This is a genomic window from Acidovorax sp. FG60, assembly GCF_057808995.1.
The window spans coordinates 224,874-282,544 of sequence record NZ_JBMDJC010000001.1 but is presented as its reverse complement, the minus strand read 5'-3'; the positions used below and the strand labels follow the sequence as shown (position 1 = coordinate 282,544).

Sequence of the window (57,671 nt, the reverse complement as noted above, 5' to 3'; positions counted from 1 at the left end):
CCGCCATGTGTTTGCCAACCACGGCATCGAGGTGCAGGGCTACGCGCACGACACCATGCTGCAAAGCTACGTGCTGGAAGTGCACAAGCCCCACAACCTGACCAGCCTGGCCGAGCGCCACACCGGCCGCAAAGGCATCACCTACGAAGACCTGTGCGGCAAAGGCGCGCACCAGATCCCGTTTGCGCAAGTGCCGGTGGACAAAGCAGCCGCCTACTCGTGTGAAGACTCCGACCAGACCCTGGACGTGCATAACGCCTTGTGGCCCCTGCTGCAGGCCGATGACAAACTGCGCTTCATCTACGAGCTGGAGATGCAAAGTAGCGAGGCCCTGTACCGCATCGAACGCAACGGCGTGCTGATCGACGCGCCCACGCTGGCCGCACAAAGCCACGAGCTGGGCCAGCGCATCCTGCAGCTCGAAACCGAGGCGTACGAAATTGCGGGCCAGCCCTTCAACCTGAGCAGCCCCAAGCAACTGGGCGAAATCTTCTTCGACAAGCTGGGCATGCCCGTGGTGAAGAAGACCGCCACCGGCGCCCGCAGCACCGACGAAGAAGTGCTGGAAAAGCTGGCCGAGGACTACCCCCTGCCCGCCAAGCTGCTGGAGCACCGGTCGTTGAGCAAGCTCAAAGGCACCTACACCGACAAGCTGGCGCAACTGGCCCTGCCACGTACAGGCCGCGTGCACACGCACTACGCGCAGGCTGTGGCGGTGACCGGGCGCTTGTCCAGCAACGACCCCAACCTGCAGAACATCCCCATCCGCACGCCCGAAGGCCGCCGCGTGCGTGAGGCCTTCGTGGCCCCCGCAGGCCGCGTGATTGCGAGTGCCGACTACTCGCAGATCGAACTGCGTATCATGGCCCACCTTAGCGGCGATCACTCGCTGCTGCACGCCTTCCACGCCGGGCTGGACGTGCACCGCGCCACCGCCGCCGAGGTGTTCGGGGTGGAAGTGGGCCAGGTCACCAGCGAGCAACGCCGCTACGCCAAGGTCATCAACTTCGGCCTCATTTACGGCATGAGCAGCTTTGGCCTGGCCAAGAACTTGGGCATCGAGACCAAGGCCGCCGCCGCCTACATCGACAAATACTTCCAGCGCTACCCCGGCGTGAAGCAGTACATGGACGACACCAAGGCCGCCGCCAAATCGATGGGCTATGTGGAGACTGTGTTTGGCCGCCGCCTGTACCTGCCCGAAATCAACTCCCCCAACGGCCCCCGCCGCGCAGGCGCCGAGCGTGCCGCCATCAACGCCCCCATGCAAGGTACGGCGGCTGACCTCATCAAGCTGGCCATGGTGGCCGTGCAAAAAGAGCTGGACGCGCACAAGCCGGAGATCCAAATGATCATGCAGGTGCACGACGAACTGGTGTTCGAGCTGCCCGAGAGCGAGGTGGACTGGCTCAAGACCCACATCCCGCGCCTGATGGCGGAGGTGGCGGCGCTGAAGGTGCCGCTACTGGCGGAGGTGGGGGTGGGGGCTAATTGGGATAAGGCGCATTGACCAAGCGACGCAACCGTGACAGGCCAGATTTTCGAGTATTTTTAGCCTCTAGCGCTTATATGGTAAGCGCTGGTAGCTATCAAATTTGAAGTTGTTTTCCGTGCGACTCCGCTCGCGGCTCGCGCGGCACAAGCGGTGGTCATCGAGTTGCGCCATCTGCATTGCCATGGCGCTCGACGCGAACTTGTGATTTGCGGGTACCGCTGGTAAGCGTCTGCAGATTGCCGTTTATTCCTTATCGTTTTCGGTCAGTTCCATCTGAGCAACTTGAACGGGCTCCATGAAAGACTTCAAAGACTCTTTCTGTTCGAGGAGGAAAGGGGCATCTTTAACCTTTTTGTGAAGGTTCAATAGCCGCTTCTCTGCACGAACCAATATGGTGTCATAGAGCATGGGATGGATGGTCACTGAGTCACCTTGCGCCATAGGCTCGGCTTCGCCGCTTTCGATCTTGTCTCCCAGCAGGAATCCGTCGACCTTGGTAATGGGCTTTAGATAGCCTCGGGCGCGAAGCTCCTTGACGTACTTCCAAACCTGCCCCTTTTCTTTGCTTCCAAGTGCCAGGCCGGTGGTCTTGAGGTCGATGATTACAAGATGTGCCACTCCGTCCTCGTCATGAGACTCGTCATAAGAAGGACGGGCATAGAAGCCTACGCTGGAATCGGGAAGGGCAACGAAGTCAGGCCGATTGCGGGTGCCTTTTCCTGCCTTGTCCTTAAAAATTGACTTGATGACTTGGGTCATCCCCACGTTGGACGTGAAATCAATGGATTCGAACTGGGCACCAAACATCCACAAGCCACGTTCAAAGAGGGGCTGAAGCTCATGGACTTCATCAATCCCAACCTTCTGAAGTTTGATCCTAAGTTCGCTGATGAGCCTCAATCGGTTCTGAATCTCGTCCAGCACCAGCTTTGCCATTCCAATGGTCCACTCGGTCAAAATTTCATGTAACTTGTCGTAGTCGTCAGGTTCGCACTTGTGAAGGATATCCAAGAGGCCATAGCGGGACTTTGATTGCTCAAGCTTTGCGAGGAGGGTTGTCAGTTGGACGATCTCCGTTTCACCGAAGTTGGGGCAGGTATCAACAACCTCATCAACGAAGTCGGTCACTCGCTCTTTGCTGATGGGTGAGAGCTTGTTGATGGAGTTGCCCACCTTCTCCTTAACTGCCGCTTTCGTGGTGGCTCGCTCTTCCTTGCTGGTGCTGTCAATGATCTGGCAAATGCGTTCTTGGACTGCGGCCCTAGTCTTGAACCAAACTGCACTGTCTTCCTTGAACCCGCTCCAGTCTTCTCTGACTGCATCGTGTTCAATCAAGAAGTCGGCCTTTACGATGAAGGTGAACCGCTTGGCCTCGGTAGTCCGTCCATCAAGAATTCGGCTGTAGTCGCTCGCGCTCCAGTCGCACTGGCCTACTGCTCTGTCTTGGACCCACCAAGCGATGCCATGCTGCTTGGTTGTCTTGTCGGCCTTCTTGGTGTCGATGTGTAGGATGGTGACGACTCCCAAGCCCTGAACTTCGACCTCTGCCTTGCTGAGATAGTCGGGGATGTCGTTGAAGGTGATTGCTCGGCCTCCGACATACACCTTGAAAGCTGGGTTGGCTAGGAAGCGGCTTCCAAGTAACTCTCTCGCCTTCTCCTCGGTAAACTGGAGATAGGGGATATCCCCGGTCCCATGGATGGTCGTCCCGTGGCCCTTCACACCTTCAGCGGTGAAGGACACTTCCTCAAGTACAAGGGGCCGCGTGGATGTTCTGCTGACCTTGCAAACGAATTCCTGGCCGTTCTTCCTGGAAGTAATTAGGTATTCACTGGCAAAGCAGAAGCTGGCAAAGCGACCCTTGCCGTTCTTTCCGAAAACTGCTCTTGGAAGCCCTTTGGTATCGGGTGGCGGGTCGCTCTTCGGCCCTTGGGCACTGATGCGGTTGTAGTCCCAAGTGCGCCAAATGAAGGCGAACTCTTCGCGAGTCATCCCTTTGCCGTTGTCAACGATCTTGAAGTGCTTTCCCTGCTTCCTATCGGGAAGAGTGATTTGAACGTCTGTGGCGTAGGCATCCCAGCAGTTCGCAACCAGTTCAACTATCGCCGTTGATGGGTCGGTGATGATGCTTCCAGCATATTTGTTCAAGAATCTCTCGTCGTAGAGATAGGACAAATCTTCTAGTAGTGACGCCTGTTCCACAATACCCCCCGGTTTTGAAAATATGCCTGCTAGATTGACGTCAGCCACCTATTCGTCCGGGCCGCCATAGTCCAGTTCTGCCTCGAAGCGCTCAATGGAATAGTTGCCGTCAGCAATCTCAATTTCAGTTTGCCAATCGCTTGGTAGCGTCTCCAAGCGTACATCTGAACAGGTTAGATAGACATCAACATCGATTTCATCCTGAGTGGTGAAAATTTGTGAGCCGAGGCTCAACTCTTCTCTATCGATTGAATCCCACGCAAAGAATTCGACGGATATATGCACGTTTACCGTGAGCGACACCGTTAGCTCGACAACCCACGTAGTGGGCTCGCCTTTCACAGACCAAACGTTGATTTCGCCATCAATGCGCTGCTCGGCAATGTCCGCGTCGTAGAACTCTGGCTCGACGCGATGTGCTGATCCGGTATAAATCTCCGAGCTGTCCCATTGCGAGTTGGCAACGTGCCGATTGAGTTCTTGCACGAGATCTGAGCCCAGCGGTGAGTCGAGGTCTTTCACTGCAGCGGCGATCTTTCCCTTGACTGCTTGCGCGTGTTCATTGGTCGCAGCGAATAGAGTGGCCAACTCGTCTATTGAGCCGACGCAGTACAGCTTCTCCGAATTTTCAGCATACTGCTTCCACCCTTTGTCATCCGAGGCAATGATGCCGATGGTGTCGTTGTCCTCGGCGTACTGCTCAAGCAGCCATAGGCACATTGCGTCAGGAAACTCTGCTTTCTTCCTCTGGCTCAGCCCGAATGGTGGTCTTTGAGCAAAGTAGTTAGCGAACAAACTTGCCACAGCGTCCGCACCTGCAGTAGGCAATACGCCACCACGGCACCGCGCCGCGTAGTCGTGAACTTCCTTAGTAAATTGCTTATCCGCCAACTCGATCGCGTTCAACTGATCTATTGAACTGTGGACCACTGAAGTATCAATCGTCGTCAGCCGCTGAAGGTCGTCAGTCGCGTGCTTGAGTACCGAGTGAGCCTTGAGCACAGAATCCATTCGATGCTTCACGATCTCGCTAACCACGATCTCCGGCAGCTGAATCCCTATCGACTCGGGCAATTGCCTAGGGAGCTGGTGCAGTGCGCCTTGCTTGAAGTTGTACCCCGCTGCCTGAATGAGATTCGTGTCAATCGAAAAAAATGTCGCGTTTTCCCAGGCCTGGGCAGGAGAAAGTAGTTCTTTTGGCATACCGGATTCTCACATCCATGATGATCTTTTGAATGTGCTCATTTGCACATTGAAGTCAGCGGTACACGTGGGTGCTATCTGCTTCCGGCCGTCAGTTTAGGTCGAAAGCGCGAAGGCGAGCGACCGCACTCGCTGGGTTTCACCAGTCCAAAACACTTAACCGGGTAACCTCAACTGCTCGCCCCTGCAGCCCCTGTAATAAGACATTCGTACCTGCCCAGCAGCCCGGAGCCGCACCGCTAAACTCATTCGAAAACTGGCCACACAGCCAACCTCCGTCTCAAATCTTCCTGGAGTCCAAGCATGCCCAATTCTGCCCCCTACGCACCCCCCGCCATCTGGCAATGGAACAAAGAAAACGGCGGCCAGTTCGCCAGCATCAACCGGCCCAATGCCGGTGCCACGCACGACAAGGAACTGCCGGTAGGCCGCCACCCGCTGCAGTTGTATTCGCTGGGCACGCCCAATGGCGTGAAAGTCACGGTCATGCTGGAAGAGCTGCTGGCCCAAGGCCACAGCGGGGCGGAGTACGACGCGTGGCTGATTCGCATTAACGAGGGCGAGCAGTTTGGTAGCGGGTTCGTGTCTGTGAACCCCAACTCCAAGATCCCGGCCCTGCTGGACCGTACCGACCCGGCCAACCCGGTGCGGGTGTTCGAGTCCGGCGCCATCCTGATGTACCTGGCCGAGAAGTTCGGCAGCGCCTTCTTGCCCAAAGACGGCGCTGCGCGCGCCGAGTGCCTGTCATGGCTGTTCTGGCAGATGGGCAGTGCACCTTTCGTGGGCGGCGGGTTTGGGCATTTTTATGCCTATGCGCCGGTCAAGATCGAGTACGCGATCGACCGCTATGCGATGGAGGCCAAGCGCCAGCTGGATGTGCTGAACCAGCGCCTAGCCGTGACCGAGTACGTGGCGGGCGATGAATACACGGTGGCCGACATCGCGATCTGGCCCTGGTATGGCCTGCTGGTGAAAGGGCAGGCCTACAACGCAGGCGAGTTTTTGCAGGTGCACGAATACACGCATGTGGTGCGCTGGGCCGAGCAGATCGCCAAGCGCCCGGCGGTGCAGCGTGGGCGCAAGGTGAACCGCGTGCAGGGCGACCTGGCCAGCCAGTTGCGCGAGCGGCATGAGGCCAGCGACTTTGACACCAAGACGCAGGACAAGATCGAGGCGGCGGCAGCAGCTTCTTCACCCGCACGCTGAGTGTTTTTGCAAGGCGTCACCATGATCACTTTGTATGACTGCGCCACGGCGCCCAGCCCGCGCCGCGCGCGCATCCTGCTGGCAGAAAAGGGTGTGGCCCACGACACCGTGCAGGTGGACCTGCGCAATGGCGAGCAACTGGGCGATGCCTACCGCCAGATCAACCCGCAGTGCACGGTGCCTGCGCTGCGCACCGAAGAGGGTCTGCTGCTGACCGACAACGCGGCGATCACGGCGTATCTCGAAGCCCGCTACCCGCAGCCTGCACTGCTGGGCGAGACGCCTGCAGAAAAGGCCGAGATTGCGAGCTGGAACTGGCGCATGGAGTTCGAGGGCCTGTTGGCCATTGCCGAGGCGCTACGCAACAGCGCGCCCGCCATGGCCAACCGGGCATTGCCCGGCGTGGTGGACTACCCGCAAATCCCGGCCCTGGCTGAGCGTGGGCTGGTGCGTGTGGGACAGTTCTTTCAGCTGCTCAACGAGCGCCTGGCGGACCGCGAATTCATTGCCACTGACCGCTTCAGCGTGGCCGACATCACGGCGGTGGTGGCGGTGGACTTTGCGCGCGTGGTCAAGCACAAGCCGGGCGAGCAGCACCCGCACTTGCTGCGTTGGCGTGCGGCCATGGCGCAGCGGCTGTCGATGTCGCTCTAACTATCGCGCTGCTCTAGTGTGCTGTCCCGCAAATAACTGCACATGAAATCGCGTCCTCACCCCCAGGGCTGCGTTGCAAATCCTCGCGATAGCTACGGCTATCACTGCAGTTTGCGCCTTGCCCTGGGCGCGATGCCACCGATTTCATTTCGTGCAGCTATTTACGGGACAGCACACTAGTCCCCGTTTGAGTCGCAATGGGTGGATGCAAGGATTGCGCATCGGGCCTGTTCCTTGCATTGTTAGCCCATGCGCCTTCGCCACATAGAAGTTTTCAACGCCGTCATGCTCACCGGCAGCGTGAGCGCGGCGGCCCGCCTCATCAACGTCACGCAGCCTGCGGTCAGCCGCATCCTGGCGCATGCCGAGCTGCAGCTGGGCTTTCCGCTGTTCCATCGCCTCAAGGGCAAGCTGGTGCCCACCACCGAGGCGCAGACGCTGTACCCGCACATCGAGCGTTTGTTCACCCAGCTCGATGATGTGCAGCGCCTGGCCAACAGCTTGAAGGGCGACCAGCGCGAGGGCGAGTTGCACATCCTGAGCGTGCTGGCACTGAGCTACGAGGTGCTACCGCGCGCGCTGCGGTTCTTTCGGCAGAAGCATCCGGATGTGAAGGTCACCATCGATGCGCTCCATTCTCCGCAGATCGTGTCGGCCCTGGTGCTGCAGGAGGCGGATGTGGGCTTTGTGTTCAGCGCCATCGCCCACCCCGCGCTCACGCAGGAGCACCTGGCCGATGGCCGCATGGTGTGTGTGGCGCCCAAGGGCATGCTGGGTGCGGCGCTGGTGGATGCGGGCGTGGCGCACCTGGCCGATCTGGCCGATACGCCCGTGGTGCGGCTGGATGTGCGCGACCCTATCGGCACGGTGGTCAGCCATGCCTGCCGTGAGGCCGGGGTGGGGTTGCAGACTGCGATCACGGTGCAGACCTACCACGCCGCGCTGGCCCTGGCGCACCACGGCCATGCGGTGGCGGTGGTGGACACCTGCACGGCTGCTTCGGCCGACCGCAGCAAGGTGGATGTGCTGGCGCTGGCGCCGCACATTGCCGTGCCCATCAAGTCATTGCGCACCGTGAATCGGCCCAGCTCGCTGCTGGCCAGCGCCATGACGCAGTGCATGCGCCAAGCGGTGGCCGAGACGCTGGAGTCCGTGGGTCTGCGGGAGGCCGAATAGCGCCGTGTGGGGAGGGCTGCTCAGGCTGTCGGCACCACCAGCTCGGCCACCTGCGCGGCCGTGCCAAACGCCAGCGTAAAGCCCAACGCGCCGTGGCCCGTGTTCAGCAGCAGGTTGTCTGGGGCGTGGGTGTGCCTTCCCACCAGCGGCACGCCCGTGGGGGTGGCCGGACGCATGCCGGTCCAGGGGCTCAGTTCGCTGAAGTCGCTGCAGCCGGGGAACAATGCGCGGGTGGCCTCGCACAGGCTCTGGATGCGCGCGGGGGGGATGTGGTCGTCGTGCCCCACCAGCTCGGCCATGCCGGCCACGCGCAGGCGCTGGCCGATGCGTGCAAAGACCACCTTGCGCGCAGCATCGGTCACGTTCACGCGGGGCGCTGCTCCGGCAGCGTCCGTCGTATCCAGCGTGACGCTGTAGCCCTTGAGCGGGTAGATGGGCAGGCGAAAGCCCAGGGTCTTTGCCGCCTGGTGGCTGGCGCTCCCCAGAGCCAGCACAAATCGCTGCGCCTCGATGGCGCCCGCGCTGGTCTGGACGGCTGCAATGCGCCGCGCATGGTGCACAAAGCCCTCCACGCGCGTGCCCAGCACAAAGCGCACCCCGCGTGCTGCCAGCAGCCGCTGCAGTCCCTGGCACACCGCCAGGCAATCGGCCGCGCATTCGCTGGGGGTGTAGATGGCGCCTGCAATGCTGCGTTGGTAGTGCTGCAGCGCGGGCTCGATCTCCACACAGCGCTGGGGCGAGACGGCTTCCTGCTCGCTGCCCCAGGCGCGCTGCAGTTCCATCTGCTGCTGCGCTGCGGCGAGGCCCGCAGGGGTGCTGTACAGCACGAGCTTGCCAGTGTTGGAGAAATTGCACTCCAGCTGCTCGGCCTGCAGCATGGCTTCAAAACCGTGGCGGCTGAGTGCGGCCAGGGCCAGCAGGTGTTGGGTGCTGCGCTCGGACGTGCGCCGGTTGCAGGCCCGCAAAAACTCCAGGCCCCAGCGCCACTGGTGCACGTCCCACTGCGGGCGCATCTTGAGCGGCGAGCGGGGCGACAGCAGCAGTTCGGGCAACTGGTGCCACAGGCCGGCATTGGCCAGGGGCTGCACATAGCTGTAGCTCAATTGCGCGCCATTGCCGCCGCTGGCGCCAGCACCGGGCTGGGCCTGGTCGATCACGGTCACCTGCATGCCGCGCTGGTGGAGCTCATAGGCGGTGGCCAGGCCCACGATGCCCGCGCCGAGGACACATACCTGCATCTTGTGTGTTCTATGTTGTTGGTTGACTGAAAGTCAATGTAGGGTGAGGGCGGGCCTTTGAACAATGCCAATGCCATGCGCAGCCATGCCGGGAAGTTATGCGTGTGCACCGATGGAAGGCACACAGTACGGAACAGCCGCGCGGAAGGGGAAAAATGGCACTTGGATGGTGCGGCGGTGTGCACCAGATCGGCGGCATAACTTTTGGTCATGACGTACCCGTGCAAATGAATTGTTCAAGTGCGGCGCGAATTTTTACAGTGCCCCTGCGTCTCGCTTTTTCAACCGTCCACCTGATTTTTCGCAAAGGGATTCCCATGAAGCTCTCCGCCGTCACCTCCGCCGCCATCGTGCTCACCGGCCTGCTGGCCAGCACCATGGTCAGTGCCGACACCCTCAAGAAGGTTGCCGAGTCGGGCAAGATCACGCTGGCCTACCGCGAGTCGTCGGTGCCCTTCAGCTACCTGTCGGGCCCCGGTGCCCCGGTGGGCTTTGCGGTGGACATCTCGAACGCGGTGGTCGATGCCGTGAAGAAGCGTGTGAACAACCCCGCCCTCAAGGTGGAACTGCAGGCGGTGACATCGCAGAACCGCATTCCGCTGCTGACCAACGGCACCATCGACCTGGAGTGCGGATCGACCACCAACAACACGGCGCGGGGCAAGGATGTGCAATTTGCCATCAACTACTTCTATACCGGCACGCGCCTGCTGACCAAGAAGACATCGGGCGTCAAGAACTACGCTGACCTGGCCAAGAAGAAGGTGGCCAGCACCTCGGGCACCACCAATGCACAGGTCATCCGCAAGTACAACCGCGACAACAACCTCGACATGGACATCGTGCTGGGCAAGGACCATGACGACTCCGTGTTGCTGGTGGAAACGGGACGGGCGGAAGCGTTTGCTATGGATGACATCCTGCTGTTCGGCCTGATGGGCAACCAGCGCAACCCGGCCGATTGGACGGTGGTGGGTGATTCGCTGCAGGTGGAGCCCTATGCCTGCATGCTGCGCAAGGATGACCCGCAGTTCCAGGCGCTGGTCAACGGCGTGATCGGCGGGATGATGAAGTCGGGCGAATTCGAAAAGCTCTACACCAAGTGGTTTATGTCGCCAGTGCCGCCGCGCAACCAGAACCTGAACCTGGCCATGAGCAAGGAGCTGCGCGAGAACCTGGTGGCCCAAAGCGACAAGCCCGCACAGTAAGCCGGAGCGCGCATGTCTTTAGTGTCTGCAAGCCACCCCCACGCCCCGCAGGTGGTGGGGATTCTGGGCGGGATGGGCCCGGCCGCCGGGGCTGACTTTGTGCGCCTGTTCGTGCAGGCCTGCACCGACCGCATGGAGGTGCTGGGCATTCCGGTGCACGACCAGGCCTACCCCGAGCACTGGCTGGCGCAGGTGCCCATACCGGACCGCACGGCCGCGCTGAACGACACGCGCCCCGGCGCGCACCAGCCCGCAGACCCCATGCTGCAGGCCACCGGGCGGCTGGCTGCGCTGGGCGCGCGAGTGGTGGCGATTGCCTGCAACACGGCCCATGCCTGGCACGGCATCCTGCAGCAGCGGTTTCCACAGATGGTGGTCTTGCACGGCGTGCAGGAGGTGGTGGCCGAGCTGTCGGCGCGCAAGGTGCAGGGCGTGGGGCTACTGGCCACACGCGGCGCCTACGACGCGGGCCTGTACCAGCGTGAGCTGGAGCGTGCGCGCATCGCCTGCTTTGTACCCGACGACCATGAGCGCGAGCAGTTAATGCAGGGAATCTACGACGGCGTGAAGGCGGGCAACTATCCGCTGGCGCGACAGCGCTTTGAGGCCGTGTCGATTGCGCTGCAGGAGCGCTACGGCGTGTCCACGCTGATCATGGGCTGCACCGAGATTCCCCTGGCGCTGGCGGAGCACCCCCGGCTCGAAGGGCTCTCGCTGGTGAATCCCTCGGTGGTGCTGGCCTCGGCCCTGGCCCGACATGCCTACTGGCACATCCATCCTGCGGGCTGAGCCCAGCGCACTGCCGTCGGCTTGGTGAGCGGCCGACTCCTTTTTCTTGCCATGTCCTCAGTCTGCCTGGGGTGGCGACTTCTTGATTGAAGGTGAACACCATGACAGTTGCGACGGTCGGAAAAAGGCTGGGCGGGAGCATGAGCGCGGCCGTGCTTGCGCTTGCGTTCGGCACGGCCGGTGGCGGCAAGGTGCTGGCCCAGGCGGCGGCACCATCGCAGGCGGCGCCGTCGTCACCATCCCAGGGGAAGACGCTACAACGCATCCAGTCCAGCGGCGTGGTGGTCATCGGCCACCGCGAATCGTCCATGCCGATGTCCTATGTGGCCCACGGAACACCCATGGGTTACAGCGTGGATGTTTGCCTTCAGGTTGCGCAGGCGCTGGGGCGCCATCTCAAGCTGCGCGAGACCAAGGTGGCCTACCGCCTGGTCACTTCCAGCAGCCGCTTCGATGCCATTGAAAAAGGCGAGGTGGACCTGGAATGTGGCTCCACCACCAACACGGCAGCGCGCCGTGAGCGCGTGGCATTCACCATTGCGCATTTCATTGCCTCGTCGCGCATCGTGGTGCAAAGCGACAAGCCTTATTCCCGCATCGAAGACCTGGATGGCAAGACACTCGCATCCACGGCGGGCACCACCAACATTGATTCGCTGGCGCGCGAGGCTACCACCAAGTCGGTGCGCGTGCGCATCGAGCCCGCCAAGGACCACGCCGAGGGCTTTGGCTGGGTGGTGAGCGGCAAGGTGGAGGGCTTTGCGATGGACGACGTGTTGCTGTACGGCCTGCGCGCCAGCCACACCCGGCCGCAGGACCTGAAGGTCATCGGCAAGCCCATGACCATCGAGCCTTATGCCGTGGCGTTTGAGCGCAACAACCCCGAACTCAAGGCCGTGGTGGATGCCGAGCTGCGCCGTTTGATACAGACCCGCGAGCTGCACCGTCTGTATGACAAGTGGTTCACTCAGCCGATTCCGCCCCAAGGCATCAACCTGGGCATGCGCATGCCGCACCTGCTGGTGGATTCGCTCAAGTACCCGTCGGACTACGTGCCGCAGTAGGCACGGTGGCGCGCGGGGTGGGCCTTCAACGCCAGGCCGTAGCCACCAGCTGGCTGTAATGCACTCCTTTGCGCCCCAGCAACTGCTCGAACACGGCCGGATTGCCCACGTTGTCGCTGCCCAGCATGCTCAGGGTTTCGGTGCACCAGGGCACGCTGGGCACCGCATCGCCCATGCGTGCGCTGAGCTGCGTCAGCGCGTCGGGCAGGCGCAGCACGCGGGCGGGGCCATGGCCCTGTTGTTGCCGCAGGCTGGCGACGAAATCTCCCATGGTCAGCGCTTCGGGCCCCGGGCATTCAATGAGGCCCTGGGTGGCCATGGCTGGGCCCAGAAGGGCAACGATGGCGGCGGCCAGGTCGTGCACCGACACGGGCTGCACGCGCGCCGTGAGCATCGGGCCGGGGAACAGCGCCACGGGCAGGCGGGCCAGATTCATGAACAGGGCGCTGCTGTCGCCGCCTTTGCCAAACACCACGCTGGGCCGCAGGATGGCGGGGTTCAGGGCGCCCCGCGCGGCCAGGGCCTGTAAATGCACGTCGGCCGCGCGCTTGGTGCTGGCGTAGCGCGTGGTGCTGCCCTCAATGCCCAGCGCCGAGATGTGCACCACCCGTCTCACACCCGCCTGAGCACAGGCGGTGAACAAGGCCACGGGGGTGTGCTGATGGACGGCGTCGATAGGGCGGGCGCTGCTGTCGCGCAGCACGCCCACAGCGTTGACGACGGCGTCGATTCCCGCCAGGCGTGGCAGCCACGCATCGGGCGTGGTGTCGCGGGCAAAGTCCATGGGGATCTGCAGCGGCTGCGCGGTGCGCTGGCGGGGCGAAACCCCGCCGTGCACCGTGTGCCCTGCGCGGGTCAGTGCCGCTGCCACGGTGTGGCCAATGAATCCGGTGGAGCCGGTCAGCAGGATGTGCATCAACAGTGCCTTTGAAAGAAAAAGAAGGTCATCGGCGGGTGCGGGTTCTTTGATCGGCGCACGAAAAAAACGCTGAGGGCTCCGCTGCTGCCAGCGGCGCCGGGCCTGTTCATGCGCCCGGGTCAAACACCTCAAAGCGGTTGCGGCCCCCATACTTGGCGCGGTACAGGGCTGCATCGGCCGCCTGCACCAGTGTGTCAGACCCGGCCTCCGGGCGTGGGACCACACTCGCAATGCCCATGCTGAACGTGATGATGGGCGCCGTGGGGGAGCGGGGGTGGGCCAGGGCGGCATCCCGCAGGTTGTCCATGCAGCGCTGTGCCACGGTCACGGCCTCGGGCAACGGCACGTCGGGCAGCAGAAGCACAAACTCTTCGCCGCCATAGCGTGCGGCCACCTCATCTGCGCGTCGGATGGTGGCTTGCAGCAGTTGGGCCACGCGGCGCAGGCATTCGTCGCCAGCCAAGTGGCCGTAGTGGTCGTTGTAGAGCTTGAAGTGGTCGATGTCGATCAGGATGACGGTCAGCGGCAGGCCGTGCCTGCCGCAGCGCATCCATTCCGTGGCCAGCCGGTCGTCAAAACGGCGCCGGTTGCCGATGCCGGTGACACCGTCGGTGGTGGACAGCAGCGCCAGCTTGGCGTTGGCGGCGGCCAGCTCCTGCTCCTTGCGCACCAGCTGGGTCACGTCGGTGCGCACACCGGCAATGCCGCCCTGGGGGGTGCGGCGTTCGTCGGCCTGTACCCACCGGCCGTCGGTCAGGTGCTGCAAAACGGACTGGATGGCGGCCTGGTGGTCGGCCACACGTTGGGCCAGCCAGGCCTCTTCGTTGCCCACTGCGTCCAGGTACTGCCCGCGCTCAACGCCGTAGCGGGCAATTTGCTCAAAGGTGCTACCGGGCACGATCATGGGTGCCGAGATGGGGTACAGCCGTCGGTACTGCGCGTTGCACACCACCAGCCGGTCATCGGCATCGAACAGCGCAAACCCCTCGGGCAGCGATTCGATGGCGTCCTGCAGCAGTTGCCGCGCCTGCTGGGCTTCGTCCTGCGCCGCTTCGAGTGCCTGGCGCTGCTCGATAAGGTCGGTGATGTCCAGGCGCACCGCCACCACATAGTTTTCAGGGGTGCGGGTTTCGTAAATGTTGATCCAGCGCCCATCGGCCAGCCGCTGCACCAGGTTGGACGTGCGGCTGCCGTGCTCTGACAGGCGCTCGGCAATCCAGGTTTCCTCGCGGCCGTTGGCAGAGGGGACCAGCCCCCGCTGCACCGAATACCGCAGGATGTCGGCAAAGCTTTTGCCCAGATGCTCTGCGTAGTTCATGTGGGGGTACATGCGCGAGAGCTGCTGGTTAAACAGCACCAGCCGGTCCTGCTCGTCAAAGATCTCGATGCTGACGGGCAGGGCCTCCACCGCGCGCTCCAGCAACTGGCGCATGCGTTGGCTTTCCTGGCGGGCTTCCTCTGCCTTTTGGCGCTGCTCGATCAGGTCGCTGATGTCCAGCCGCACCACCACGGTCATGCCCGAGGGGGTGCGGCTTTCGTGCATGTGCATCCATGCACCATTGGGGTAGTGGCGCACCTCGGGGCCAGGGCGGTGGCCGCGCAGGGCCAGTTCGTGGGCCAGCCACAGCTCTTCCTGGCCGCGCGCTTCTTCGGGAATGCCGTGCTGGAGGCCTTCACGCAGCAGTTCTTCATAGGTCTTGCCCAGCGATGTCTGCACGGGCAGGTGCGGGCGCAGGTTGGCCATGAAGTTGTTGCACAGCACCAGCCTGTCGTTCTCGTCATAGATATCGAGGCCGGCGGGCATGGCGTCCACCGCCTCGTGCAGGCGGCGCTCTGCGCGTTCGGCGTCGGCCAGCGCCTGTTTCAGCGCGCGTTCCTTGTGCACGGTGTCGGTGATGTCGGTGCGCAGCACCACCACGCCGCCGCCGTCGAGCGTGCGCTCGGTCAGCTGCATCCAGCGGTCGCCCCGCACCTCCTGCACTTCGGGGCCGGACGGTGACCGGTGGCGTTCCATGCGGCCCGCCAGCCAGGTTTCCAGGTCTGGCCGCGCGTCCCGGATCTCGCCCGAAGCGGCGGCCCGGCGCAGTACGTCTTCAAACCGTGTTCCATAGTCCACCGCCATCGTGATGCCCGGGGCCACCTCGCGGTAGCGTGTGTTGCACAGCACCAGGCGGTCGTCCGCGTCGTAGATGGCCAGGCCGTCGGGCAGGATGTCGAGCGTGGCCGACAGCTGTGCGCTGGCCTGCAGGGCTGCCTGCTGTGCAGCCTCTGCCGCCACCTGGCAGCGCTGCGCACGCCGTGCAAGCTGCCAGTGCAGGCCGGCCATGGCCCACAGCGCCAGCCCGGCAGCCACCAGCGCAGCGCGCACTGGCGCCTCCAGCACATGGCTGGCCAGCGCCCAGGCCAGCAGCCCCAGCCCACCCATGCCGCAGACCCCGCACACGACCGCCGTCAGCAGAGCCGGAGGTTCTTCGCGCGCTGGCGGTGGAGCAGGGGGCATGGTTGGTAGGTCCCAGGTTCGCAGAAAGTCTAGCAGTGCGCCCCTGTTTGCGGTACCGGCAAATGCGGCAAGGCTCCAAACCGCCTAGACTGCGGCTTCCGCCCGTTACCGCCCTTGTTGGCCCCCTCTTCTTTCACCCTGGAGAAACCGATGCTCACTGAAGACCTCCACTCCGACGCACGCGCGCTTTTGCCTGGCCGCACCACCGAGGCGGGCGCCACCCGACGCACGGCGCTACAGACCGCCCTTGGCCTGGGCTATGCGGCGGCAGCCGCACCCATCATGGCGCAGACGGCCATCGCCACGCCCAGCGACGGCCTGACGGCCGGGGAGGTGAGTTTTACGGTCAACGGCTTCAAGGTGCCCGCCTACCGCGCGGCACCTGCCGGCAAGACGGGCCTGCCCGTGGTGCTGGTGATCCAGGAAATCTTTGGCGTGCACGAGTACATCGCCGACACCTGCCGCCGCTTTGCCAAGGCAGGCTACCTGGCCATTGCGCCCCAGCTGTATGCGCGCCAGGGCGACCCGTCGCAGTACACCGACATTGCCAAGCTCATGGCCGAAGTGGTCTCCAAGGTGCCTGACGCCCAGGTGATGGCCGACCTCGATGGTGCGGTGCAATGGGCCACTGCCAACGGCGGCGATGCCGCGCGCATGGGCATCACCGGCTTTTGCTGGGGCGGCCGCATCACCTGGCTGTACGCAGCCCATGGCCCCGTGAAAGCGGGCGTGGCCTGGTACGGCAGGCTGGTGGGCCAGGCCAGCGAGCTCACGCCCAAGCACCCTGTGGAAATCGCCCCCATCCTCAAGGCCCCGGTGCTGGGGCTGTATGGCGAAAAAGATACCGGGATACCCCTTGACACGATTGATAAGATGAAAGCTGCCCTGGCCAGTGGCTCGCCGCAGGCCAAGGCATCGGAATTTGTGGTGTACCCCGACGCGCCCCATGCCTTCCATGCCGACTACCGCGCGAGCTACCGCAAGGAAGCCGCCGAAGACGGCTGGAAGCGGGCGCTGGCCTGGTTCAAGACGCACGGCGTAGTCTGAGAGGCTGAGAGTCTTTTGCCTATGCCCGCCTTGTGCTCCAAAACACCGCTGCTCGTCGTTGCAAATGCTCGCCATAGCCCGAGCTATGGCTGCGCTTTGCGCCTCGATCAGCTGCGTTTTGACGCACCTTTCGGGCTCGGGCAAAAAACTCTCGGCCTCTGAGCCGGTACCCTGCAATCCGCCCGCAGCCGCCCCCTCACCGGGGCGGCTTTTTTAATCTCGCGTCCGGGGCGTGGGATTTGAACGAAAATAAGCTCTGTGGCTTATCTATAAAGCGTAAGAAGCTATGACTTTAGTAGCAATCATCTTGGCCACGCTGGCTGCGGGCATTGGCAGCGTGTGGCTGGCCGCACTGCTGATGCGGCTGGGCCTGGGCGGGCGCACCGACAGCGTGGGCCCCCAGCACCTGCTGAGCCTGGCGGCGGGCGCCCTGCTGGCCACGGCCTTCATGCATCTGCTGCCCGAGGCGTTCGAGAGCCAGGCGGGCGCTCACGACCTGTTTGCCACCTTGCTGGTGGGCGTGGTGTTTTTCTTCTTGCTGGACAAGGCCGAGCTGTGGCACCACGGGCATGAGCACAGCCACGCACAGCCCTCCACCCACGGCCACGTCCATGCAGACCACGATCACGCCCATGACCATGGCCATGCGCACCACCATCACCACGGGCCGCGCTCTGGCGGATGGGCGGTGCTCACGGGCGACAGCGTGCATTGTTTTGGCGACGGCATCCTGATCGCCTCGGCCTTCATGGCCGACATCCGCCTGGGCGTGATTGCCGCCGTGTCAGTGTTGGCGCACGAGGTGCCGCACCACATGGGCGACCTGGTGGTGCTGCGCCAGACCAGCCCCAACCGCCGCATGGCGCTGGTCAAGGTGTCGCTGGCGGGCGCCGTGACGGCGCTGGGCGGCGTGGTGGGCTACTTCCTGGTGGGGCAGCTGCAAGACTTCTTGCCCTACTTCCTGGCCGTGGCGTCGAGCAGTTTTGTGTATGTGGCGCTGGCCGACCTGATTCCCCAGCTGCAAAAGCGCCTCACGGCGCGCGAAACCATTGCGCAGATCGCCTGGCTGATTGCGGGCATGGTGATCGTGACGCTGGTGAGCGGGGCGGCGCACGCGCATTGACGCCCTTGACCTGGCTCAAGGCCGCGCCAGGTGGTTGTGCCATTCTGGTGAGATGACTTCCCCCCACGCCGCCACCGTCACCCTGGGCCTGCTCGCCCAGCCCACGCGTTTTCTGTTTTTTACGGGCAAGGGCGGCGTGGGCAAGACCTCGCTGTCCACCGCTGCGGCCATTGCCCTGGCGGATGCTGGTCGGCAGGTGCTGCTGGTCAGCACCGATGCAGCCTCCAACCTCGATGAAATGCTGGGCGTGCCGCTGTCCAACCAGCCAGTGGCTGTGCCCGGGGTGCCGGGGCTGCACATGCTCAACATCGACCCCGATACCGCCGCCGAGGCCTACCGCCAGCGTGTGCTCGCGCAGCTGGAGGCCACCGCCACCAGCGACGAACGCGCGACGGTGCGCGAGCAACTCTCGGGCGCCTGCACCACCGAGATCGCGGCGTTCGACGAATTTGCAGCGCTGCTGGCCAGCGAGGGCAGCGCCATCGGCCACGTGTTCGACCACGTGGTGTTCGACACGGCCCCCACCGGCCACACGCTGCGTCTGCTGAGCCTGCCCAAGGCCTGGACCGGATTCCTGGCGGGCAATGACCGGGGCGCCTCATGCCTGGGCCCGCACTCGGGGCTCAAGATGCAGGAGGCCCGCTTCAACGCCGCCCTGGCCGCGCTGAGCGACCCGGCCCTGACCACCGTGGTGCTGGTCACCCGCCCCGACCCCCGCCCCATGCAGGAGGCTGCGCGCACCGCGCTGGAGCTGCGCGCCCTGGGCTTGGCCAACCAGCGCCTGGCCATCAACGGCGTGTTCCATGCCAGCCAGCCGGGGCAGGATCCCGTGGCCGATGCCATCGAGGCCCTGGGCCGTCAAGCCATGGACCAGATGCCCGATGCGCTAGCGAACCTGCCCCGCGACGAGGTGCCGCTGCGCGCCTTCGACACCGTGGGCCTGCCCGCGCTGCGGGCATTGCTGGGGGACGGCGATGTGCCATTGGGCGCGCCTGCCGCCACGGCGGGTGTGCTGTTGCAGGCCGAACCCCTCTCGTCCTTGGCCGATGCACTGGCCGCCAAGGGCCACGGCCTCATCATGGTGATGGGCAAGGGCGGCGTGGGCAAAACCACCATCGCCGCCGCGCTGGCCGTGGGCCTGGTGCAGCGCGGGCACAGCGTGCACCTCACCACCACCGACCCGGCCGCCCATGTGCAAAGCCAGCTCGACGGCAGCCTGCCCGGCCTGAAGGTGGGGCGCATCGACCCGCAGGCAGAAACCCAGGCCTACATCGACAAGATCATGGCCACGCGCGGCAAGGCCCTGGACGACGCGGGCCGCGCCCTGCTGCTGGAAGACCTGCAATCGCCCTGCACGGAAGAGGTGGCCGTGTTCCATGCCTTCAGCCGCGTGGTCAACGAAGCGCGCAGCGCCTTTGTGGTGCTGGACACGGCGCCCACCGGCCACAGCCTGCTGCTGATGGACGCCACCGGCGCCTACCACCGGCAGATGACGCAGCAGTACGAAGGCAGCGCAAACTCCAAACACATCATCACCCCGCTCATGCGCCTGCAGGACGCTGACATGACCCATGTGGTCATCGTCACGCTGCCCGAAGTCACCCCCGTGAGCCAGGCGGCAGCGCTGCAGGACGACCTGCGCCGCGCCCACATCGAGCCCTGGGCCTGGGTCATCAACAAAAGCGTGGCGGCCACGGGCACCAGCGACCCGCTGCTGCAGGCCCGCCTGGTGGGCGAGCAACAGCAGGCCGCGCGCATTGCCAACGGCCTGGCGCAGCGCACTTATGTGCTGCCCTGGCTGGCTACGCCGCCGGTGGGGGTGGCTGCACTGGGCCAACTGGCGTCGGCGCCCCCAGCCACGATCCGTTGAGGCAAACAGGAATAGGGAATGGGGGGCAAGTGCCAAAGAAAAATAGCCGCCAGCGCTTATCAGTAAAGCGCAAGCAGCTATATTTTTGATAGCGAATGCCGGGCGGTGTGCCACCGCCTTGCGGCATTGCTGCGGTCAGAGCATGGTTTCGCGCTGTTGCTCGGCGCGCGATGCGCCAATGGCGGTTTCCACGTTCTTGACCTCTTCGGGAGGGGGCAGCACGGCAGGCAGGCCCAGCGCCTCCAGGGCCAGCTCGCGGCACCAGCCCTTGGTGTGGTACAGGTGGTGGTCCTCGTCTTTCTCCACCGCCTTGTGGGCCGATTTCAACGTCTGGCCCACGTCGCCCGTGGCCACCTCGGCCACCTTGCCCAGCAGCTCCCAATTGGCGTGGTCTTTCGTCTCGGCGTGCACCACACATTCACAGGCCACCAACTGGGCGGCGGCGGGGTTGCCCCCCTGTTTGGCCAGCAGCATGGCCTTGACCAGGGATTCGCCGATGTGTTTGACCACCGCCCGACTGGGCGACTGCGCATCGGGGTCCAGCCCCAGGGTGTCGCACAGGCTGCGCACCACATCCTGGTGGGTCAAGGTTTCTTCCAGATAGCTTTCCCATTCCTTCTTGAGATCGGGGTTCACGGCACAGGTGAGCGCGGTGCGGTACACCTGCTCGCCGCCGAGTTCGGTTTCCATCATCTGGAGCACAAGATCATCAAGCTGGTGGCTGTCGTAGTGGGCTTTGGGCATGGTTTCTCCTTGGGTGGTGGGGTTGGGAACGGGATGGACGCGTCATGCGAGGGTGCGGACCTTGGGTTCGCGCTCCCACTGGCGGGTCTGTGCGGCGGCGATGAAGCCCTGCGCGTCGGCGGGGTCCACCACGCCTGCGTCGGGCTCGATGCCACCGGCTTGCAGGATGGCCTGGGTGCCCTTGCAGGCGGCAATCGCCTTGAGGTGGCCGAACGCGTCGCGGAACCAGTCCACGGCGGCGGCCTCTTTGGCCAGCAGTGCGCCCATGTCGGGCGACAGGATGGAGGCCACAGCGTCAAACACAACCGATGGCGTGCCTTGCAGCTGTCCGTCGGCGGGCAACAGCGTGCCGTCTTTCAGCACGGCCCCGCCCACCTTGGGCGACACGATCTTGACGGTGGCGCCCACCTTCTCCAGCGCCTTGCGCAGGTTGGCCACCGTGTTGCCGTTGGAGCCATCGGCCACCAGGATGCCGATGCAGCGCCCCTGCAGCGTAGGCTTCATGCGGTCGATGATGCGCAGCGCGGGTGAAGGGGGCAGGTCCTGCACTGGCTCGGCGGCAGTCGGGGCGGGGGGCAGCGCCTGCATGCCCAGGCCGTCGGCTACGCGCTGGGCGAGGTCGGTGTCTACATGCTGCAGGTGGCCCACCACGGCTTCACGCACATGCACGGTGGCTACCTTGGACAGCTCGAATACCAAGGCCGACGCCATGTGGGCCTGCTCCAGCGGGCTCTGGCTGCGAAAGAACATGCGCGCCTGGCTGTAGTGGTCGGCAAAACTCTCGGGGCGGATACGGCCTTTTCCTCGGCCATCGCCGTCGTCGGCCTGAGCGAAGTGGCGGAAGCCTTGTGCCAGTGAGGCGCGTGGCGTGTCACCCTGCAGGCTGCTGGGTTCGTAGGCAACGCGGCCCTTGGGCACCTGCATCTGCATGTGACCGTCGCGCTGCATGTTGTGGAACGGGCACTTGGGCGCATTGATGGGGATCTGCGTGAAGTTGGGCCCGCCCAGGCGGGACAGCTGTGTGTCCACGTACGAGAACAGGCGGCCCTGCAGCAGCGGGTCGTTGCTGAAGTCGATGCCAGGCGGCACGTTGGCGGGGCAAAACGCCACCTGCTCGGTTTCTGCAAAGAAGTTGTCGGGCCAGCGGTTGAGCACCATGCGGCCAACAGGCTGCAGGGGCACCAGTTCTTCGGGGATGAGCTTGGTGGGGTCCAGGTGGTCGAACGGGAAGCGCTCGGCATCCTCCTCGGTGAAGAGCTGCACCGACAGCTCCCATTCCGGGAAGTCGCCCGCCTCGATGGCTTCGAACAGGTCGCGCCGGTGGAAGTCGTTGTCGGCCGATTGCAGCTTGACGGCTTCGTCCCACACCGTGGACTGGATGCCCAGCTTGGGACGCCAGTGGAACTTCACGAACGTGCTGTCGCCCACAGCATTGACGAGCCGGAAGCTGTGCACGCCAAACCCCTCCATCATGCGCAGGCTGCGCGGGATGGTGCGGTCGCTCATGGCCCACATGATCATGTGCATGGTTTCGGGCATCAGCGAGACAAAGTCCCAGAAGGTGTCGTGCGCACTGGCCGCCTGGGGGAACGCGCGGTCGGGTTCCATCTTCACCGCGTGCACCAGGTCCGGGAACTTCATCGCATCCTGGATGAAGAACACGGGGATGTTGTTTCCTACCAGGTCCCAGTTGCCTTCGGGCGTGTAGAACTTGACGGCAAAGCCGCGCACGTCACGCGGTGTGTCCACCGATCCCGCGCCGCCTGCCACGGTCGAAAAGCGCGTGAACACGGGCGTCTGCACGCCCACCTCCGTCAGCACCTTGGCGGTGGTGTATTGCTTGAGCGAATGCGTGAGTTCAAAGAAACCGTGGGCTGCCGAGCCGCGCGCATGCACGATGCGCTCGGGGATGCGCTCGTGGTCAAAGTGCGTGATCTTCTCGCGCAGGACGAAGTCTTCGAGCAGCGTGGGGCCGCGTGGCGACGGGCGCAGGGAATTCTGGTTGTCTGCCACCGGGATGCCCTGCTGCGTGGTCAGCACCGGGTGCTTGCCCCCGGCTTGCTGCTGCAACTCGCCTGCGTTGCCGCGAAATGTGTCTGACTGGGTGGAAGAGGGCAGGGCAGACGGCGATTTTTTTGCCGCGCCGCGCGAAGTGGGGGTTTGGGCCATGGGCGCTCCTGGGGGTTCTGGGTAATGAAACAAGACCAACCAACATCGTTGGACCCCCGTGCTTTTCGAGGAGTAGGACGCCGCCCCATCCGGGCGTCGTCGTCGTCAGGCAATGGCCCGTTGCCTGTGCGCTAAAGCCTCTCGGTGTTTGCTACGCTTGCGCCCATCCTGCAGGGCCCATTGCCTTGTGGCGCGACCCTCTCCTTTGCCCTTGCCAGACTGATCCATGTTCTACGCCATCCCCCTCGAAAACCGGCCCACCTGGCGCAACCCGCCCTGGATGACGGTGCTGCTGATCCTGGTGAACATGCTCGTGTTCTGGGGCCCGCAGCGCTCGGAAGAAAAGGCGCAGGACCGGGCGGCCGCCTTCTACGTGGCCAGCCCCTTGCCCGCCATCGAAGTCCCGCGTTTTGTGGCCTGGCTGGAAGAGACCGGCGACAAGCACCTCAAAGAGGCCCGCGCCCTGCAAAAGGCGGGCGACCATCGCATGCTGTTGCGCTGGATGGAGCAGGAAGACGGCTTTCAGCAGCGGCTGAAAAGCCCGCGCTTTGTGCCACCCGAAGACCCGCAGTACACCGACTGGAAGGCCGCGCGCACCCAGTACGAAGCCCGGATGCCAGCCCCCTTCACCCGCAAGTGGGCGCAGAACTTTGAAAAGGACGCGGAGCTGCGCCCCGTCACCTGGCTCACGGCCACCTTCTTGCACGGCAGCACCGGGCACCTCATCGGCAACATGGTGTTTTTGTTTCTGTTCGGCTTTTCGGTGGAGCTGGCACTGGGCCGGGGCTGGTACCTGGCGTTTTACCTGCTGGGTGGCCTGGGCGGCTCACTGCTGGCGGGCTGGGCCTATGCGGGCATGGGCAGCTACGGCCTGGGCGCTTCGGGCGCCGTGTCGGCCCTGATGGGCATGTACGCGGTGCTGTACCGGCTGCGGCGCGTGCGGTTTTTCTACCAGCTGTTTTTCTACTTCAACTACGTGACCGCACCGGCGTTGCTGCTGTTGCCCGCGTGGATTGCCAACGAGTTGCTGCAGCACTGGCTGAGCGGAAAGGGCGTGGCCTACATGGCCCACCTGGGCGGGCTGGTGACCGGCGCATCGCTGATGGCGCTGGCCATGCTGCTGCGCAAGAAACCGATGGAAGTGCCGGTGACGCAGGACGCCGCGCCCGACGACGGCTTTGACGCCCATGTGGCCAACGCCCAGCGCCTGGCGCAGGGCATGAAGTTCGAACAGGCCCTGACCCAGTGGCGCGCTGCAGCCAAGCTGCGCCCACAAGACCAGGCGGTGCTCAGCGCCTGGTTCAAAACGGCATCGCTGTGGCCCGACGGCGAAGACTTCCACCGCGCCGCGCGCCGCATCTTTCGCCTGCACGCCCACGACGAGCAGACGCTGCAGTTTCAGCACGCCAGCTACCGCACGTATTTTGAGAAGGCCAAGCCCGGTGCCCGTTTGCAGCCGGACGACATGGCCCGCCTCTCACGCCGCTTTGCGCGTGCGCAGCAATGGGGCGATGCCGAAAGGCTGTTCAACGCCTTGCACACGACTGCCCCCACGCACCCCGAGTTGGGCGACACGCTGGGCATGCTGGTGTCGGCCTTGTGCCATGCGGGGCGGCGCGAGCAGGCGGCTGCTTTGGGACCGCAGCTGAAGCAGCTGGCGCCGGGGAGTGCGGCGCTGCGGGGCCTGGCGTGAGGATTGTTTTTGGTAAATTTGGTGTTAACGCTTATTGAGTATGCGCAAGTAGCTATTAAATTGGTAGCAATTTCCGAAATCGCACTGCTAATTTCTACCGGTTGGGCTGAGCTGGTCGGAGCCTGGTCCACCGGCCCATCAATGCCGATGCGCCACCTGTTCCAGATGCCCGGCAGGCCCCTGGCTGTATCCCCCCATCGGCCCTCCAGGCGCAGTGGGAGGCGCAGCCGGTGGCGCCCGCCGCACGCGCGGCACCACGCTCAACTGCACGGTGTCCAGCACCGGTCCTGGCACCACGTTCAGCGCCTTGCGCGGCAAATCAATCAACTGCTCGGCATGCCACACCCGCACCTGCGCGGCACCATCCGGCACGCCCGCAAAGCGGGCAATGCCATCGGCATCGGTCTTCAGCGTCCAGCCCGAATCCGTCACAAACACATGGCCGCGCATGGAGCCGTGCAGGTGGCATGACAACAGCACCACCCCCGGCGTATCGAGCTTGACCTCAAAGGAGTTTGCAGGCTTGCCGTCGGCCTTGCCCGCCAGGCGCAGTTCAAAACCGCTGTTGGCTGTGCCCGCCGCAGCCGCCAGGCCCGCCGCCGCACCGCGCACGTGGTGGTCCCAGCGGTCCTGGTTGGTAAAGCGCACCGTGGCACCGGGCTCGACCACCGTGACGGCGGGCACAAAACGCATCTTTTCCTGCTCGATGGTGGGGTTGGCCTGCAGCAGGCTGGGCGATGTGCCGCCCGTGCCACCGGGGTACACCACCACCACGGCTTCGGGCACGGGCTTGCCGTCGCGGTCCAGCACCTGGATTTGAACATTTCCGGCGCTAGCGCTTGCCCACAAAGCGCTAGCAGCTACAAAAATCATAGTATTTTTCATAGGTACATTCTCAGCGGATGGTGATCACATCGCGGTGCATGGGCGCCAGCAAGGCCAGCAGGCGGTTTTGCTGTGCGAACGGTATGCCCTGGGCATCCATGGCGCTTTGCAGCACCTCCACCAGGGCGTTGAAGTGGCCCTTGGTGATGTCCATGTCGGCATGGGCTGATTTCATGTCAGCGCCTTCATATTTGCAAGGGCCACCGCTGAGCTGGCAGATCTGGTCCGTCAGGCTTTCCTTGAGCGCGGCGGGTTTGGTGTCCTTGAAGTGGCCGCCGATGCGTGGGTCCACCACCAGACGGTTCACAAAATCGTCCATCAGGCGCGCGATGCCGGGCTTTTCACCCAGGGCCTGGTAGAGGCCTGCCGGGGCCGTGGCCTTGGAGGCGCCGGTCTGGGCCAACGCTGGCTGGGCCAGCAGGCCGCCCAGGGCGAGTGCAAGGGCAATGAGGGTTTTGGGGTGGGTCATGGAAAAATCTCTTCAGAAAGCGACTTGGGCCGACAGGTAGTAGCCCGTCTGGCGGCGGTGGTTGGTGATGCCGGGCACGATGCGGCCCAGGTCTACATAGGCCAGCGTCAGTGACAGGTTCTTGCTGGGCGCCCAGGCGATGAAGATGTCTTTCCAGTCGTCCTCGCGCAACGCGGCGCCCAGGCCGGCGGCGGCGCCCAGCGCCTGCAGGTTGTTGGGTTTGAAGCGGACTTCGGCGCCCACCGCCAAGTTCTTGCTGATGAGGTACGCCACCGAGAACTCGGGCTGCAGGCTGCGGCGGTTCTTGCCGGGTGCGGCAGCGCCAAAGCCCAGCAGGCCGTTCTGGTTGGCGTTGGTGGAGCGCAGCGTGCCGTTGACCAGCAGGCTCTGCGCCAGCAGCAGCTTGGTGGCGCTCACATACACGTCGGTGCCGCTGGTTTGGGTGCCCAGAAAGTCGAGCACCGACCCGATGGAGCCAGTGCGCACGCGCTTGTGCTCCAGCCCCACGGCGATCTGCGGCATCCAGCTGTCGGCGTTCAGCACAGCATCGCCTGCCACCTTGACCTTGATGCCCACGATATCCATCTGGATGTGCTGCCCGGGGGTCACGCCAAACGGCGCAATGCCATTGAGCGCGATGGCGGGTGATGCGTCAAAGTCCTGCCGCGCCAGCGACAGCTCCACCCGGTCATGCAAACCGACCGCAACACCGTAGCCATTGAGGCCGTAGTCCTGCGTGGCGGCGCGCGTGGCGTAGCCGGAAAAGCCCACCTCGCCTTCGGTGGCGTTGCTGCCGATCACCGCCCAGGGGGTGAGCCCGCCACCGGCCGACCCGGCGATGGTGCTGACGCCCCCTGTGAGCAGCAGTTTGCCGGTGTCGGCATGGGCCACGGTGGCGGCCAAGGCAAGCGTGGCGGACACCGCAAGCCAGCGTGGATTCTTCATGGGGTCGCTCCTGGGTTGTAAATAAATGCTACACCGATGGAGGTACGTCAGGGCGCCTCCAGCGGATGCACATTCCAGAGCGCTGCCGAGGGTCTTTGAACCACGCCGCCGCTGGCGTGGTGGCTCAGCCCGAAAAAGCGATCCGCTGCACCGTCCAGTACAGCGACAACACCAGCAGCGCCGCCGAGCCCCCCCGCACCACCACCGTGCGGTAAAGCGCCCAACGCGCCAGCACCAAGGATGCTGCACACCACAGGGCCACCACCAGGAGTTGCCCCGCCTCGACCCCCAGGTTGAACCCCGCCAACGCCCACACCAGCGAGCTGCCTGAAATCCCTGCCTCCACCAGCACCCCCGAGAAGCCGAGGCCGTGGATCAGGCCAAAGCCCAGCGCCAGCCAGTGGCCGCGCAGGCCCCGGACGGGGAACAGATTCAGCAGCGCCGAGATACCAATGCTGATCGCAATGGCAGGTTCCACCCAATTGCCCGACACCGTCACCCAGCCCAGGCCCGCCAGTGCCAGCGTGACCGAGTGGCCCAAGGTAAAGAGCGTGACGGTGACCAAAAGCGCCTTCAGCCCGGTACGGCGATCCAGAGCGTCAGTCGTCCGGGACGCAGGCAGCTGCTTTGTCATCGGTTGCGGGCTGCGAGGCAGAGGCTGCCGCACCAGCGAAATGGGCAGCAACAGCGCCAGCAAAAAGGCCAGGTGGTCATAGCCTTGCAGAATGTGGTGCACCCCTTCGGCCACAAATTGCAGCAGTGTTGCCACACCACTGCGTGGGGATGCGGGCTCCTGGGCGTCTGCACCTCCAGCCCCTTGCGCACCTGGCTCCCCTTGGGGTGCGACACCGCTGCCTGCGGACCGCAGGTCGGTGCTGGCGCGCCCATCGGGGGCCAGCACGGCCGCCAGCGGCTGGCCGCCGAGCACACCGCCCACCAGCAGGCGGTGCGTGGGGTCGATGCCCTGCATCAGCCCGTAGCGCAGGGTGACCGCCTGGGCTGGCGCACAGGGGAGCGTGGCAGCCAGTCGCGCGTAACGGCCATCGGTGCGCTGCTCGAGCGCTTCAAAGCGCCAGGCAGGGGCCGTCGCCGTGCCGTCGCACTGCCACAACATGCGCTGGCCCACCCACTGGACGATGGCGGGCATGGACTGCCGCACCTCCCCCCAGGTGAGCTGGCGGTCGCCATCGGCATCGAGCTGCTCCAGCGCGGCATCCGCATCCTTCAACGCCACCGACAGCACCAGGCCCACCGATACGCCCGCCCCTGCAGCGCCCTCGGGCGCCGGGGCATCCGCCACCCGCAGGTAGGCGTCGCTGGCCTTGTGGGCCCGTGCGCTGGGCACCAGCGCCGCGGCAAGCAACACGACCGCCACCATGGCCCGCAGGGGGGCCGTTATCCAGTGTTCGCAGCGCATCATTGGCCTCCCCGGGGTTGCCAGCGCGCCAGGCGCACGTCCTGCAGCCCGGTTTGCAGGAGGGCCTGCCGCACCGCCTGGTGGGCGGCAGCGTCGCCCGATTGTTCAGAGGTCTGCAGTGCAAGCCACCAGTCGAGTGGCTCTTTTTGCAGGGCAAGGTTGGTGCGGGCCGCCATCCATGCGGCGGCGGGTTGCCCGTGCAACCACAACGCCAACAGGGCGCGCTCACGGGCATGGGCATCCAGCCCCTCACCGCGCGCCGCGATGGCGGCAAACCGCGCTTCCAGGTCGCGCGCCAGGGGCTGCCACGCGGCGTCCCCCATCAGCCGCAGGGCCTGTGCGCGCCGCAGCAGCACGGCATCGCTTTCGGGCTGGTGCCTGAGTACCTCCAGCGCGGCGCTCGCACGGTTGCGGCGCAGCAGCTGGTCGGCATAGGCCAGCGCGGTGTAGCCGTCGGGGGCATCGGCCAGGCTGCGGCGGTAGGCAGCGTCGGCGGCATCATCGCGCCCTGCGCGCTCTTCGCTTTCGGCCAGCAGCGACCCGATCCAGGCCCGCTGGGAGGCATCCCCCGCAGCCTGCTGCCACAGGGCGGTGAGACCGCTGCGCGCAGCATCGTGCTGACCTTGAAGTGAACGGGTTTCAAGCAGGCAGGCGGTGGCATACAGCGTGGCGCCGTAGCGCGCCACGTTGCGACAGGCGGCCTCGGCGGCCTCATAGCGCGCGGCCACACGCTCCAGCGTGGCCAGCGTGAGCCAGCCCTGCACCTGCGCGGGGTTGGCCTGCAAGGCACGCTCCAGCGTGGCGCGCGCTGCTGCAAATTCATGGCGCCCTTGTTCCACGGTGGCCTGCAACACCAGCAGATCGGCGGGGGCATCGGCCTGGCCCCACCAGCGTGCCAGGGCCGCTTGAGCCCGGCCCAGGTAACGCGGGTCCGCCGTCTCGCGTGACAACGTGATCCAGCGCCGGGCGATGGTGGCGGCGGCCTGGGGGGTTGCGGGGGCTGCAGCCACGCGTTCAGGCAGGCGCTCGACCACATCGGCATCCAGGCCGGGGGGCAAGTCCTGCGGCAAGGCCGCTGCGGCCGTGCCAGCCCAGAACATCAGGTGCAGGGCCGCGCACACAAGGTGGGAAGGTTTCTTCATGGGCTCGTGACAACAAACGGGTATGGGAGGAGGCAGACTCACCCACGGATACCCCTGGCTACGCCCATTCAGGGCGCAGCCAGGGGCATCGCGGAAGGTCAGAGCCGCGAATCGGGCTCTTCGGTCTCGGTGCTGGACAGCACCAGCTGGTCCACCGCCTGAGGCTCGGTGGTGTCCGACGCGCCGCTGGCCACAATGGGCTGCACGTAAGCGAACGCGTTCACCATCACGGGGCCCCCATTGCCAGGGTCTGCCGTGTTGTCACCGCCTCCGCCCCCGCCGCAACCGGTGATGGCCAATGCCGCCACCGAGGTGAGCGCCAGGTGCTGAATCCGAAGGTTTTTTTGCATGGTGTGTCTCCTTCGGATCAGAAGTTCTTGGCACCGGGCAGTGGTGGGTTCACGTAGGGGAATGCTGTGCGGTAGTCGGTGGCCTTCGTGCGCGAGCCATCGACAAATGCAACGCCTCCTGCCGGGGCGTCACCGGGCTTGCAGCCCACCTTGAGTGCATCCGAGGCACCGGTCACCGTGCACAGCGCACCCATGGCCACACGCAGGGACACGTCCACCACATCGTCGCCCAGGCGGCGCCCGTTGGGGAAGCCTGCCGCATCGCCGGCGACCACGCCCAGGGAGCTTTGTGCAGCCACTGGCGTGGCCGCAATGCTGGTGTTCAGGCGCAGCATTTCGGCCAGGGGCCCGCCTGCGCCCAGGCCGGTGATGTTTCCGGGGCGGTTTACCGTGGGCAGGCCCGTGAGGAACGCCGTCATCAAATCAGTGCGCGGGAAGTTGGTGGGGGCCTTGGCGCCAAACAGCGTCTCGACCAGCGCGGGCAGCGTGGGGTGTGTCACATAGTCCGCAAAGTTGGCGGCATCGTCCTTGGGCTTGGACGCGTTGAACTTGTCCTTGTCTTTCAGGCCGATCACCACCTCATTGACCAGCGGCATGCCCAGGCGCGAGACCTGCGTCCATGCGCCACCGGCCTTCTCGCTGGCCTGCAGGCCCGAGTCCGGCTTGCCGTTGAGCAGGCGGGCCTGGCGCAGGCTGGCAGTGGTCCAGCCGCCAATTACCTTCTCGCCCGATGCAGCCGTGAGGCAACTGGTGGGCACTTCCACGGACAGCGAGGTCACGTTCTTGTCGGCAATCTGGCCGGCACCAAAAGCCGCTGCATTCGACTCGCTGGTGATGACCGCAGCGGGCGCATTCACCAGGTCAAAGATGGTGCCCAGCGACACAGGGAACGGGTCCTGCCGCTGGCCCACAAACACCTTGCCGGGCGTGGAGCAGCCGGGGATGTTGATGCCATACACATATTTGCTGGCATAGGCGTCGTAGGCAGCGGCATTGCCCAGGGATTTTTCTCCGATGTAATCGATGGGCTTGGTGAAGGTGGTGCCCCCGCCAGCCATGCTGATCTGCTCGCGCTTGCCGGTGCGGCGGTCACCGCGCACGATGAACATCTCGTACTCTTCGCGGTAGGCCAGCGGGTCGGCCGCCGCGCCGCTGATGCCCCCGGCGTTGCGCAGCGGGATCGCTACCTTCTTGCGGGCACCGTCAGGGCCGATGTCGAGGGTGATGCCGTTGCCACCGTTGTTCAGCGTGTTTTTGAAGCGGAACTGGAAGGTGATGTCCTCCGCCGCGTCGCCGTTGTTGTCGATGTGGATCTCATACAGCGCATTCGGGTCCAGGCTGAAGTAGTTGGGGCCGCCATAGGCATCCTGCAGCGGCAGGTAGTTGGCGATCATGGTGACAAAGCCCGCGCGGCCCGGTTCGTAGCTGTTGAACAGGTAGAAATCGGCGCCGTCAACCTTGGGCTGGGTCGTGATGAACGGTGCTTCGCGGTGGCTGGACGCCAGGCTGACGCCCGCTGCGCTGGCCGCCAGGGCAGCCAGCACGGCCAGACTGATTCTTCTCAATGGCATGGAGATCTCCTCGTAGGTGGATAGAGAGGTGCCAAGCACCCCACCACCTATACGGCGAAGGGAACCCTCTGGATTCAGCGGCTGCGACGATTCTTTGTGGGAGGCGTCCCGCCGCCCCATGCGGCAACCCCACGCGGCAATCCCATGCAGCAGCCCGCTGTGTGCCGTTCAGGTGGCCTTGCGGATCAGTGCACCCTTGAACAGCACCGGCCCGGTCGGGCCTGTGGCGCTGGGTACGCCGCCCAGCGGCTCCAGGCTGATGGCCAGTGTGGGCACTTCCTTCACATCACCTTCCTGGGCCACCAGCTTGAGCAGCTTGTCGTGCCCCAGCACACCGAGCGAGCGTGGGCCCTGGCCGGGTGGCAGCGCCCACAGTTGCAGCGACTTGTCCGCCCCCTCCTGAAAGCCGCCCACGCGCTGCAGCACCAGCTGGTTGTTCTTGGGGTCGAAGGTGACCAGCATCGACGCGTCCGCCTTGTCGTCGGCCAGCACGGCCACGTACTGGATCTGGGGTGTGGCCTGCAGTTGCTGCTGCAGCGTGGCAATCTGCGCGCCGGTGGTGGCACGCAGGCCACCATTGACCTGCACGCCGACCACCACGGCCGCCAGCGTGGCGATGGCCCCCGCAGCGGCAGCACCGCGCCACACCAGCAGGTTGCGCCACCAGCCACCGGGGGCCGCAGCAGCCGGGGGCACACGCGCAGCCTGCATGGCCGCCGCAGCCTTGTCGGCCTGTACGAGGTTGTCGATGCGGGTCCACACGGCGGGGGCGGGGTCGATGGCAGGTTGCAGCTCGGTCAGGCCCGACCAGCGGGTCTGCCACACCAGGGCGGCGGCGCGCACGGTGGCATGTTCGCGTGCCAGTGTTTCAAAGCGGCGGCGGGCGCCGCCGCGCAGCGTGCCCAGGGCATAGCTGGCGGCCAGGCGGTCGAGCAGGTCGGGGTGTTGGGTGATGTTCATCGTGGACCTTCCGTGCTCAGGCGTAACGCGCCATGCAGGTGCGCAGTTGCTCCAGCCCCCGGCGGATCCAGGTCTTCACGGTGCCCAGCGGCAACTTGAGCTGCTCGGCCAGTTCGCCGTGACTCTGGTCACGCAGATAGGCCAGGCTGACCACCTCGCGTTGTTTGTGGTCGAGCTTGCCCAGGCAGTGGTGCAGCGCAAACGACTGCTCGCTGGCATCGGCCGTGTCCATGGGGTTGGGCGAATCGCCCTCCAGCGTCTGGGCCAGTTCGTCGTCCAGCTCGTTCATGAGGTCGGCCCGGTCGCTGCTGCGCTTGCGCAGCGCATCCAGCGCCCGGCTGCGCACGATGAGCCCCATCCACGCCATGGGCGGGCTGAGTGATGCGCGGTAGTTGCCGGCGCCGCGCCAGATGCTCAGGAAGGCCTCCTGCAGCACGTCCTCGGCCACATCGCGGTTGCGCACAATGCGCAAGGCCAGGCCAAAAAGCGGCGACGAGGTACGCTCGTACAGCCTTTTGAGCGCAGAGTCTTCCTGCGCGGCGATGCGGTCAAGGAGTTCCATCAGTTCACGGTCTGGTTGGGGGGTGCTCATGCGCCCATTCTCTGGGATGGATCGGGTTTCAAGGACTTGCGGGGCTTTGCTGTAGCTGAATACGCCACAAAAGGGAGGATGGATTCACCCGGAAGCCAGAAACAACAAAGGCCGCAGCGCGGCCTTTGCAAGGGCGAGTCGGCAAGACTCAGGTCGGATAGGTGCCTGGCAACAGAATGGAGCGGTCCACTGTGTTGATGTTGGTGTGGCCGCAGAACGCCATGGTGATGTCCAGCTCCTTCTGGATGATCTGCAGCGCGCGGGTCACGCCTGCCTCACCAAAGGCCCCCAGGCCATACAGGAAGCTGCGGCCGATCAGCGTGCCCTGCGCGCCCAGCGCACGGGCCTTGAGCACGTCCTGCCCGCTGCGGATGCCGCCGTCCATCCACACCTCGATGTCCTTGCCCGCCGCAGCGGCAATGCCGGGCAGCGCGGCGATGGAGGATGGGGCGCCATCGAGCTGGCGGCCGCCGTGGTTGCTGACGATGAGCGCATCGGCGCCGCTGTTGACGGCCAGGCGCGCGTCTTCGGCGTCCATGATGCCCTTCAAGATCAGCTTGCCGCCCCAGCGCTTCTTGATCCACTCCACATCGCCCCAGTTGAGCTGCGGATCGAACTGTTCGGCCGTCCACGACGACAGCGACGACAGATCGCCCACGCCCTTGGCATGGCCCACGATGTTGCCAAATGAGCGGCGCGGGGTGCCCAGCATGCCGAGGCACCAGCGCGGCTTGGTGGCCAGGTTGATGAGGTTGGCGACGGTGGGGCGGGGCGGGGCCGAGAGGCCGTTCTTGATGTCCTTGTGGCGCTGGCCCAGGATCTGCAGGTCCAGCGTGAGCTGCAGCGCTGAGCAGTTGGCGGCTTTGGCGCGGTCGATCAGGCGCTCGATGAAGTCGCGGTCACGCATCACGTACACCTGGAACCAGAACGGGTGGTTGCCCGTGTGCTGGGCAACGTCTTCGATGGAGCAGATGCTCATGGTCGAGAGCGTGAACGGGATGCCAAACGCCTTGGCCGCCTTGGCACCCAGGATCTCGCCGTCGGCATGCTGCATGCCGGTGAGACCCGTGGGCGCAATGGCCACGGGCATGGCCACGTCCTGGCCGACCATGGTGGTGCGGGTGCTGCGGCCCTCCATGTTCACGGCCACGCGCTGGCGCAGCTTGATGCGCTGAAAGTCGCTTTCGTTGGCGCGGTAGGTGCCCTCGGTGTACGAACCCGAATCGGCGTAGTCATAAAACATGCGCGGCACACGGCGCTGGGCAATGACACGCAGGTCTTCAATGCAGGTGATTTTGGACAGATCGGGCACGCGGACGCTCCAGAAAGGGGTTGCACAGGGGGCTGCACAGGGGGCAGACAGGACTGCGCCGAATGGTAGGCACTTGCCTGCGGGTGGGCCATCAAAATTATTTGTGCGGGCTGCAACAAATTTCCAAGGCGGTGGGAGAGCGGGGGCCTTGGAGGGGCAAGAATTTCAAGGAAATCGGCTGCTAGCGCTTATTTGGAAAGCGCTAATAGCTATAAAAGTTATAGCGAAATACCACGCCAAAACTCTGGCGGCTTATGGATCCTGCCCAGCCTCCACAGCGGCCAGCACCACCTCGGGCTCGGCGTCCGGGCCCCGGTAGAGCATGAAGCGCATGCGCCCGCCGCGTTTGGCGGCGTACATGGCGCTGTCGGCATGGCGCGAGAGCGCATCGAACGTATCGCCGTGCTGAGGGAAGAGTGCGATGCCGCCGCTCAGCCCCACCTGCAGAAAACGCCCCGCCAGCGCGAAGGGCGCGTCGCACGACGCAAGGATCTTGCGCGCCACGTGGCAGGCGGCCTCGGCGCCGTCCAGCCCCGGCAGCAGCACCACAAACTCATCCCCGCCCTGGCGGCACACGGTGTCGGACGCGCGCACGGCAGCCTTCAGGCGCTGCGCAAACTGCACCAGCAGCAGGTCGCCCACATCGTGGCCCAGGGTATCGTTCACGTCCTTGAAGCCGTCCAGGTCCAGGTACATCACGGCCAGGCACTTGCCGTCGCGGCGGGCCTGCGAGATGGCCAGCTGGGCGCGGTCTTGCAGCAGCACGCGGTTGGGCAGGTCGGTCAGTGCGTCGTACTGGGCCAGGTGGGCCATGCGCTCGGCCATGACCACCGATTCGGTCACGTCGCGCAGTACGGCCACGGCGCCGGTCACCGTGCCATGGCGGTCGGTGATGGGGCTGGCGGTTTCCTCCACTTGAAAGCGCTGGCCATTGGTGCGGTGCAACAGCACGCCCCGCACGGGGGGAGTCGCCATGCCGCACTGGATGGCCGCACGCAGCGTGTTGGTCAAAGGCTCATCGTTGTCAGGGCTGCGCAGGCTCACCACCTCGTCCACGGTGTGGCCTGCCGCATCAAACGCCTGCCAGCCCGTCAGGCGTTCTGCCACGGGGTTGAGGTAGGTCACCATGCCCTTCGCGTCCGAGCAGACCACTGCGTCGCCAATGGCTTGCAGCATCAGGCGCACGCGCTCTTTCTCGTCGAACAGCTCGTTCTCCATGTGCTTGCGCTCGGTAATATCCGTCACTTGCACGAAGAGCCCGGTGACCACGCCGCGCGCGTCTGCGTCGGGCAGGTAGGAGACGATACTGTGCCGCGGCTGGCCTTTCGGGTTCTGGTCCGTACGTTCAAAGCGCTGCGGTGCACCCGCCAACGCCAGGTCGTAGTAGGGCTTGCTGGCCGCGTAGCGGGATTCGCTGAGCAGCTCGCTGATATGCCGGCCGCGCACAGGCACCGGGTAGGTGCCGAACTCCTCGAGTGCCGCCCGGTTGGCAAAGCGGTTGTGCATACTGGCATCCCAGTAGGCAATCATCGAAGGCACGTTGTCGAGGATGGTGCGCAGGTCATGCTCAGCCTCGGCCAAACGCGCCGAAACCTGCTGGCGCAGCACCAGCTCACGCACGAACAGCAGCGCCAACCCAAGGCAGCCAGCCATCAACAGCGCAGCAAAACCACCCAGGACCCAGGCACTGCTCCTCCACTTGGCCAAGATGGTGTCGGTGGACTGGGCCACGTTCAGAATCAGGGGGTAGTTGCCCACAGGCCGGAAGGAGTACAGACGCTCCACGCCGTCGAGCGCGGCCTTACCGACAAAAGAGCCTGTGCCCTCGGCCTGAAAACGCAGCAGGTTAGGCGTACCAGCGATGGTTTTGCCGACATCAGCATCACCATACGGAAAGCGGGAGATCACCACCCCGTCCCGCCGAAACATGTTGACCCCGCTGTTGGAGCCCAGGTCCAGCGAACCAAACAGTTCGTTGAAATAACTCAGGCGGATAGCGCCGACCACCACCCCGGCAAAGCTGCCGTCTGCATGGAAGTACGGACGAGAAATGGGCAGGATGTTCAGACCCGTCACCCGTGAAGGCACGGGCTTGCCGAAGAACAGCTCCCGCTCGCCCCGCTCACTGAATGCCAGAAAGTAGTCGCGGTCGCCCAAGTTGGTGCGGCGAGGGGTCAGGGAGCCCGAGTCCAGAATGACGTTGCCCTGAGCGTCCAGCACCAGCACATCGCCCGCGCCGCGCGCACGCAGCGAGTTGTCAAACACCACCCGCGCACGCAGGTCGGGTGGCAGCGCCCATACCTCGGGCCGTGCCACCTCGCGGGCCACGCCCTCCAGGGATTTGTCGAACGAGTCCAGCGACCAGGCCAGGCCCTGCTCCATGGTGCGGGCCAGGTTGGAGTTGGTCTGCACCGCGTAGCTCCATTCGTCGTTGCGAATGGTCCAGATGGTGCGGGCAAACAAGGCACCAATGCCCAGAGCCACCAGCAAAGCCAGCCATATGAGGCGGTGAGAGAAAAACTGGCGAAGGGAGGGCATAGGGATAGTTTGTAACTATTTTAAACAGCCGCCTTGACAGGGACTTGGCCCCAAGTCACACCGTATTCCTCGGACTTGTCAGCGTCAATGCGCACCTGCCCGGAGAGGCTGGGCCACCACACCTGCGCCGCGCACCTCCAAACGGACCTCGTCCAGCACCTTGCCCTGCGCGTCTGTGAGCTGCACCACATGGCGCCCGGGCCAGGGCAACCAGGCCACCCGAGGGCCTCGGCCCAGGGTTTTGCCATCCAGCCGCCACTGCACCGCATTGCCCGTGGCGGTGAACTGCAGGCGCTGGCGCGCCGGGGGGATGTCGGGGTCCAGCGCAATGATGGTGCCCGGGGCGGGGGCGGTGATGCGCGGGGGCAGACCCGCAGGAGATGGGGCGGCACCGGGCGCAGATTTTTTAGGATCATTTTGGCCGCTAGCGTTTGATGGATAAGCGCTAATAGCTACCGAATCAATAGCAAATAACGCCTGCTGGGTGCCCTGCACAAACCATTCGTCCCGCGCGGCCTCCAGCGGCTGGCCGCCGCCGCGTGGGTCCGGGCTGCCGGGCTGCGGCGCCACGGGCCCAAATCGCACCGCTGTGCGGGCCAGGCCTAGGGGGGCCTTGGGGGCGCGGCTGGGCTCGCGGGCATGCAAAAACCCCATCACCGCCGACCAGATGGGGGCCGCGCCGCTGGTACCGCTCACATCGTGCATGGCGGCGCCGCTGGCGTTGCCCACCCACACACCCACGGTGTAGCGCTCGGACCAGCCCACGGCCCAGTTGTCGCGCATGTCCTTGCTGGTGCCGGTTTTCACGGCCGTCCAGAAGCGGGTGGCCAGCACGCTGTCGGTGCCGAAGGTGCGGGCGCGTGCGTTGCCGTCCGAGAGGATGTCGCCCACGATGAAGGCGGCACGGGCGTCCAGCGCAGGGGCAAAGCGCGGGTTTGCAACATCCGAGAGTGCTACAGCACTCGACCGTCCGCCGTTGGCGAGCGTGCGGAAGGCGTTGGTCAGGTGCAGCAGCGGCACCTCGGGGCTGCCCAGCGCCAGGCTGTAGCCAAAATAATCGCCGCTTTCGCGCAGCGGCAAGCCCACGGCGCCGAGCTGGCGGTGGAATGCGTCGGGCGTGACCATCACCAGCGTGCGCACCGCCGGCACGTTGAGCGACGCGGCCAGCGCCGTGCGCACCGACACCCAGCCCTTGAACTGCCGGTCATAGTTCTGCGGGATGTACAGGCCACTGGCAGTGGTGATCTGCGCGGGCGAATCCTCTACCAGCGAAGCCGCCGTGAGGCGCCGCTCGGCAATCGCCTGCGCGTACAAAAACGGCTTGAGCGTGGAGCCCGGCTGGCGCAGCGCCAGTACACCATCGACCTCGCTGGCCTGGCTCAGTTGCCCTGAAGACCCCACCCAGGCCAGCACCGCGCCCGTGGCGTTGTCGAGCACCAGCACGGCGCCGTCTTCCACATTGCGCCCGCGCAGCTCGCGCAGGTGCTGCTGCAGGCTCTGCACGGCAAAACGCTGCAGCGGCGCGCGCAGGGTGCTGGGCACACGCTCGGGCACTGCGCCGTCTTTGCCAGAGCGCTGGCGAAGCAGGTAGCGGGCGAAGTGCGGCGCCACGCCTTCGCTCGCATCAAATGCGCGGCGCTGCAGGGCGGCGGTGGTGAAGAGGTCCAGCGCATCGCAATCCACACGGGCCAGGGCTGGGGTGGCGCGCTGCGCGGGGCGCGCGCCGCTGGTGGCCTGCATATCGCGCAGCACCCCGCACGCCCGTTGCGCCACCAGCGCGGGCCGGGCATTGGGCGCGCGCACCAGCGCAGCAGCCACCGCCGCCTCGCGGTCGTCTAGCCCGTGCGCGGCCTTGCCAAACAGCGTGCGGCTCAGGGCATCAATGCCCACCAGCTCGCTGCGAAACGGCACGAGGTTGAGGTAGGCCTCCAGGATCTGGTCTTTGCGCCAGCGCCGGTCCAGCACCTGTGCGGCCACCGTCTGCCCCAGCTTTTGCACCACGGTGCGCCCGCCAGGGCCCTGGCGCCAGTCACCGTCCAGCAAACCCGCCAGCTGCATGGTGATGGTGCTGGCCCCGCGCGTGCGCTGGTTCCACAGGTTGCCCCAGGCAGCGGCCGATGCGGCGCGCCAGTCCACGCCGCTGTGCTCAAAAAAACGCTTGTCCTCGCTGAGCACCAGGGCCGTGCGCAGGGCGGGCGACACCTCGGCCAAAGGCACCCACTGGCCGCGTCGCACGGTGGCATCGGTGCGCAGGCGCTGCAGTACCTCGCCTTCGCGGGAGAGGATGAGGGTGTCGGAGGGCTTGAAGTCGGCTCGCACCTCGTCAAACGCCGGAATAGCCCAGGCGGCCGATGCGCTGACCATCCAGAGAGTCCAGCCAGCGTACCAGCGGCGAACGCCGCCCCCCCGGCGCTCAGCCATTGGGATGCTCCCGGTCAAACCGGGTTTCGGCCTCGCTCAGGTGGCGCAGCAGCACGTGCGAAATCAGGTTGACGCCAATGCCACCAAACACCACGGGCAATACATAGAGCGCGATGGACAGCTCGGAGATGAAAACCGCGTCGTCGGCCAGCGACGGCGTGGTTTTGGCCAGGGACGCGAGCGACTGCAGCAGGTAAACGTCCACCCCTGCGATCAGCACCAGCGCCACACCAAAGCCGAGTACGGCCACGCGGGAGATGGACCGGGTCGCCAGCAGCAACCCGTAAATGCCCGCAGGCAAAACCAGCGAAAACGCCACCAGCACCCAGAACCGCAGTTCCACAAAAACACTGAGGCTCATGGCGTTGTTCTGAAGGGCAGGCTCAAAACGGAAGGCTGCATGGCGCTGCGGTTTACCGAGCCGCCTCCACCTTTACCCGCGCGTTGGGCACTTCGCCAAACATCTCGGGGGCGTACATGGCCTCCACCCGGCTGGGCGGCAAGGCAAAGTCGCCCACGTTGTTCAGGCGCACGGTGTATTCCATCTTGACCGTGCCCTTGGGCAGGTACTCGTAGTAGCTGCGGAAGGCCTCGAAGCTGCGCTCCTCGAACGCGGGCCAGCCCGCGCCGCTGCGGGCCTTTTCGCCCTGCGTGGCAATGGCCGAATCCCGGCCCAGGCCGCTGCCCAGGATGGTGGCACCGCCCGGAATCGGGTCGGTGATGGCCACCCAGGTCATGTCGGCGCTGGCGTTCACCTCCAGCGTCACACGCAGCACGTCGCCGCGCGTGTACTGGCCTGCGGGCAGCGACTTGTTGGCCTGCTCCACGGGTGTCACGGTCTTGGTGATGGCATAGCCCGCAGCAAAGGGCGCCTTGAGCTGGATGGCGGCGACGGATTGCAGGGTGAGCCACGGCTTGCCGGGCCCTTGGTGGGTCACCGCCAGGTTCTCCTTGCCACCGGCCTTGCCCCAGGCCAGGAACATGTCGTTGTTCTTGAGGTTGCCGGGCGATGCGGGCGCGCCGAACCAGGTCGTCTGGTGCGCGGCGCCCGTGGCGTCACTGGCCTTCACGCGTTCGACCTTGCTCCAGTCCACGCTGGCGGTGTTGCCAGACATCGCGGCTTTGGTGGTCCCCGAGACTGGCACGGCCTCGAACTTGGCGCTGAATTTCTCCAGCGCCAGCCCGCCCCACAGATTGGCGGTGGTGGTGTGCCAGGCGCCCGCCTGCTGGCGGCTGATGAAGCCATTGGCCAGGCGGCCCATGTCGTCCTTCCATGCCGGGTCGTCCATCACCGCGAGCATCAGGCGCGCGGTGTTCACGTCGCCGTTTTGCATCAGCCACCACCAGTAGTCGTCCTGCTCGGTGCTGAAGATGAGCTTGGTGCCCTGGAACGACAGTCGGCTGCGCAGGATCTGCATGGCCTCGGCCAAGCGCTGGTCGCGCTGCGGCACATCGGCCACGCGTTTGAGCACGTTGACCCAGTCGATCACCGTGTGCGTGGGCCACTGGTTGGGCGCGATGGTGATGCTGCTGACCATGCGGCCTTGGGCCTTGCCGTAGCGCGACAGCGCTTCGAGCGCGGCCACCTTGCGCATGTCCAGGTCCTTGCGGGGGCTCCAGAAGCTGCGCTGGATGCGGCCTTCCACAAACGCGATCAGGCCACGCTCCATGGGCGCGCGGGCGGCATCGGGCAATGCAAACGCGGGGTTGATGCTGGCGGCCTCGTGCGTAGCGGCCAGCACGTAGGCCGTCAGCGTGTCGCTCCCCCGGTTGCCATCGCCGTCGCGCGGCGGGAAGTAGTTGGCCAGGCCGTCGCTGTCGAGGTAGGTGGGCAGCTGCGCCACCACGGTCTGCCACAGCGCGCCGTCGCGCAGGCCCACGGCCTTGCTGGTCTTTTGCTCCAGGCAGGCAAAGGGGTAGCGTGCCCACCAGTCGCGCACGCCCGGCAGGCCTTCGGCTAGCTTGGGCTGCAGCGACATCTTGAGGCCGCCCCGGCCGGGGATGGCGTCCGCTGGCGGGTTCACATCCAGATTGAAGCTGCCGTCCACCTGCACCAGCGTGGCCTGCTGCACCGTGAGTGGTACGGCCGGGATGATGCGCTGGCGCGCCTTGAGCGCATCGCGGGCGCCGCCCACGGTGTCCTTCGCCTCGATCTCCCACAGGATGGACTCGGCGCGGGTCTGCGCCAGTTGCGCTGGCGCCGTCACGTTCCAGGCGACCTCACGCGCTTCCTCCGGCGGGATGTCGATGGTCTGCGGCTTCAGGTCGAGCAGCGTGGCGCGGGGCGATACCTCCACCTTCATCGCCGTCTTGGTGGTGTTGCGCAGCGTGATCTGGGCGCGGAACTGGTCGTCCTCGCGCACCAGCGGCGGCAGACCGCTGATGATCTGCAAGTCCTGCGTGGCGCGGATGCTGGTGCTGCCGGTGCCGAAGAGGCCCGTGGCGGCATCGGCCACAGCCACGATCTTGAAGGTGGTGAGTGCGTCGTTCAGCGGCACCGTCACCTTGGCCTGGCCGTTGGCGTCGAGCTGGATGGAGGGCTCCCACAGCAGCAGCGTGTCGAGCAGCTCACGCGTCTGCGCGCGCCCCCCGCCACCGCCTGCAGGCACGGCCTTTTTGCCGTAGTGGCGGCGGCCGATGATTTCCATCTGCGCGGTCGATGTCTCCACGCCCCAGCTGCGCCGCTGCAGCATGGCTTCGAGCAGGTTCCAGCTGGTGTTGGGCATCAGCTCCAGCAGGGCCTGGTCCACAGCGGCCAAAGCCACCTCGGCATTGGCAGCGGGCTTGCCGCCCGGCAGGGTCGCGGTGATGGTGACCTGGGCCTTGCCGCGCACGGCGTAGCTTTCCTTGTCCGTGGTCACCTTCACGTCGATCTGGTGGGCCGCTGTGCCCACGCGAATCTCGGCCATGCCCAGACGGAACGCGGGTTTGGACAAGTCCACCAGCGCCGTGGGCGCCTGGTACTCCTTGCCTTCGTACCAGAACGAGGTCCACCACTCGCGCGGCGCCTTGAAGCCCCAGGTGAAGAAGCTGTACCACGGCACCTCGCGCAGGCGGCCACGCAGGGCCAGCACGCTCACGTACACATTGGGGCCCCAGTCGGGCTGCACCTTCAGGCTCACCGTGGGGTCTTGCCCGTTGAGCTGCACCACCTGGGTGTCGATGATGCCTTCGCGCTCCACGGCCACCAGGGCCGTGGCAAAACGGAACGGCATGCGCACCTGGAACTTGGCGATCTCGCCGGGCTGGTAGCTTTTCTTTTCGGGCAGCAGGTCGATGCGGTCGTGGTCTTCGCCGCCAAACCACAGCTCGCCCTGGCGCGTGACCCATACTGAGGATGCAGCCACGCTGGTGTTGCCGTCCTTGTCGGTGGCGGTCACCACCAGTTCCACCTCGCCGGGTTCGTCGAGTTTGGACTCGCACAGCAGCAGGCCGCGTGCATCGCTCTTGCCGCTGCACAGCGTGCCCAGGTCTTTGGTTTCGGTCTGGTTGTCGTAGCTGTAGAAGCCGCCCACCATGCGCTTGCGTGTGCTGGTGGTGATGCGGGCAATGGCCTGCACCTGCAGCGAGGTGTCGGCGGCGGGTTTGCCGTTGTGCTGCAAGGCCAGCGCCTGGTAGCGGATCTTCTGTCGGGCAGACACCCAGCCCTCGGTCTTGATGCCCGCCACCACACCGGCGGGCCACACCGCTTGCGTGCTGCGGATGGTCTGCACCTCGCCATTGGGGTCGGCGTAGGTGGCTTCTAGCAGCAGCTCCTGCGGCTGGCGGGCCTGGGGCACGTTGTCGATGGTGACCTTGCCCGCCCCGTCCTTGTTCAGCGTGAGCGGCAGCTTGTCGGCAATCACGCGTGCATCCTGGCGGGCCGCAGCTTCTTCGTCGTCGCTGTTCGCACTTTCCTGCTCGCGCTTGCGGGGCGGTGTGAAGCGGAAGGCCTCGTAGTCGCTGTACTGCAGCGCCTTGCCGCGCACCATGGCCGACACGCGCACCGGCAGGTTGGCGGCCCCGCCCCCCGCCACGTAGTTGATCTGCACATCGGTGGGCACCGAGCGCACGCGCACCAGGGCCTTCTTCTCGACCGGGGTGATGCGCCCCTCCAGCACGGGCAGGCGGAACTCCTCCACCCGGAACTCGCCGGAGCCGAAGCTGCGTTCGTCACCGGAATCCTTGCGCAGCTCCACCTGGTACACCCCCAGCTTGGCGGCGGGCGGGATGGCGAAGCTGTTCAGCGCACTGAGGCCACCCGTGGCCGTGTCGCGCCAGACAATGGGCTGGGTGAACTGCTGGCCACTGCCCACATGGGTGATGACCAGGGTTTCGGGCCGTTCCTTCGGCAGCGCAAAACCCTGGCGGGTTTCCGAGCGCAGCACGTGTTTCATCGACACGGTCTCGCCCGCGCGGAACAAGGTGCGGTCAAAAATGGTGTGGGCGCGTTCGCTGGGGCGCGGGTCACTGCTGGTGGGCACGTTGAAGCGCCAGGGCTCGATGCCGCGCTGCCAGTCGCTCCAGGTGAAAGCCATGTCCTCCACGCCGCCCTCCTCCTTGTGGCGCGCGCTCACGAAGTAGGCGTTGCCGCCGTCGCCGTAGTCGCCGCCATCGCCGCAGCGGGTGGGGTCGGACGACAGGCCTTCGATGCGGGCCACGCCCTGGGCATCGGTCAGCGCGTTGGCCAGCTCATTGCCCTTGCAGTCGCTCACACGCACCGTGGCGCCCTGCACCGGCTGGCCCTTGTCCAGCGTGGTCACCCAGGCCATGGCGTTTTCGCGGCCGAGCTTGAAATGCACGCCCAGGTTGGTCACCAGGGCCGAGGTGCGCACGACCATCGTGCGGGCGTCCCCGTGGCGCTCATCCAGCAGCGAAGCGCCGAGCTTTTGCGAGGCGATCTCCACCACATGGAAGCCGGGTGGCAGCGGAATGCCCACCACCTCGAACGGGCGCGGGTCGTTGCTCGCTGGCTTGGGCAAGTCCAGCGTCTTCACGCCCCCCTTGCCCGCCAGCAGCGAAAGCATGCGCGACTGCACATACTCCTTGTCTTCGTCCAGCACCTTGGGCAGCGGGCCGGTCACGTCGCGCCGCGCCTGCTTGCGATCCACCACGTAGCTGTCGTAGCGCTGCACCTTCTTGAACCACGCAATGATGTCGGCGTCGGTGCGCGGCTTGAGCGTGCTCACGGTGCCCGGCTGCAGGCCCTGCACGCGCAGGGCGGCTTCCACGTTGCGCAGTGTCACGGGCAACAGCGCTGGGGGGTTGTCAGAGCGCGGGCCTTCGGCAAAACGCTCGACGATGCCAAAGGGCGCTGCCGCAAACTTGGCCAGGGGCGGCATGCCGCCGGTGGCCACCTTGAGCGGGAAGTTGTCTGCGTTGCGCAGCGGGCGGCCCGAGGCGTCCTTGAAATCCTTGGGCAGCTCCAGTGTGAAGGCCGTGTTTTCAGCCAGGGGCGCAGCAAACTGCACGCTGTTGACCAGCGCATCCCCCTTTTGGCCCTCGATGCCGCCATCGGTCTGGGGCTTCAGGGTTTCCTTGGCGGACTTGAGGCGAATGGCCGTGGCCAGGCTGCGCGGCACCGGGGCGTTGAAGGACAGCTGCATCGGCCGGATGGGCAGGCACGCCGCCTGCGCGTTCTCTCGCTCGCAGCTGAACTCGGCCGCAAACGGCTCGCGCACCTTGAAGTCAAAGCGCTTCTCCACCGTGTTGGCCACGCCGCTGGGCGTGGCCACGCCCTTGCCAAACACGATCTGCATGCGCGAGCCCGAGGTGAACCGCCGGTTGCAGGCCAGCGTGGCGTACTGCAGGGGTTCTTTCGCCGCGCTTTTTTCCAGGCCCAGCGTCTTCAATATTTCGGCGCGCTGCGCGCCCTCAATCAGCCGCACCGGCACGCGCTCGCCCACGCCTTCCACCGTGCACCACACATTGGCCTGAACGCTGGCGGTGGTGGCGGGCCCGTTCAACTGCAGCACGAAGAACTGCTCTTCGTCGATGGCCTGGTAGGGGTTGGGGCGGATGGCCTGCACAAACGGCCCGCCGCTATTGAATTGATAGCTTTTGGTGCCCGTCAGATCAGCGCCAGAGGCCGATTTGAACCCGGGTTTGACCGTTGCGGTGCAGCGCACGCCCGGTGGCAGGTCACTTTCAAAGTCGAAAACCCACTCGCGCTCGCCTGTCCAGCGGCCCGTGCCCTTGGTGGCGCTGGCATCGCTGCAGCTCAGGTTGATGGGCGCGGGCGCCTTGGGGTCGCCGAAGTTGACGGCCGCCGCATCGAACTTGGCCACCACTTGCCGCACCCGGGCCACTTCGCCCTGCGGTGAAAAACTGGTGATCTGCAGGGCGTGTGCGCCCATCGAAACCAAAGCCCCCGACAACAACACCAGGGCACGTTGCAAGACATTCATTTTTGACATCCCTCTATCCGACTCGACCGCGAGGGTAGCCGATATGCCGGGGACCGCCCCCTGCTGCGATGACACGGAAGGTAACAACTCGTTCGCAGCCCCCGCGCGCCAAGGCTGGCGGGCAGTGCGCACAAACCCCACCGGTATACTGCGCCGCAAAATAAAGCGGGAGAGAGGGAATCATGAAAAAGATCGTCTTGTTGGCGGCCTTGTGCGCGGGCGCCTGGTATTACTTTGTCGGTGGGCGCACATTGGACGAAAAAATGGTGCGCGCCTACTACGACCAGAGCGCGCACGCCCTCTACAAGCGAGACGCTGAGCTGATGTGCAAACAGCTCAGCAGCAAGGCCATCATCCAGGACGAGACGGTGATGAACGGCCAGACGCAGCGCAGCACACTCAACCACGACCAGCAGTGCGAGGCCTTCAAGGCCAGCATGCAGATGTTCGAGCAGATCGGTGACCGCATGGGCGGCATCCTGACGGTCGAGTTCGAGTTCCACATCGACAGCATCGAGATCGAACCGGGCCGCAAAAGCGCCAAGGTCAAAGGCACCAGCCTGCTGAAGATGGGAGAAACCGTCATGCAGTTCAGCTCCACCTTCAACGAGCAACTCGTGCGCGAAATGGGGCAAATGAAGCTCCTGCGCTCCGACCAGCGCACCGTGGTGCGCATGGCGGGCGGGCGCGGGATGTCGCAGTCCGACTTCTTCTCCAAATAAGCCCGGGGCACCCCATGCAGCGCGAAACCGCAAAGACGCCCCGTCCGTTCTGGCACCAGATCAACACCTTTTTCGCGTTTCCGCTGCAACCCAAGCCGCTGATGTACAGCGTGCTGCTGGCGCTCTCCAGCCTGCTGTTCAAGCTGATCTTCTTTGTGCCCGACGCCCTGGGCATCCTGATTGTGGAGATCGGCATCCTGCTGGCCGCATCGCGCTACGGATTCAAAGTCACGGCCCTGGGCTCGCGCGGCATCTACAAGGCCGAAGACTACCCTTCCGAGCTGGACCCGGACTGGAAGAACCTTCCCTGGAAGCTGTTCGCCATCCTGATCGTGCAAGCCATGGCCGTGGGCTGGCTGCAGCGCCTGAACCCCGTGCTGGGCACGCTGGCCTGGCTGGCCATGTGTTTCCTGCTGCCCGCCACGCAGATCGTGCTGGTGCAGACCTGCAGCTTTACCGAAACCCTGAACCCCGCCAACGCCTGGAACGCCGTGCGCACCATTGGCTGGCCCTACCTGCTGCTGTGCCTGTTCCTCTTCCTGCTGAGCCAGGGCACCTTCATTGCGCTGGGCATGCTGGTGCCCATCTTCAAGGGCTGGATCCTGCTGCCCATCGTCAACTGGCTGCTGATCTATTTCAGCTGGGTCATGGCCAGCCTGCTGGGCTACGCGATGTACCAGAACCATGCAGCCTTTGGCATTGACCTGCTGCCCGGCGCGGGCCTGGACGACGACGGCGCCCCTGTGGACCGCCGCAGCCCCCGCCAGATCGAGCAAGACGCCACCGACGCACACGTGGCCGCGCTGATCACTGCGGGCGACATGGTCGGCGCCCTGGGCGTAGCCTACGAAGACCAGCGCACCCGCAGCGACGAAGTGCCCGCACAGCGCCGTTACCACCGTGTGCTGACGCTGGCCGAAGGCAAAACCGCCACCCTGCTGGACCATGCCCAGCGCTACATCCCGCTGCTGCTGCGCTCGGGCCAGGGCGGCGAAGCGCTCAAGGTCTTTCAAACCTGCCGGGCCAAGGACGCCCAGTTTGCGCTGCAGGACGCCAACGCCACCCTCAACCTGGCCAAAGCCGCCTGGAATGCCAACAACGCCAAAGACGCGCTGGCCCTGCTGCAGGGCTTTGACCGCCGCTTCAAAAACCACGACAGCGTGCCCGCCGCCTATGAACTGGTGGCCCGCGTGCTGCTGCAAGGCATGAACCGCGCCGACATGGCCCTGCGCGTGCTGGCCACGCTGGAGTCCCGCCACCCGGACACCGAGGCCACGCGGGAAACGCGGTGGCTGCTGCGCAACCATGTGCCGCAGGGGGCTGCGGGGGGTTAAGGATGACCTGCATAACCCTCGCGAGGCGGTGGTAGTGCGGATCGGGATGGGGCACAAGGCGTCTTTTTGCAGCCAATAGCCGGGCTATTGGCAAGAAAAGCAACGCAGTGGCCCGCCCGAGACCGCGCTATCACAGACCGCAGGGAGTTATGCAGGTCATCCTTAAGGGGTTTTGGGGATTTCTGCGCCCTGGCGCTTATCCATAAAGCGCGAGATGCTATGGTATTGATAGTGATTGCCGAGTGTTCCATGAACCGGCCGGGCCTCTTCTCTGAACAGGCATGCCTCACACACCAGCAAGCCAGCATGCCAGCCCAGGCTTCGGCAAGTTCGGCCCGAGCGGGTGGGGCAAAACCCCAACGTCCACTACAAAAATAGTAGCTTCTAGCACTTGATGAATAAGCGCTAGCGGCCTAAAACATCAAAAAATCCAAGACCAAACATCACCCCGGCATCCGCAACCCCGAAGACACCGAAGGCACGTTCGACGGCCGATGCTGCGACCCCTGTGGCTGCTCCACCCGCACCAGATGCGCGTCCGCAACTCCACCGTTCAGCCCCACCTCCCCACTCGCCGGTGCATGGCCCGCGCCCGCCCCGGCGCCCCCCGCCTTGGCAAGGGCACCAGGGGCTGTCAAAAACAGGTACAGCGCCTTCGCATCCACATCACTCAACTGCCCCAGCGACTCAAACGGCATCACCTGGATCGGTGTGCCATCCGGCCGCTTGCCAGTGCGCAGCATCGCCACAAAGCTGGCGGCATTGGGGTAGCGGGCCATGGCGCTGTTGGCGCCGGGGCGGATGTCGGCAGCGGCGGGCCAGTCCGGCGGGCCGCCCGGGATCTTGCCGCCCGACAGGTCTGCGCCGTGGCAGCCGATGCACATGTTGGCCACATACTGGCCGTTGGCCACCGTCACACCCGCAGGCACGGGGCGCGATGGCGCCAGCTGGTGGTCGATGCGCGCGGCTGCGTCGGGGATGGCGCCCAGACCGTACAGCACCCAGGCAGGGCGGGGCAGTTCCACCACGGCCTGCGTGCCCTCCTGCGGCTTGAACTGGCGCACGTAAGACACCAGGGCATTCAGGTCGTCGTTGGTAAAACGGTTGTAGTCCTCGCTGGGCATCACCAGCAGCGGGCGGCCATTGGGCTTGACGCCGTGGCGGATCACGCTGTTCCAGTCTTCGGGCTGGTAGCGGGCCACCACGCCAGCGGGGGTGATGTTGGGGCCCACGATGCGCGTGCCCTTGCCATCGTTCACAAACTCGCGGCCCGTGCCTTGCGCGCCGTGGCAGTCGGTGCAGCCGCGCGACGCATACAGGTACCGCCCGCGCTCAATGGTCTGCGCGTCGGTGGTGTAGGCCACGGGGCGCGGCTTGATGTCGATGTAGCGGTTTCGCTTTTGCTCGGCCAGGTACAGGCCGCTGGTGGCTGTGGCCACAACGACCACGCCCAGCAGCAGCGCGCCGCCTGCGGTCCATTTGATCCAGCGTTTCATGGTGGTATCCCTCTTCTTCGAATGAATGGCAACTGAACGAATCAGCGTGTTCAGGCGCCGGATTCTGGATTCGAAGAAGCGGTTTGTGACACCCTCCTGCCGCAGGGCGTGGCGCAGCCGGTGACATTTGTCACAAACGCGCCGCCAGTGTGGTGCGGCGCGCGTCAACGGCCCCGTTGCTCAGCGCTCGATGGTCTTGTTCCAGCGCGTGTTCCAGGCTGGGCGGTTGGCGTTGACGCTGTCCCAGTCCAGGGTCACGGCGTTTTTCATCCACTGGTTGATCTTGGCCACCTGCTCGGCGCCTTCACCCACGGCCGGGGCCTTGGGGTTGGTGGGGATCTGCGCGCCAAACTGCAGCACGTTGGCCTGCGCCAGGGGGCTCAGCAGAAATTCGGCCAGTTTTTGCGCCAGCTCGGGCTCGCTGTTCTTGGCGATCACGCACTGGCCTGTCATCAGCACCACCGAGCCTTCCTTGGGCTGGGCGTATTCCACCGGAATGCCCTTGGATTTGAGCGCAGCCACGGCCGTGGGCGTGAGCGGGAAGATCGCAGCCTCGCCCGTTTGCACCATCTCCGAAATCTTGGCCGAGCTCGGGATGTACTCCAGCACGTTCGGGCCGATGGTCTTGGCCCAGTTGGCAAAGCCGGGTTCCACGTTCTTGTCGTTGCCGCCCTGGATGCGGTTGAACATCAAGAAGCCGTGCAGTCCGAACGATGAGGAGGGCATCGACTGGAACACCACCTTGCCCTTGTACTTGGGGTCGGCAAAGTCCATCCACGAGGTGGGTGCGGCCCAGCCCTTTTCGGCAAACATCTTGGTGTTGTAGGCGATGCCCGTCATACCCACGCTGACTCCGCTGGCCAGGTCGTCCTTGAAGCGCGCGGCGGGGTAGATGTCGTTCAGATGCTGGTTGGGCTTTTGCTTTTCGCACAGGCCCATGCCCATGGCGCGCACCATGATGCCGTCGTCCAGAAACATCACGTGCATCTGGGGCTTGTCCTTGTTGGCCTGGGCCTTCGCCAGGATGTCCGAGGACGTGCCGGGCACCACCACCACTTTCACACCATGCAGCTTTTCAAACGCCGGGAACACGTACTGCGTGTACGCCTTCTCCATGGTGCCGCCGTTCATGCCGATGTACAGCGTCTTGGTCTGCGCGGTGGCGGTGCCTGTGGCGGCCACGGCGGTCAGTGCAGCGGCCGTCACAAGGGCGCGGCGGGTGCGGCTGGCAAAGCGGGGGGAGAAGGTCATGGTGGTTTCCTTTCTGGTGGGGAGGGGAGTTTTTTCGGTGGCAAACGGGGTCAGTGGGCAGCGGCAGTGCTGGCCACGTCAGCCACCGTCGTTGGAAGAAATCGCTCAATCGCAAAGGCATCAATCGGCGTGGTGCTGCGGCCATCGCGGGCCAGCTCGGCCAGCACCTCGCCCACGCCGGGGCCGATCTGAAAGCCCGCACCGGCGAAGCCAAAGCCATGGATAAGCCCGGGCGTGGTGCGGCTCTTGCCCAGCACGGGCTGGCGGTCGGGCAGGTAGCCCTCGGTGCCGCTCCAGGTGCGAATGAAGTGCGCGTTCTTGAGGGCGGGCAACAGCTCCACGGCCTGCACTGCCAGGGTAGCGATGGCGCTGCGCTCGGAGCGGGCGCGGTCGGCATCCAGCGCCACACCTGCGCCGCCGCCCAGCACGAGGTTGCCACGCGCCACCTGGCGGCAGTAGATGCCGCCGCCTTCCACACCCAGGCTCCAGTGCATGAAAAAGGGCAGGGGCTCGGTTACCGCCATGGCGGGGTGGCCGGAGTGAATGGGCACGGCCTCGCCAAACTGCGCGGCCAGCGCACCGGCCCAGGCTCCTGCGCAATTGATGAGCACGGGTGCACGCACCGCCACGGTGGTGCCCGAGCGCACGGTGAACCGCTGGCCGTCGTGCTCCGCCGAGGTCATCGGTGTGCGCTCCAGAATCTGCGCGCCCGCGCGTCGTGCTGCCAGTGCGAATGCGGGCGACACCAGGCGTGGGTTGGCCTGACCGTCGTCGGGGCACAGCGACCCGCCCACGGCGCGCCCGCCCAGCCAGGGGCAGCGCTCGCGCAGTGTGGTGCCGGAGATGAGCTGTAGCCCCAAGTCAAAGTCGCGGCTCATTGCTGCATAGGCCTCCAGTGCAGCCATGTCCGCCTCGCTGCGGCCAATCTTGAAGTGCCCGCTGCGCTGGTATTCGCCATCGGTGCCAATCAGCGCGGGCAGGTCGGCCCACACCTCGTGAGCGCGCTGCGCCAGCGGCAGCTGGCTCACCGGGCGGCCCTGGCGGCGCACGCCGCCATAGTTCACGCCACTGGAGCGCGAGCCGCACAGGTCACGTTCCAGCAGCACCACGGCCACGCCTTTGCGGCGCAGTGCCAGCGCGGCCGATGCGCCCATGATGCCGCCGCCCACAATGGCAACGTCGGTGTCGATCGTTGGGGTGGCGGTCATGCGCGGGCCTCCGCCTGGGGTTGCAGGTGGATGCGAATCGGCTTGATCGGCGCCTGTCCGCGCAGCCGTCCTACCGTGTCAATCGGCTTGCCTGTGGCGTGGGCCAGAATTTCTGCAGCGGCCACACCGCACATGCGGCCTTGGCAGCGGCCCATGCCCACGCGGGTCAGGGCCTTGAGGCGGTTCATCTCATCGGCTCCCGCATCGCGGGCACAGGCGCGCAGCTCGCCGGCCGTGATGTTCTCGCAGCGGCACACCACCAGCGTATCGGGCGCATGGGTTGCCCAGTCGGTAGGGAAGGGAAAGGCGCGCTCCAGCCCCTGCCGGAAGGGCATCAAGCCAGTGAGCTGGCGTTCCAGCTCCGCCGCGCGTGCAGTGTCCACCTTCACGCCGTGGTCAGCCAGCAGCGCCAGCGCTGCGCGCTCGCCCGCCCATTCGGCCGCATCGGCGCCCATGATCCCCGCGCCATCCCCCGCCAGGTACACACCGGCCACGCTGGTGCGGCCTGCTGTGTCGCGCTCAGGCAGGTGGGCGCGGTGCATGGGGGCCCAGGCAAAGCGGCAGCCCAGCAGGTCGGCCAGTTGGGTTTCGGACCGTAGTGCGTAGCCAAAGCCCACAGCATCGCAGGGCACGGTGTGCTCGGCCTGGCCGTCACTCCACACCACGGCATTCACCCGCGTTTCGCCCTCCACGCGCAAAGGCCGCACGCCGGTGTGCACCGCTACGCCATGCGCGCGCAGCCAGCCCACGTAGTACATCCCTTTGGCCAGCACGGCAGGCTGGGTGAGCATGCCGGGCAGGGCGGCCAGCTGGTCGGCAAAGCGCGCGGTGTCCAGCACCGCGGCGACCTTCACCCCAGCCTTTGCGCCCGCCTTGGCATATTGATAGGCCACCAGGTACAGCAGCGGCCCGGTGCCCATCAGCAGCACGTTGCGGCCGATGGTGCAGCCCTGGAACTTGAGCGCCACCTGAGCGCCACCCAACGTGTACACGCCGGGCAGCGTCCAGCCCGGCACGGGCAGCACGCGGTCGGTGGCGCCGCTGGCCACGATGAGTTGGCCGTAGGGCACCGTGCGCGTGGTCTGTGTGGGGCCGTGCAGCACATCGAGCATGCCGCCTTGGGCGTTCCACACCAGGCTGTTGGGTTGGTAGTCGATGTGGGCGGCCAAGCCATCCAGCGTGCTGTGCAATGCCGTGGCGCGTGATGCTTCGGTGCCGTACAGCGTTTGCGGGCTGCGGGCAAAGTGGGCGGGCGGGCGGCGGTAGATCTGCCCGCCGCCGCGCGCGGCCTCGTCGATCACCGTGGGCCGCACGCCATGCGCCACCAGGGTTTGCGCCGCACGGATGCCCGCAGGGCCTGCGCCCACGATCACGGGTTGCAAGGTGGGGGCGGTCATGCGGCCCCTCCGGTAGTCAGCTGCATGCCCGCCTGGATGAAGGTGGCGCAAGACCGTAGGCGTTCGCCGGTAGCCGTCATCACCCAGCAGTCCTGGCACGCGCCCATCAGGCAAAAGCCTGCGCGCGGCTCGTGGCTGAACTCGTTGCGGCGCAGTTGGGCGCGGTGGGTGAGGATGGCGGTCAGCACCGTGTCGCCTTCGAGCGCAGCGGCGGGTTCGCCATCGAGTACGAAGGGCACGGGTGTGCGGTCTTTTTCGGCCACGCGGTGGAGCAGGGCTGTGTTCACAGTCATGGAAGTCGTGCCCATTTATTTGCGCCCTACGAGCACGCGGTCCAAGCCGTACACCCGGTCGAGAATCACCATCGCGCAGGCCGTCAGGGCCACCATCAGTGCCGACACCGCAGCCATCAGCGGGTCAATCGACTCGGTGGCGTACATGTACATGCGCACCGGCAGCGTCACCGTGCTGGGCGAGGTGACAAAGATCGACATCGTCACTTCGTCAAAGCTGTTGATGAAGGCCAGCATCCACCCTCCCGTCACGCCGGGCAGGATCATCGGCAGCGTGATGCGTGTGAACACCGTGGCCTGGCTGGCACCCAGCGACAGCGCGGCATGCTCGGCACTGCGGTCAAACCCCACCAGCGCGGCCACCACCAGCCGCAGCGTGTAGGGCGTAACGATGAGCGCATGCGCAAACACCAGCCAGCCAAAGCTGCCCGTGCCCCCCAGCAGCGCAAACAGGCGCAGCAGGGCCACACCCAGCACCAGGTGCGGAATGATCAGCGGCGACAGGAACAGGCCGTTGAGAAAGCCGCGCCCCGCAAACTCGTAGCGTGTGATGGCAATGCCCGCCGGCACGGCCAGCACCGTGGCCAGCGTGGCCGATGCCAGCGCCAGCCACAGGCTGTTCCAGAACGACTGCACAAAGTCCGAATGCGCGAACACTGCCTTGAACCAGCGCAGCGAGAACTCAGTGGTGGGCAGCGTCAGCGTATTGTGCGGCGTGAACGCCACGATGCACACCACCAGCAGCGGGGCGAGCATGAAGGTGATGACCAGCGCGTTGAACGCGAGGGCCAAAGGTCCGTTCTTCTGCATAACTTCAGCCCAACGCTTTCTTGTACCGGCCCTCAACCAGCCGGTTGTAGCTCAGCATCACCACCAGGTTGGCCACCAGCAGCGTCAGCGCAATCGCTGCGCCAAGGGGCCAGTTCAGCTCGTGCAGGTATTCGTCGTACACCACCGTGGCCACCATCTTCAGGCGCCGCCCGCCCAGCAGGCCGGGGATGGCGAACGAACTGGCCGCCAGCCCAAACACGATCAGGCTGCCCGACAAAATGCCTGGCAGCACCTGCGGCAAGACAATGCGTCGCAGCGTGGTGAAGTGCGTCGCCTGCAGCGACAGGGCGGCGTTCTCCACACCCGGGTCGAGCTTTTGCAGCGATGTCCACACCGGGATCACCATGAACGGCAGCATCACATGCACCAGCGCAATCACCACGGCGATCTCGGTGTAAAGCATCTTCACGGGGCCAAATCCAAGTAGCCCGAACAGCCCATTCACCAGCCCCTCAGGCCCCAGCAGCATGCTCCAGCCAAAGGCCCGTACCACCACGGACACCAGCAGCGGTGCCAGCACCACCAGCAGCAAGATGGAGCGCCAGGGGTTGCCCATGCGGCTCAGTATGTAGGCCTCGGGCGCGCCGATCAGCACGCAGATCAGCGTGACCAGCCCCGCAATCCAGAACGTGCGCCAGAAGATGGCGTGGTAGTAAGAATCGGTGAACACATGGGCGTAGTGCTCCAGCGTGAACTCGCCCACCTTCACCCCCGTGGCCGGGTCGAACGCGTTGAACGACAGCACGGCCGTGAGTGCCAGCGGCACCAGCAGCAGCACCGTGAACAGCAGCAGCGCCGGGCCGGACAGCCACCAGGGCGCGGCCTTTTTGTGCAGCAAGGTGGTGACCAGGCTCATGGCGCCACCTCGGCGGCGGCGTCTTCGGCCTCCAGCTCGGCCAGGGCAGTTTCATCGGCGGGCAGCAGGCGCATGCAGTGGTCGGGCCAGTCCACGCCCGTGCGCTCGCCCTCGGCCAGCGCAGCGCGGCCGTCGTTGGGCGCCAGCACCATCAGGTCGCCCACGGGGGTGCCCACACGGTACAGCCACTGGCTGCCCAGGAAGAACCGCTCGCACACCTTACCATCCATCCGGCCCTGCACGGCGGGCACCAGTTGCACTTTTTCAGGCCGCACGCTCAGCAGCACGGCGGCGCCGGGGCGGTAGCGGGCACCGTCCACCGCCATCGTGAGGGCGCCCACCTTCACCTGCGTGTGTGTGCCGCTCGCATGGGCGACTTGGCCCGGTAGCAGGTTGGCCTTGCCCACAAAGGTGGAGATGAAGCGCGTGCGCGGGTGCTCGTACACGCGGTGCGGGTGGTCGATCTGCGTGGCGCGGCCGGCTTCCATCACCACCACACGGTCGCTGATGGACATGGCTTCGCTCTGGTCGTGCGTGACCATGATGGTGGTGGTGCCCACCTTGCGCTGAATCTGTCGCAGCTCAAACTGCATCTCCTCACGCAGCTTGGCGTCGAGGTTGGACAAGGGCTCGTCCAGCAGCAGCACGGGCGGCTCGATCACCAGCGCACGGGCCAGCGCCACCCGCTGGCGCTGGCCGCCGGACAGCTCGCGCGGGTAGCGCGTGGCATGCTTTTCCAGGTGCACCAGGGCCAGCGCCTGGGCCACGCGCTCGGCGCGCTCGGCCTTGGGTACCTTGCGCATCTCCAGCCCAAAACTCACGTTGGCCGCCACCGTCATGTGCGGGAAGAGCGCATAGCTCTGGAACACGATGCCCAGCCCGCGCGTGTTGGCCTTGGCGTGGGTGATGTCCTTGCCATCCAGCTCGATGCGCCCGCTGGTCACCGCTTCAAACCCCGCCACCATCTGCAGCGTGGTCGTCTTGCCGCAGCCCGACGGGCCGAGCAACGACACAAATTCACCCTTTTGCACCGTGAGGTTCATGGACTGCACCGCGCAGGTGCTGCCATAGAACTTGGTCACATCCGTGAGCTTGAGAAACGACATGGCGAAAGCCTTTCCGGTGGTGGCATCGCACGGTTTGCCTAGGGGCCGTGCGTGCCACCTGCTGTGGAGTTGCATGGATGGGCTGCGGGCCTTCGGTGTGCTTGCACCGGGGTGGTGCAAGTGCCGCACAAAGGCTGGAACAGCCGCTCGATTCAATTGAATCTATTGCAATAAACAAACCAGAATGCTTCGGGTATTCCATTAAACAGAATTTTTATTGAATTTATTCCGTTCAATGAAATATGATGCCTTCAGTTTGATCAACGAATTCCACAGGAGCGAGGTATGGAAGCCGCATCCACCGCCACCGGCGGCGTACCCCGGGTGTTTGCCGTCATCCGGGCCCTGTCGGCCGTGCAGGCCGAGGGCGGGCGAGTCACCCAATTGGCGCGTGCTGTGGGCCTGACGCAGGGCACTACGCACCGTTTGCTGCAATCGCTGGTGGCAGAGGGCATGGTCGAGCAGGACGAGCGCAGCAAGCTCTACCGACTGAGCATGGACTTCTTCGCCCTGGCTGCCAAAGCGGGCAACCCCGGCGACCTGCGCAGCCTGTGCCGCCCCGCGCTGCTGCGCCTTTGCGCCAGCTTGGGTGACAGCATCTTTCTGTTGGTGCGCAGCGGGTTCGATGCGGTGTGCCTGGACCGCAGCGAAGGCCCGTTTCCCATCCGCTCCTTCACCGGCGACATCGGCGGCCGCGTGGCCCTGGGCGTGGGGCAGGGTGCGCTGGCCATCCTGGCCTTCTTGCCCGAGGCCGAGCGCGAAGAAGTCATCCGCTTCAACCTCTCGCGCGTGCGCGAGTACGGCGTGTTTGACGAGGTGTATCTGCGTACCGAGATCGAGCGGGTGCGCCAGCTGGGGTACGCGGGCCGCAATACCGGCTTGCTCGAAGGCATGGCCGGTGTGGCTGTGCCTATCCTGGACCGTGAGGGCCGTGCAGTGGCGGCGCTGAGCGTGGGCACCATCTCTGCGCGACTGAACGACGACCGACTTCCCACGGTGGTGGAGTTGCTCAAGCGCGAGGCAGCAGCCATTGGGCCCAAGATCAATCCATTTGATGCCACCCTGCGGCGGCCCGCGCAAAGCCTGTCGAGCGTGCGCAACGACCACGCCATTCAGCCCGCAGAGCAGGATTGAAGAGTTAGACACGACACGCAGGCCCACACCCCATGTCCGCCACAACGCAACTGAATTCGCCGTCGCTGCACGCCCACCCGCACGCTTGCGCAGCACTGGCCGAGGCATTGTTCAACGATCCGTTCTACCAAGCCGTCACCATCGACCACGCGGCCAACACTGTTCGCCGCCTGCAGGTGCTGGCCCACTACTGCGCGCTGGCCATGGACGAAGCCCGCGCCGTGGGCGACGTGCAGGTGGCCGACCTCCACGGCGCCGCACTGTGGATCACACCCCACGCGCCAGCCGCAGACAAGGCGCAATACAGCGCCCAGCGCACCCGCAGCTTGCGCCAGTTGCTGGGTCCGCTCGGGTTTGACCACTACCAGCGCCTTTGCGCCGCCATGGAAGCGCAGGTGCCTGCCGATCTGCACAGCGCGTGGTACCTGTCGATACTGGGTGTGCACACCGCCGCGCGTGGCCACGGGTTGGCGCAGCGGCTACTGGCGCCAACCTTGGCCAAGGCCGACCAGGCCGGTGCATCGTGTTTTCTGGAAACCTTCAACCCCTTGAGCGTGCCGTTTTATAGCCGCCTGGGTTTCACGCGGTCGGTGGAATGTGTGGAGCCAATCACCGGCAGCACCTATTGGCTGCTGGTGCGCGGTGCCGCCGTGCTTGGCAGGTAGCCAGCGTTCACGGCGCCGCTGTTGCCAAGCCCGGGTAACCTAACGCCCGAAAACGCTTTTGCAGTCTTGCCTTTGCCTGCATGCTTGCTG

At 65.4% G+C, this 57,671-nt stretch carries 44 protein-coding genes (1 of these 44 only partly in view); 15 read left to right on the top strand and 29 right to left on the bottom strand.

All coding sequences use genetic code 11. The annotated features are described in order from the left end of the window. On the top strand, window positions 1–1,510 hold the 3' portion of the coding sequence (polA, locus tag ACODS0_RS01275; protein ID WP_488832189.1) for a DNA polymerase I. Its footprint begins 1,289 nt before the window's first position; the window shows 1,510 of its 2,799 coding nt (coding positions 1,290–2,799); the start codon falls outside the window, past its left edge; its stop codon occupies window positions 1,508–1,510. A 228-nt stretch (window positions 1,511–1,738) separates the two neighbouring features. Here polA and ACODS0_RS01270 read toward each other — a convergent pair whose 3' ends face one another. Further along, window positions 1,739–3,745 carry an ATP-binding protein gene (locus tag ACODS0_RS01270; protein WP_488832188.1) on the bottom strand — a complete coding sequence of 669 codons (2,007 nt, stop codon included), beginning with the start codon at window positions 3,743–3,745 and terminating at the stop codon, window positions 1,739–1,741. Continuing rightward, window positions 3,746–4,900 (bottom strand): PIN domain-containing protein, encoded by a 1,155-nt coding sequence (locus tag ACODS0_RS01265; RefSeq protein ID WP_488832186.1) that lies wholly within the window; start codon window positions 4,898–4,900, stop codon window positions 3,746–3,748. It abuts the gene before it with no gap. A gap of 303 nt (window positions 4,901–5,203) precedes the next feature. Between ACODS0_RS01265 and yghU the strand changes: the two genes are divergently transcribed. The 3 genes from yghU to ACODS0_RS01250 all read left to right on the top strand — a co-directional run bounded on the left by yghU (window position 5,204) and on the right by ACODS0_RS01250 (window position 7,936). Then, the gene (yghU, locus tag ACODS0_RS01260; RefSeq protein WP_488832184.1) at window positions 5,204–6,106 is read left to right on the top strand and encodes a glutathione-dependent disulfide-bond oxidoreductase; all 903 of its coding nucleotides are present in this window, start codon (window positions 5,204–5,206) and stop codon (window positions 6,104–6,106) included. 21 nt (window positions 6,107–6,127) lie between these two features. Further along, window positions 6,128–6,760 carry a glutathione S-transferase family protein gene (locus ACODS0_RS01255; protein WP_488832182.1) on the top strand — a complete coding sequence of 211 codons (633 nt, stop codon included), beginning with the start codon at window positions 6,128–6,130 and terminating at the stop codon, window positions 6,758–6,760. A 249-nt stretch (window positions 6,761–7,009) separates the two neighbouring features. After that, window positions 7,010–7,936 carry a LysR family transcriptional regulator gene (locus ACODS0_RS01250; protein ID WP_121420828.1) on the top strand — a complete coding sequence of 309 codons (927 nt, stop codon included), beginning with the start codon at window positions 7,010–7,012 and terminating at the stop codon, window positions 7,934–7,936. A 20-nt stretch (window positions 7,937–7,956) separates the two neighbouring features. Here ACODS0_RS01250 and ACODS0_RS01245 read toward each other — a convergent pair whose 3' ends face one another. After that, window positions 7,957–9,174 carry a D-amino acid dehydrogenase gene (locus ACODS0_RS01245; protein ID WP_488832180.1) on the bottom strand — a complete coding sequence of 406 codons (1,218 nt, stop codon included), beginning with the start codon at window positions 9,172–9,174 and terminating at the stop codon, window positions 7,957–7,959. Window positions 9,175–9,491: 317 nt separating this feature from the next. On the opposite strand from ACODS0_RS01245, the gene ACODS0_RS01240 reads away from it, so the two are divergent. From ACODS0_RS01240 to ACODS0_RS01230, 3 genes are all read left to right on the top strand, one after another. Beyond that, window positions 9,492–10,382, top strand: a complete 891-nt coding sequence (locus ACODS0_RS01240) for an amino acid ABC transporter substrate-binding protein (protein WP_488832178.1) — start codon at window positions 9,492–9,494, stop codon at window positions 10,380–10,382. A 12-nt stretch (window positions 10,383–10,394) separates the two neighbouring features. After that, window positions 10,395–11,171, top strand: coding sequence for an aspartate/glutamate racemase family protein (locus ACODS0_RS01235; RefSeq protein ID WP_055401531.1), 777 nt, complete (start codon window positions 10,395–10,397; stop codon window positions 11,169–11,171). Window positions 11,172–11,272: 101 nt separating this feature from the next. Beyond that, window positions 11,273–12,235, top strand: a complete 963-nt coding sequence (locus ACODS0_RS01230) for an amino acid ABC transporter substrate-binding protein (RefSeq protein ID WP_488832176.1) — start codon at window positions 11,273–11,275, stop codon at window positions 12,233–12,235. A 25-nt stretch (window positions 12,236–12,260) separates the two neighbouring features. Here the strand turns inward: ACODS0_RS01230 and ACODS0_RS01225 are convergent, their stop codons facing one another. Together ACODS0_RS01225 and ACODS0_RS01220 are read right to left on the bottom strand one after the other, a co-directional pair. Further along, the gene (locus tag ACODS0_RS01225) at window positions 12,261–13,151 is read right to left on the bottom strand and encodes an NAD-dependent epimerase/dehydratase family protein (protein WP_488832174.1); all 891 of its coding nucleotides are present in this window, start codon (window positions 13,149–13,151) and stop codon (window positions 12,261–12,263) included. 109 nt (window positions 13,152–13,260) lie between these two features. Continuing rightward, a complete protein-coding gene (locus tag ACODS0_RS01220) occupies window positions 13,261–15,654 on the bottom strand; it encodes a sensor domain-containing diguanylate cyclase (RefSeq protein WP_426304839.1) in 2,394 nt (797 codons plus the stop codon). Between the two features lie 150 nt (window positions 15,655–15,804). Between ACODS0_RS01220 and ACODS0_RS01215 the strand changes: the two genes are divergently transcribed. The 3 genes from ACODS0_RS01215 (at window position 15,805) to arsA (ending at window position 19,694) form a co-directional block, all read left to right on the top strand. Continuing rightward, window positions 15,805–16,701 carry a dienelactone hydrolase family protein gene (locus ACODS0_RS01215; protein WP_218300507.1) on the top strand — a complete coding sequence of 299 codons (897 nt, stop codon included), beginning with the start codon at window positions 15,805–15,807 and terminating at the stop codon, window positions 16,699–16,701. Window positions 16,702–16,987: 286 nt separating this feature from the next. After that, window positions 16,988–17,824 (top strand): ZIP family metal transporter, encoded by an 837-nt coding sequence (locus tag ACODS0_RS01210; RefSeq protein ID WP_121505704.1) that lies wholly within the window; start codon window positions 16,988–16,990, stop codon window positions 17,822–17,824. 52 nt (window positions 17,825–17,876) lie between these two features. Next, window positions 17,877–19,694 carry an arsenical pump-driving ATPase gene (gene arsA / locus ACODS0_RS01205; RefSeq protein WP_488832171.1) on the top strand — a complete coding sequence of 606 codons (1,818 nt, stop codon included), beginning with the start codon at window positions 17,877–17,879 and terminating at the stop codon, window positions 19,692–19,694. Window positions 19,695–19,829: 135 nt separating this feature from the next. Here the strand turns inward: arsA and ACODS0_RS01200 are convergent, their stop codons facing one another. Beyond that, window positions 19,830–20,438 (bottom strand): hypothetical protein, encoded by a 609-nt coding sequence (locus tag ACODS0_RS01200; protein WP_055400597.1) that lies wholly within the window; start codon window positions 20,436–20,438, stop codon window positions 19,830–19,832. Between the two features lie 42 nt (window positions 20,439–20,480). Further along, the gene (locus ACODS0_RS01195; RefSeq protein WP_488832168.1) at window positions 20,481–22,607 is read right to left on the bottom strand and encodes a catalase; all 2,127 of its coding nucleotides are present in this window, start codon (window positions 22,605–22,607) and stop codon (window positions 20,481–20,483) included. A 226-nt stretch (window positions 22,608–22,833) separates the two neighbouring features. On the opposite strand from ACODS0_RS01195, the gene ACODS0_RS01190 reads away from it, so the two are divergent. Next, window positions 22,834–24,300: a rhomboid family intramembrane serine protease gene (locus ACODS0_RS01190; protein ID WP_488832165.1), complete on the top strand. Its 1,467-nt coding sequence runs from the start codon at window positions 22,834–22,836 to the stop codon at window positions 24,298–24,300. 138 nt (window positions 24,301–24,438) lie between these two features. Here ACODS0_RS01190 and ACODS0_RS01185 read toward each other — a convergent pair whose 3' ends face one another. The 14 genes from ACODS0_RS01185 to ACODS0_RS01120 all read right to left on the bottom strand — a co-directional run bounded on the left by ACODS0_RS01185 (window position 24,439) and on the right by ACODS0_RS01120 (window position 45,288). Next, the gene (locus tag ACODS0_RS01185) at window positions 24,439–25,185 is read right to left on the bottom strand and encodes a cupredoxin domain-containing protein (protein WP_228896661.1); all 747 of its coding nucleotides are present in this window, start codon (window positions 25,183–25,185) and stop codon (window positions 24,439–24,441) included. Window positions 25,186–25,195: 10 nt separating this feature from the next. Further along, the gene (locus ACODS0_RS01180; protein WP_488832160.1) at window positions 25,196–25,654 is read right to left on the bottom strand and encodes a group I truncated hemoglobin; all 459 of its coding nucleotides are present in this window, start codon (window positions 25,652–25,654) and stop codon (window positions 25,196–25,198) included. Between the two features lie 12 nt (window positions 25,655–25,666). Continuing rightward, complete coding sequence (locus ACODS0_RS01175; protein ID WP_488832158.1) at window positions 25,667–26,599, bottom strand: DUF3034 family protein; 933 nt, start codon at window positions 26,597–26,599, stop codon at window positions 25,667–25,669. A gap of 124 nt (window positions 26,600–26,723) precedes the next feature. After that, a complete protein-coding gene (locus tag ACODS0_RS01170; protein ID WP_488832155.1) occupies window positions 26,724–28,016 on the bottom strand; it encodes a HupE/UreJ family protein in 1,293 nt (430 codons plus the stop codon). After that, window positions 28,016–29,158 (bottom strand): hypothetical protein, encoded by a 1,143-nt coding sequence (locus ACODS0_RS01165; protein WP_488832153.1) that lies wholly within the window; start codon window positions 29,156–29,158, stop codon window positions 28,016–28,018. The genes ACODS0_RS01170 and ACODS0_RS01165 overlap by 1 nt, the downstream gene beginning before the upstream one ends. Before the next feature lie 98 nt (window positions 29,159–29,256). Further along, a complete protein-coding gene (locus tag ACODS0_RS01160; protein WP_218300515.1) occupies window positions 29,257–29,508 on the bottom strand; it encodes a hypothetical protein in 252 nt (83 codons plus the stop codon). 17 nt (window positions 29,509–29,525) lie between these two features. After that, entirely contained in the window at window positions 29,526–31,079 is a 1,554-nt protein-coding gene (locus tag ACODS0_RS01155; protein WP_228896669.1) for a DUF4331 domain-containing protein, read from the bottom strand. A gap of 168 nt (window positions 31,080–31,247) precedes the next feature. Continuing rightward, a complete protein-coding gene (locus ACODS0_RS01150) occupies window positions 31,248–32,039 on the bottom strand; it encodes an anti-sigma factor (protein ID WP_121420811.1) in 792 nt (263 codons plus the stop codon). A 16-nt stretch (window positions 32,040–32,055) separates the two neighbouring features. Continuing rightward, the gene (locus tag ACODS0_RS01145) at window positions 32,056–32,631 is read right to left on the bottom strand and encodes an RNA polymerase sigma factor (RefSeq protein WP_121420810.1); all 576 of its coding nucleotides are present in this window, start codon (window positions 32,629–32,631) and stop codon (window positions 32,056–32,058) included. A 148-nt stretch (window positions 32,632–32,779) separates the two neighbouring features. Then, on the bottom strand, window positions 32,780–33,943 hold the full coding sequence (locus ACODS0_RS01140; RefSeq protein ID WP_055400613.1) for an alpha-hydroxy acid oxidase: 1,164 nt from the start codon (window positions 33,941–33,943) through the stop codon (window positions 32,780–32,782). A 252-nt stretch (window positions 33,944–34,195) separates the two neighbouring features. Further along, complete coding sequence (locus ACODS0_RS01135) at window positions 34,196–36,481, bottom strand: bifunctional diguanylate cyclase/phosphodiesterase (protein WP_488832147.1); 2,286 nt, start codon at window positions 36,479–36,481, stop codon at window positions 34,196–34,198. Between the two features lie 84 nt (window positions 36,482–36,565). Then, complete coding sequence (gene pbpC, locus ACODS0_RS01130) at window positions 36,566–38,845, bottom strand: penicillin-binding protein 1C (protein WP_488832653.1); 2,280 nt, start codon at window positions 38,843–38,845, stop codon at window positions 36,566–36,568. A 49-nt stretch (window positions 38,846–38,894) separates the two neighbouring features. After that, window positions 38,895–39,263 carry a hypothetical protein gene (locus tag ACODS0_RS01125; protein ID WP_055400618.1) on the bottom strand — a complete coding sequence of 123 codons (369 nt, stop codon included), beginning with the start codon at window positions 39,261–39,263 and terminating at the stop codon, window positions 38,895–38,897. A 52-nt stretch (window positions 39,264–39,315) separates the two neighbouring features. Then, a complete protein-coding gene (locus ACODS0_RS01120) occupies window positions 39,316–45,288 on the bottom strand; it encodes an alpha-2-macroglobulin family protein (RefSeq protein WP_488832145.1) in 5,973 nt (1,990 codons plus the stop codon). 182 nt (window positions 45,289–45,470) lie between these two features. On the opposite strand from ACODS0_RS01120, the gene ACODS0_RS01115 reads away from it, so the two are divergent. Then, the gene (locus ACODS0_RS01115) at window positions 45,471–46,010 is read left to right on the top strand and encodes a hypothetical protein (RefSeq protein WP_055400622.1); all 540 of its coding nucleotides are present in this window, start codon (window positions 45,471–45,473) and stop codon (window positions 46,008–46,010) included. A 14-nt stretch (window positions 46,011–46,024) separates the two neighbouring features. Next, window positions 46,025–47,344 carry a tetratricopeptide repeat protein gene (locus tag ACODS0_RS01110; RefSeq protein ID WP_488832144.1) on the top strand — a complete coding sequence of 440 codons (1,320 nt, stop codon included), beginning with the start codon at window positions 46,025–46,027 and terminating at the stop codon, window positions 47,342–47,344. Between the two features lie 443 nt (window positions 47,345–47,787). On the opposite strand, the gene ACODS0_RS01105 is transcribed toward ACODS0_RS01110, so the two are convergent. The 8 genes from ACODS0_RS01105 to ACODS0_RS01070 form a co-directional block, all read right to left on the bottom strand. After that, window positions 47,788–48,840, bottom strand: coding sequence for a c-type cytochrome (locus tag ACODS0_RS01105; protein WP_436129832.1), 1,053 nt, complete (start codon window positions 48,838–48,840; stop codon window positions 47,788–47,790). A gap of 180 nt (window positions 48,841–49,020) precedes the next feature. Next, window positions 49,021–50,091, bottom strand: coding sequence for an ABC transporter substrate-binding protein (locus ACODS0_RS01100; protein ID WP_288850896.1), 1,071 nt, complete (start codon window positions 50,089–50,091; stop codon window positions 49,021–49,023). Window positions 50,092–50,141: 50 nt separating this feature from the next. Next, entirely contained in the window at window positions 50,142–51,299 is a 1,158-nt protein-coding gene (locus tag ACODS0_RS01095; RefSeq protein WP_488832141.1) for an NAD(P)/FAD-dependent oxidoreductase, read from the bottom strand. After that, window positions 51,296–52,696 carry an FAD/NAD(P)-dependent oxidoreductase gene (locus tag ACODS0_RS01090; RefSeq protein WP_488832139.1) on the bottom strand — a complete coding sequence of 467 codons (1,401 nt, stop codon included), beginning with the start codon at window positions 52,694–52,696 and terminating at the stop codon, window positions 51,296–51,298. Before ACODS0_RS01090 ends, ACODS0_RS01095 begins: the two co-directional genes overlap by 4 nt. Next, window positions 52,693–52,989: a (2Fe-2S)-binding protein gene (locus ACODS0_RS01085; protein WP_488832137.1), complete on the bottom strand. Its 297-nt coding sequence runs from the start codon at window positions 52,987–52,989 to the stop codon at window positions 52,693–52,695. The genes ACODS0_RS01090 and ACODS0_RS01085 overlap by 4 nt, the downstream gene beginning before the upstream one ends. A gap of 15 nt (window positions 52,990–53,004) precedes the next feature. Then, window positions 53,005–53,799, bottom strand: coding sequence for an ABC transporter permease (locus ACODS0_RS01080; RefSeq protein ID WP_218300525.1), 795 nt, complete (start codon window positions 53,797–53,799; stop codon window positions 53,005–53,007). A gap of 4 nt (window positions 53,800–53,803) precedes the next feature. After that, complete coding sequence (locus ACODS0_RS01075; RefSeq protein WP_488832134.1) at window positions 53,804–54,676, bottom strand: ABC transporter permease; 873 nt, start codon at window positions 54,674–54,676, stop codon at window positions 53,804–53,806. Continuing rightward, window positions 54,673–55,782 carry an ABC transporter ATP-binding protein gene (locus tag ACODS0_RS01070; protein WP_488832132.1) on the bottom strand — a complete coding sequence of 370 codons (1,110 nt, stop codon included), beginning with the start codon at window positions 55,780–55,782 and terminating at the stop codon, window positions 54,673–54,675. Before ACODS0_RS01070 ends, ACODS0_RS01075 begins: the two co-directional genes overlap by 4 nt. A 285-nt stretch (window positions 55,783–56,067) precedes the next feature. Here ACODS0_RS01070 and ACODS0_RS01065 point away from each other — a divergent pair, with 285 nt between their 5' ends. Both ACODS0_RS01065 and ACODS0_RS01060 read left to right on the top strand, forming a co-directional pair. Further along, complete coding sequence (locus ACODS0_RS01065) at window positions 56,068–56,916, top strand: IclR family transcriptional regulator (RefSeq protein WP_055400641.1); 849 nt, start codon at window positions 56,068–56,070, stop codon at window positions 56,914–56,916. 32 nt (window positions 56,917–56,948) lie between these two features. Then, window positions 56,949–57,581 (top strand): GNAT family N-acetyltransferase, encoded by a 633-nt coding sequence (locus tag ACODS0_RS01060; RefSeq protein ID WP_488832131.1) that lies wholly within the window; start codon window positions 56,949–56,951, stop codon window positions 57,579–57,581. The last annotated feature ends 90 nt before the right edge of the window (window positions 57,582–57,671 follow it).

What these genes read in the sequence shown, in the direction of transcription:
- ACODS0_RS01255 (WP_488832182.1), top strand. Translation starts at nt 6,128, where the DNA reads ATGATCACTTTGTATGACTGCGCCACGGCGCCCAGCCCGCGCCGCGCG.
- ACODS0_RS01175 (WP_488832158.1), bottom strand. Translation starts at nt 26,599, where the DNA reads ATGAAGAATCCACGCTGGCTTGCGGTGTCCGCCACGCTTGCCTTGGCC.
- ACODS0_RS01145 (WP_121420810.1), bottom strand. Translation starts at nt 32,631, where the DNA reads ATGAGCACCCCCCAACCAGACCGTGAACTGATGGAACTCCTTGACCGC.
- ACODS0_RS01155 (WP_228896669.1), bottom strand. Translation starts at nt 31,079, where the DNA reads ATGCCATTGAGAAGAATCAGTCTGGCCGTGCTGGCTGCCCTGGCGGCC.
- arsA (WP_488832171.1), top strand. Translation starts at nt 17,877, where the DNA reads ATGACTTCCCCCCACGCCGCCACCGTCACCCTGGGCCTGCTCGCCCAG.
- ACODS0_RS01085 (WP_488832137.1), bottom strand. Translation starts at nt 52,989, where the DNA reads ATGACTGTGAACACAGCCCTGCTCCACCGCGTGGCCGAAAAAGACCGC.
- ACODS0_RS01200 (WP_055400597.1), bottom strand. Translation starts at nt 20,438, where the DNA reads ATGCCCAAAGCCCACTACGACAGCCACCAGCTTGATGATCTTGTGCTC.
- ACODS0_RS01110 (WP_488832144.1), top strand. Translation starts at nt 46,025, where the DNA reads ATGCAGCGCGAAACCGCAAAGACGCCCCGTCCGTTCTGGCACCAGATC.
- ACODS0_RS01080 (WP_218300525.1), bottom strand. Translation starts at nt 53,799, where the DNA reads ATGCAGAAGAACGGACCTTTGGCCCTCGCGTTCAACGCGCTGGTCATC.
- yghU (WP_488832184.1), top strand. Translation starts at nt 5,204, where the DNA reads ATGCCCAATTCTGCCCCCTACGCACCCCCCGCCATCTGGCAATGGAAC.
- ACODS0_RS01240 (WP_488832178.1), top strand. Translation starts at nt 9,492, where the DNA reads ATGAAGCTCTCCGCCGTCACCTCCGCCGCCATCGTGCTCACCGGCCTG.
- ACODS0_RS01095 (WP_488832141.1), bottom strand. Translation starts at nt 51,299, where the DNA reads ATGACCGCCACCCCAACGATCGACACCGACGTTGCCATTGTGGGCGGC.
- ACODS0_RS01150 (WP_121420811.1), bottom strand. Translation starts at nt 32,039, where the DNA reads ATGAACATCACCCAACACCCCGACCTGCTCGACCGCCTGGCCGCCAGC.
- ACODS0_RS01195 (WP_488832168.1), bottom strand. Translation starts at nt 22,607, where the DNA reads ATGGCCCAAACCCCCACTTCGCGCGGCGCGGCAAAAAAATCGCCGTCT.
- ACODS0_RS01185 (WP_228896661.1), bottom strand. Translation starts at nt 25,185, where the DNA reads ATGAAAAATACTATGATTTTTGTAGCTGCTAGCGCTTTGTGGGCAAGC.
- ACODS0_RS01115 (WP_055400622.1), top strand. Translation starts at nt 45,471, where the DNA reads ATGAAAAAGATCGTCTTGTTGGCGGCCTTGTGCGCGGGCGCCTGGTAT.
- ACODS0_RS01165 (WP_488832153.1), bottom strand. Translation starts at nt 29,158, where the DNA reads ATGAAGAAACCTTCCCACCTTGTGTGCGCGGCCCTGCACCTGATGTTC.
- ACODS0_RS01070 (WP_488832132.1), bottom strand. Translation starts at nt 55,782, where the DNA reads ATGTCGTTTCTCAAGCTCACGGATGTGACCAAGTTCTATGGCAGCACC.
- ACODS0_RS01060 (WP_488832131.1), top strand. Translation starts at nt 56,949, where the DNA reads ATGTCCGCCACAACGCAACTGAATTCGCCGTCGCTGCACGCCCACCCG.
- ACODS0_RS01230 (WP_488832176.1), top strand. Translation starts at nt 11,273, where the DNA reads ATGACAGTTGCGACGGTCGGAAAAAGGCTGGGCGGGAGCATGAGCGCG.
- ACODS0_RS01105 (WP_436129832.1), bottom strand. Translation starts at nt 48,840, where the DNA reads ATGAAACGCTGGATCAAATGGACCGCAGGCGGCGCGCTGCTGCTGGGC.
- ACODS0_RS01250 (WP_121420828.1), top strand. Translation starts at nt 7,010, where the DNA reads ATGCGCCTTCGCCACATAGAAGTTTTCAACGCCGTCATGCTCACCGGC.
- ACODS0_RS01075 (WP_488832134.1), bottom strand. Translation starts at nt 54,676, where the DNA reads ATGAGCCTGGTCACCACCTTGCTGCACAAAAAGGCCGCGCCCTGGTGG.
- pbpC (WP_488832653.1), bottom strand. Translation starts at nt 38,845, where the DNA reads ATGGTCAGCGCATCGGCCGCCTGGGCTATTCCGGCGTTTGACGAGGTG.
- ACODS0_RS01235 (WP_055401531.1), top strand. Translation starts at nt 10,395, where the DNA reads ATGTCTTTAGTGTCTGCAAGCCACCCCCACGCCCCGCAGGTGGTGGGG.
- ACODS0_RS01190 (WP_488832165.1), top strand. Translation starts at nt 22,834, where the DNA reads ATGTTCTACGCCATCCCCCTCGAAAACCGGCCCACCTGGCGCAACCCG.
- ACODS0_RS01265 (WP_488832186.1), bottom strand. Translation starts at nt 4,900, where the DNA reads ATGCCAAAAGAACTACTTTCTCCTGCCCAGGCCTGGGAAAACGCGACA.
- ACODS0_RS01090 (WP_488832139.1), bottom strand. Translation starts at nt 52,696, where the DNA reads ATGACCGCCCCCACCTTGCAACCCGTGATCGTGGGCGCAGGCCCTGCG.
- ACODS0_RS01245 (WP_488832180.1), bottom strand. Translation starts at nt 9,174, where the DNA reads ATGCAGGTATGTGTCCTCGGCGCGGGCATCGTGGGCCTGGCCACCGCC.
- ACODS0_RS01215 (WP_218300507.1), top strand. Translation starts at nt 15,805, where the DNA reads ATGCTCACTGAAGACCTCCACTCCGACGCACGCGCGCTTTTGCCTGGC.
- ACODS0_RS01180 (WP_488832160.1), bottom strand. Translation starts at nt 25,654, where the DNA reads ATGACCCACCCCAAAACCCTCATTGCCCTTGCACTCGCCCTGGGCGGC.
- ACODS0_RS01065 (WP_055400641.1), top strand. Translation starts at nt 56,068, where the DNA reads ATGGAAGCCGCATCCACCGCCACCGGCGGCGTACCCCGGGTGTTTGCC.
- ACODS0_RS01225 (WP_488832174.1), bottom strand. Translation starts at nt 13,151, where the DNA reads ATGCACATCCTGCTGACCGGCTCCACCGGATTCATTGGCCACACCGTG.
- ACODS0_RS01220 (WP_426304839.1), bottom strand. Translation starts at nt 15,654, where the DNA reads ATGCCCCCTGCTCCACCGCCAGCGCGCGAAGAACCTCCGGCTCTGCTG.
- ACODS0_RS01120 (WP_488832145.1), bottom strand. Translation starts at nt 45,288, where the DNA reads ATGAATGTCTTGCAACGTGCCCTGGTGTTGTTGTCGGGGGCTTTGGTT.
- ACODS0_RS01210 (WP_121505704.1), top strand. Translation starts at nt 16,988, where the DNA reads ATGACTTTAGTAGCAATCATCTTGGCCACGCTGGCTGCGGGCATTGGC.
- ACODS0_RS01170 (WP_488832155.1), bottom strand. Translation starts at nt 28,016, where the DNA reads ATGCGCTGCGAACACTGGATAACGGCCCCCCTGCGGGCCATGGTGGCG.
- ACODS0_RS01160 (WP_218300515.1), bottom strand. Translation starts at nt 29,508, where the DNA reads ATGCAAAAAAACCTTCGGATTCAGCACCTGGCGCTCACCTCGGTGGCG.
- ACODS0_RS01100 (WP_288850896.1), bottom strand. Translation starts at nt 50,091, where the DNA reads ATGACCTTCTCCCCCCGCTTTGCCAGCCGCACCCGCCGCGCCCTTGTG.
- ACODS0_RS01125 (WP_055400618.1), bottom strand. Translation starts at nt 39,263, where the DNA reads ATGAGCCTCAGTGTTTTTGTGGAACTGCGGTTCTGGGTGCTGGTGGCG.
- ACODS0_RS01135 (WP_488832147.1), bottom strand. Translation starts at nt 36,481, where the DNA reads ATGCCCTCCCTTCGCCAGTTTTTCTCTCACCGCCTCATATGGCTGGCT.